60 protein-coding genes (2 of these 60 only partly in view) are annotated in these 57671 nt (G+C 49.0%); 42 read left to right on the top strand and 18 right to left on the bottom strand.

Annotated elements, in window-relative coordinates:
- On the bottom strand, nt 1-502 hold the beginning of the coding sequence (locus tag ACFSB2_RS25135; protein WP_377945890.1) for an ABC-F family ATP-binding cassette domain-containing protein. 1052 nt of this gene lie to the left of the window's left edge; only the first 502 of its 1554 coding nucleotides appear in the window; it begins with the start codon at nt 500-502; its stop codon lies off the left edge, out of view.
- A gap of 415 nt (nt 503-917) precedes the next feature.
- Nucleotides 918-1667 (bottom strand): hypothetical protein, encoded by a 750-nt coding sequence (locus tag ACFSB2_RS25140; RefSeq protein ID WP_377945891.1) that lies wholly within the window; start codon nt 1665-1667, stop codon nt 918-920.
- A gap of 399 nt (nt 1668-2066) precedes the next feature.
- On the opposite strand from ACFSB2_RS25140, the gene ACFSB2_RS25145 reads away from it, so the two are divergent.
- The 9 genes from ACFSB2_RS25145 to ACFSB2_RS25185 all read left to right on the top strand — a co-directional run bounded on the left by ACFSB2_RS25145 (nt 2067) and on the right by ACFSB2_RS25185 (nt 11183).
- Nucleotides 2067-2789, top strand: coding sequence for a helix-turn-helix domain-containing protein (locus ACFSB2_RS25145; RefSeq protein WP_377945893.1), 723 nt, complete (start codon nt 2067-2069; stop codon nt 2787-2789).
- Nucleotides 2790-2940: 151 nt separating this feature from the next.
- Complete coding sequence (locus ACFSB2_RS25150; RefSeq protein ID WP_377945894.1) at nt 2941-4539, top strand: FAD-dependent oxidoreductase; 1599 nt, start codon at nt 2941-2943, stop codon at nt 4537-4539.
- A 47-nt stretch (nt 4540-4586) separates the two neighbouring features.
- The gene (locus ACFSB2_RS25155) at nt 4587-4889 is read left to right on the top strand and encodes a hypothetical protein (RefSeq protein WP_377945896.1); all 303 of its coding nucleotides are present in this window, start codon (nt 4587-4589) and stop codon (nt 4887-4889) included.
- A gap of 343 nt (nt 4890-5232) precedes the next feature.
- Nucleotides 5233-5904 carry a class I SAM-dependent methyltransferase gene (locus tag ACFSB2_RS25160; protein ID WP_377945897.1) on the top strand — a complete coding sequence of 224 codons (672 nt, stop codon included), beginning with the start codon at nt 5233-5235 and terminating at the stop codon, nt 5902-5904.
- A gap of 62 nt (nt 5905-5966) precedes the next feature.
- The gene (locus ACFSB2_RS25165; protein WP_377945898.1) at nt 5967-7517 is read left to right on the top strand and encodes an ABC transporter substrate-binding protein; all 1551 of its coding nucleotides are present in this window, start codon (nt 5967-5969) and stop codon (nt 7515-7517) included.
- Between the two features lies 1 nt (nt 7518).
- Nucleotides 7519-8460: an ABC transporter permease gene (locus ACFSB2_RS25170; protein ID WP_377945899.1), complete on the top strand. Its 942-nt coding sequence runs from the start codon at nt 7519-7521 to the stop codon at nt 8458-8460.
- Nucleotides 8457-9332 (top strand): ABC transporter permease, encoded by an 876-nt coding sequence (locus tag ACFSB2_RS25175; protein WP_377945900.1) that lies wholly within the window; start codon nt 8457-8459, stop codon nt 9330-9332. Before ACFSB2_RS25170 ends, ACFSB2_RS25175 begins: the two co-directional genes overlap by 4 nt.
- The gene (locus ACFSB2_RS25180) at nt 9307-10134 is read left to right on the top strand and encodes an ABC transporter ATP-binding protein (RefSeq protein WP_377945901.1); all 828 of its coding nucleotides are present in this window, start codon (nt 9307-9309) and stop codon (nt 10132-10134) included. Before ACFSB2_RS25175 ends, ACFSB2_RS25180 begins: the two co-directional genes overlap by 26 nt.
- 92 nt (nt 10135-10226) lie before the next feature.
- Nucleotides 10227-11183, top strand: coding sequence for an oligopeptide/dipeptide ABC transporter ATP-binding protein (locus tag ACFSB2_RS25185; RefSeq protein ID WP_377945903.1), 957 nt, complete (start codon nt 10227-10229; stop codon nt 11181-11183).
- Nucleotides 11184-11334: 151 nt separating this feature from the next.
- Here the strand turns inward: ACFSB2_RS25185 and ACFSB2_RS25190 are convergent, their stop codons facing one another.
- Entirely contained in the window at nt 11335-11775 is a 441-nt protein-coding gene (locus ACFSB2_RS25190; protein ID WP_377945904.1) for a cupin domain-containing protein, read from the bottom strand.
- Nucleotides 11776-11798: 23 nt separating this feature from the next.
- Nucleotides 11799-12554 (bottom strand): cysteine hydrolase family protein, encoded by a 756-nt coding sequence (locus tag ACFSB2_RS25195; RefSeq protein WP_377945906.1) that lies wholly within the window; start codon nt 12552-12554, stop codon nt 11799-11801.
- Nucleotides 12555-12803: 249 nt separating this feature from the next.
- Between ACFSB2_RS25195 and ACFSB2_RS25200 the strand changes: the two genes are divergently transcribed.
- From ACFSB2_RS25200 to ACFSB2_RS25230, 7 genes are all read left to right on the top strand, one after another.
- Nucleotides 12804-13649: a creatininase family protein gene (locus ACFSB2_RS25200; RefSeq protein WP_377945907.1), complete on the top strand. Its 846-nt coding sequence runs from the start codon at nt 12804-12806 to the stop codon at nt 13647-13649.
- Nucleotides 13627-14970 carry an FAD-binding oxidoreductase gene (locus ACFSB2_RS25205; protein WP_377945908.1) on the top strand — a complete coding sequence of 448 codons (1344 nt, stop codon included), beginning with the start codon at nt 13627-13629 and terminating at the stop codon, nt 14968-14970. The genes ACFSB2_RS25200 and ACFSB2_RS25205 overlap by 23 nt, the downstream gene beginning before the upstream one ends.
- A gap of 130 nt (nt 14971-15100) precedes the next feature.
- Complete coding sequence (locus tag ACFSB2_RS25210) at nt 15101-15895, top strand: ABC transporter ATP-binding protein (RefSeq protein ID WP_377945909.1); 795 nt, start codon at nt 15101-15103, stop codon at nt 15893-15895.
- Between the two features lie 126 nt (nt 15896-16021).
- Nucleotides 16022-16816, top strand: coding sequence for an ABC transporter permease (locus tag ACFSB2_RS25215; protein WP_377945910.1), 795 nt, complete (start codon nt 16022-16024; stop codon nt 16814-16816).
- Between the two features lie 20 nt (nt 16817-16836).
- Entirely contained in the window at nt 16837-17880 is a 1044-nt protein-coding gene (locus ACFSB2_RS25220; protein WP_377945911.1) for an ABC transporter substrate-binding protein, read from the top strand.
- 69 nt (nt 17881-17949) lie between these two features.
- Nucleotides 17950-19626, top strand: coding sequence for a CocE/NonD family hydrolase (locus ACFSB2_RS25225; protein ID WP_377945912.1), 1677 nt, complete (start codon nt 17950-17952; stop codon nt 19624-19626).
- Complete coding sequence (locus tag ACFSB2_RS25230; protein ID WP_377945914.1) at nt 19623-20963, top strand: amidohydrolase family protein; 1341 nt, start codon at nt 19623-19625, stop codon at nt 20961-20963. Before ACFSB2_RS25225 ends, ACFSB2_RS25230 begins: the two co-directional genes overlap by 4 nt.
- 128 nt (nt 20964-21091) lie before the next feature.
- Here the strand turns inward: ACFSB2_RS25230 and ACFSB2_RS25235 are convergent, their stop codons facing one another.
- On the bottom strand, nt 21092-21880 hold the full coding sequence (locus tag ACFSB2_RS25235; RefSeq protein ID WP_377946019.1) for an ABC transporter permease: 789 nt from the start codon (nt 21878-21880) through the stop codon (nt 21092-21094).
- A complete protein-coding gene (locus ACFSB2_RS25240) occupies nt 21880-22767 on the bottom strand; it encodes an ATP-binding cassette domain-containing protein (protein ID WP_377945915.1) in 888 nt (295 codons plus the stop codon). The genes ACFSB2_RS25235 and ACFSB2_RS25240 overlap by 1 nt, the downstream gene beginning before the upstream one ends.
- A 139-nt stretch (nt 22768-22906) precedes the next feature.
- Here ACFSB2_RS25240 and ACFSB2_RS25245 point away from each other — a divergent pair, with 139 nt between their 5' ends.
- A complete protein-coding gene (locus tag ACFSB2_RS25245; protein ID WP_377945917.1) occupies nt 22907-23686 on the top strand; it encodes a TetR/AcrR family transcriptional regulator in 780 nt (259 codons plus the stop codon).
- 39 nt (nt 23687-23725) lie between these two features.
- On the opposite strand, the gene ACFSB2_RS25250 is transcribed toward ACFSB2_RS25245, so the two are convergent.
- Together ACFSB2_RS25250 and ACFSB2_RS25255 are read right to left on the bottom strand one after the other, a co-directional pair.
- The gene (locus tag ACFSB2_RS25250) at nt 23726-24928 is read right to left on the bottom strand and encodes an MFS transporter (RefSeq protein WP_377945918.1); all 1203 of its coding nucleotides are present in this window, start codon (nt 24926-24928) and stop codon (nt 23726-23728) included.
- A 223-nt stretch (nt 24929-25151) separates the two neighbouring features.
- Nucleotides 25152-25568, bottom strand: a complete 417-nt coding sequence (locus tag ACFSB2_RS25255; RefSeq protein WP_377945919.1) for an RrF2 family transcriptional regulator — start codon at nt 25566-25568, stop codon at nt 25152-25154.
- Nucleotides 25569-25715: 147 nt separating this feature from the next.
- Here ACFSB2_RS25255 and uxaC point away from each other — a divergent pair, with 147 nt between their 5' ends.
- Together uxaC and ACFSB2_RS25265 are read left to right on the top strand one after the other, a co-directional pair.
- Nucleotides 25716-27119 carry a glucuronate isomerase gene (uxaC, locus tag ACFSB2_RS25260; protein ID WP_377945920.1) on the top strand — a complete coding sequence of 468 codons (1404 nt, stop codon included), beginning with the start codon at nt 25716-25718 and terminating at the stop codon, nt 27117-27119.
- A 217-nt stretch (nt 27120-27336) separates the two neighbouring features.
- The gene (locus ACFSB2_RS25265) at nt 27337-28056 is read left to right on the top strand and encodes a demethylmenaquinone methyltransferase (protein ID WP_377945921.1); all 720 of its coding nucleotides are present in this window, start codon (nt 27337-27339) and stop codon (nt 28054-28056) included.
- A gap of 155 nt (nt 28057-28211) precedes the next feature.
- Here the strand turns inward: ACFSB2_RS25265 and ACFSB2_RS25270 are convergent, their stop codons facing one another.
- The 3 genes from ACFSB2_RS25270 to ACFSB2_RS25280 form a co-directional block, all read right to left on the bottom strand.
- Entirely contained in the window at nt 28212-28865 is a 654-nt protein-coding gene (locus ACFSB2_RS25270; protein WP_377945922.1) for a cation diffusion facilitator family transporter, read from the bottom strand.
- 60 nt (nt 28866-28925) lie between these two features.
- The gene (locus tag ACFSB2_RS25275) at nt 28926-29333 is read right to left on the bottom strand and encodes an ArsR/SmtB family transcription factor (RefSeq protein ID WP_377945923.1); all 408 of its coding nucleotides are present in this window, start codon (nt 29331-29333) and stop codon (nt 28926-28928) included.
- Between the two features lie 128 nt (nt 29334-29461).
- Nucleotides 29462-30562, bottom strand: coding sequence for an MEDS domain-containing protein (locus ACFSB2_RS25280; RefSeq protein ID WP_377945925.1), 1101 nt, complete (start codon nt 30560-30562; stop codon nt 29462-29464).
- Nucleotides 30563-30953: 391 nt separating this feature from the next.
- On the opposite strand from ACFSB2_RS25280, the gene ACFSB2_RS25285 reads away from it, so the two are divergent.
- Nucleotides 30954-33425: an EAL domain-containing protein gene (locus ACFSB2_RS25285; RefSeq protein WP_377945926.1), complete on the top strand. Its 2472-nt coding sequence runs from the start codon at nt 30954-30956 to the stop codon at nt 33423-33425.
- 79 nt (nt 33426-33504) lie between these two features.
- A complete protein-coding gene (locus ACFSB2_RS25290) occupies nt 33505-33873 on the top strand; it encodes a hypothetical protein (protein WP_377945927.1) in 369 nt (122 codons plus the stop codon).
- Nucleotides 33874-33982: 109 nt separating this feature from the next.
- On the opposite strand, the gene ACFSB2_RS25295 is transcribed toward ACFSB2_RS25290, so the two are convergent.
- Nucleotides 33983-34798 (bottom strand): ABC transporter permease, encoded by an 816-nt coding sequence (locus ACFSB2_RS25295; protein WP_377945928.1) that lies wholly within the window; start codon nt 34796-34798, stop codon nt 33983-33985.
- The gene (locus tag ACFSB2_RS25300; RefSeq protein ID WP_377945930.1) at nt 34795-35817 is read right to left on the bottom strand and encodes an ATP-binding cassette domain-containing protein; all 1023 of its coding nucleotides are present in this window, start codon (nt 35815-35817) and stop codon (nt 34795-34797) included. Before ACFSB2_RS25300 ends, ACFSB2_RS25295 begins: the two co-directional genes overlap by 4 nt.
- 189 nt (nt 35818-36006) lie before the next feature.
- Here ACFSB2_RS25300 and ACFSB2_RS25305 point away from each other — a divergent pair, with 189 nt between their 5' ends.
- From ACFSB2_RS25305 to ACFSB2_RS25320, 4 genes are all read left to right on the top strand, one after another.
- On the top strand, nt 36007-36576 hold the full coding sequence (locus tag ACFSB2_RS25305; RefSeq protein WP_377945931.1) for a cysteine hydrolase family protein: 570 nt from the start codon (nt 36007-36009) through the stop codon (nt 36574-36576).
- 116 nt (nt 36577-36692) lie between these two features.
- Nucleotides 36693-37607 carry an ABC transporter ATP-binding protein gene (locus ACFSB2_RS25310; RefSeq protein ID WP_377945933.1) on the top strand — a complete coding sequence of 305 codons (915 nt, stop codon included), beginning with the start codon at nt 36693-36695 and terminating at the stop codon, nt 37605-37607.
- Entirely contained in the window at nt 37607-38368 is a 762-nt protein-coding gene (locus ACFSB2_RS25315) for an ABC transporter permease (protein WP_377946020.1), read from the top strand. The genes ACFSB2_RS25310 and ACFSB2_RS25315 overlap by 1 nt, the downstream gene beginning before the upstream one ends.
- A gap of 4 nt (nt 38369-38372) precedes the next feature.
- Nucleotides 38373-39110, top strand: coding sequence for an ABC transporter permease (locus ACFSB2_RS25320; RefSeq protein ID WP_377945934.1), 738 nt, complete (start codon nt 38373-38375; stop codon nt 39108-39110).
- An 11-nt stretch (nt 39111-39121) separates the two neighbouring features.
- Here the strand turns inward: ACFSB2_RS25320 and ACFSB2_RS25325 are convergent, their stop codons facing one another.
- On the bottom strand, nt 39122-39610 hold the full coding sequence (locus ACFSB2_RS25325) for a MarR family transcriptional regulator (RefSeq protein ID WP_377945935.1): 489 nt from the start codon (nt 39608-39610) through the stop codon (nt 39122-39124).
- 120 nt (nt 39611-39730) lie between these two features.
- Here ACFSB2_RS25325 and ACFSB2_RS25330 point away from each other — a divergent pair, with 120 nt between their 5' ends.
- The 9 genes from ACFSB2_RS25330 (at nt 39731) to ACFSB2_RS25370 (ending at nt 48379) form a co-directional block, all read left to right on the top strand.
- Entirely contained in the window at nt 39731-40471 is a 741-nt protein-coding gene (locus tag ACFSB2_RS25330) for a nitroreductase family protein (RefSeq protein ID WP_377945936.1), read from the top strand.
- A 302-nt stretch (nt 40472-40773) separates the two neighbouring features.
- Complete coding sequence (locus tag ACFSB2_RS25335; protein ID WP_377945937.1) at nt 40774-41472, top strand: DedA family protein; 699 nt, start codon at nt 40774-40776, stop codon at nt 41470-41472.
- Nucleotides 41435-42166: a response regulator transcription factor gene (locus tag ACFSB2_RS25340; protein ID WP_377945938.1), complete on the top strand. Its 732-nt coding sequence runs from the start codon at nt 41435-41437 to the stop codon at nt 42164-42166. The genes ACFSB2_RS25335 and ACFSB2_RS25340 overlap by 38 nt, the downstream gene beginning before the upstream one ends.
- Entirely contained in the window at nt 42163-43617 is a 1455-nt protein-coding gene (locus ACFSB2_RS25345) for a sensor histidine kinase (RefSeq protein WP_377945940.1), read from the top strand. The genes ACFSB2_RS25340 and ACFSB2_RS25345 overlap by 4 nt, the downstream gene beginning before the upstream one ends.
- A gap of 268 nt (nt 43618-43885) precedes the next feature.
- Nucleotides 43886-44608 (top strand): transglycosylase domain-containing protein, encoded by a 723-nt coding sequence (locus ACFSB2_RS25350; protein ID WP_377945942.1) that lies wholly within the window; start codon nt 43886-43888, stop codon nt 44606-44608.
- Nucleotides 44609-44641: 33 nt separating this feature from the next.
- On the top strand, nt 44642-45664 hold the full coding sequence (mreB, locus tag ACFSB2_RS25355; protein ID WP_377945943.1) for a rod shape-determining protein: 1023 nt from the start codon (nt 44642-44644) through the stop codon (nt 45662-45664).
- Nucleotides 45665-45705: 41 nt separating this feature from the next.
- Nucleotides 45706-46347 (top strand): undecaprenyl-diphosphatase, encoded by a 642-nt coding sequence (locus ACFSB2_RS25360; RefSeq protein ID WP_377945944.1) that lies wholly within the window; start codon nt 45706-45708, stop codon nt 46345-46347.
- 249 nt (nt 46348-46596) lie between these two features.
- Nucleotides 46597-47394, top strand: a complete 798-nt coding sequence (locus tag ACFSB2_RS25365) for a COG4705 family protein (RefSeq protein ID WP_377945946.1) — start codon at nt 46597-46599, stop codon at nt 47392-47394.
- An 85-nt stretch (nt 47395-47479) separates the two neighbouring features.
- Nucleotides 47480-48379, top strand: coding sequence for a sulfotransferase family protein (locus ACFSB2_RS25370; RefSeq protein WP_377945947.1), 900 nt, complete (start codon nt 47480-47482; stop codon nt 48377-48379).
- A gap of 291 nt (nt 48380-48670) precedes the next feature.
- Here the strand turns inward: ACFSB2_RS25370 and ACFSB2_RS25375 are convergent, their stop codons facing one another.
- From ACFSB2_RS25375 to ACFSB2_RS25385, 3 genes are all read right to left on the bottom strand, one after another.
- On the bottom strand, nt 48671-50134 hold the full coding sequence (locus ACFSB2_RS25375) for an ATP-binding protein (RefSeq protein WP_377945948.1): 1464 nt from the start codon (nt 50132-50134) through the stop codon (nt 48671-48673).
- A gap of 3 nt (nt 50135-50137) precedes the next feature.
- Nucleotides 50138-50851 (bottom strand): response regulator transcription factor, encoded by a 714-nt coding sequence (locus ACFSB2_RS25380; protein ID WP_377945949.1) that lies wholly within the window; start codon nt 50849-50851, stop codon nt 50138-50140.
- Between the two features lie 85 nt (nt 50852-50936).
- Nucleotides 50937-51530, bottom strand: coding sequence for a TetR/AcrR family transcriptional regulator (locus ACFSB2_RS25385; RefSeq protein WP_377945950.1), 594 nt, complete (start codon nt 51528-51530; stop codon nt 50937-50939).
- Nucleotides 51531-51688: 158 nt separating this feature from the next.
- Between ACFSB2_RS25385 and ACFSB2_RS25390 the strand changes: the two genes are divergently transcribed.
- Nucleotides 51689-52375 (top strand): DUF1295 domain-containing protein, encoded by a 687-nt coding sequence (locus ACFSB2_RS25390; RefSeq protein WP_377945951.1) that lies wholly within the window; start codon nt 51689-51691, stop codon nt 52373-52375.
- 44 nt (nt 52376-52419) lie between these two features.
- On the opposite strand, the gene ACFSB2_RS25395 is transcribed toward ACFSB2_RS25390, so the two are convergent.
- On the bottom strand, nt 52420-52530 hold the full coding sequence (locus ACFSB2_RS25395; RefSeq protein ID WP_377946021.1) for a DUF6157 family protein: 111 nt from the start codon (nt 52528-52530) through the stop codon (nt 52420-52422).
- A gap of 260 nt (nt 52531-52790) precedes the next feature.
- Here ACFSB2_RS25395 and ACFSB2_RS25400 point away from each other — a divergent pair, with 260 nt between their 5' ends.
- The 7 genes from ACFSB2_RS25400 to ACFSB2_RS25430 form a co-directional block, all read left to right on the top strand.
- The gene (locus ACFSB2_RS25400; protein WP_377945952.1) at nt 52791-53756 is read left to right on the top strand and encodes an ABC transporter substrate-binding protein; all 966 of its coding nucleotides are present in this window, start codon (nt 52791-52793) and stop codon (nt 53754-53756) included.
- 47 nt (nt 53757-53803) lie between these two features.
- Nucleotides 53804-54592: an IucA/IucC family C-terminal-domain containing protein gene (locus ACFSB2_RS25405; RefSeq protein WP_377945953.1), complete on the top strand. Its 789-nt coding sequence runs from the start codon at nt 53804-53806 to the stop codon at nt 54590-54592.
- Between the two features lie 485 nt (nt 54593-55077).
- Nucleotides 55078-55248, top strand: coding sequence for a response regulator (locus ACFSB2_RS25410; protein WP_377945954.1), 171 nt, complete (start codon nt 55078-55080; stop codon nt 55246-55248).
- On the top strand, nt 55229-55522 hold the full coding sequence (locus ACFSB2_RS25415) for a hypothetical protein (protein ID WP_377945955.1): 294 nt from the start codon (nt 55229-55231) through the stop codon (nt 55520-55522). Before ACFSB2_RS25410 ends, ACFSB2_RS25415 begins: the two co-directional genes overlap by 20 nt.
- 261 nt (nt 55523-55783) lie before the next feature.
- Complete coding sequence (locus ACFSB2_RS25420; RefSeq protein ID WP_377945956.1) at nt 55784-56539, top strand: class I SAM-dependent methyltransferase; 756 nt, start codon at nt 55784-55786, stop codon at nt 56537-56539.
- A gap of 128 nt (nt 56540-56667) precedes the next feature.
- Nucleotides 56668-57249: a TetR/AcrR family transcriptional regulator gene (locus ACFSB2_RS25425; protein ID WP_377945957.1), complete on the top strand. Its 582-nt coding sequence runs from the start codon at nt 56668-56670 to the stop codon at nt 57247-57249.
- Between the two features lie 94 nt (nt 57250-57343).
- On the top strand, nt 57344-57671 hold the 5' end (the start) of the coding sequence (locus tag ACFSB2_RS25430) for an NADH:flavin oxidoreductase (protein ID WP_377945958.1). Its footprint extends 710 nt past the window's final position; 328 of the gene's 1038 nt are visible here — the first part of the coding sequence; it begins with the start codon at nt 57344-57346; its stop codon lies off the right edge, out of view.

The following is a 57671-nucleotide window of genomic DNA, read 5'->3' on the forward strand; positions in this document are numbered from 1 at the left end:
GCTGCCCGCCGCTCAAGGCGTCGACAGGTGTGTCAAGCCCCAGTTCCGTCAGGCCAAGCCCTGCCGCAATGCGCTCAATTTTTACGTCAAGCTCATAAAAGTTTTCGATCATCAACTGTTCTTGCAGTTCCGCGAATCGGCGCAGCTGTTTTTCCAAATTTGTCGATCCGCCAGAACTCATTGCATCTGCCAACGCCAGCATTTCTGTTTCAAGTTCGTACAGATGGGCGAAAGCGCGCCGCAGTTGGTCAAAGAGGGAGCGTCCGGGTTCAAGGTCTACATGTTGCTGCAGGTGGCCGATTTGTGTGCGCGGCAGCCATGCGATGCGCCCGGCATCGGGAAGGAGCTCACCGCTCAAGATTTGGATCATCGTCGATTTCCCGGCGCCATTTGCGCCGACGAGCGCGACATGCTCTCCAAGTGACAACTGAAATGCGACAGACTGCAAAATGCGTTTGTCCCCAAAGGTATGGGTCAGATTTTCGACAGTAAGTAAACTCATGATAGATTGTCTCCTCGCTCAAGGATTCGATGTCGAGCCGAGGAGGGGGAAAACCCTTCAGAGGAAACAAAAAAGCAGGGCGCGAAACGCACCCTGCTCATCCATCAATGTCAACGAATGAACGCCATCAGTGAGATATACGTTCACTCAGAGAACAGTTCCGCATGGGGTGGTTTTCCGGCTTCCACTCGGCTCGATACAGGTGAAAATGGACATACGAGTCCCGTCATCACGCGAGTACGAGCATACGAGCAGCGGAAAAACCCATTAATATCCTCCCACACTTTCCTAGTTCATCATGGTTTTCAAATTCCACATATAGTTTAGACAATTTTGCGATGTTGCGCAAGTATCTTCAAGGTGGAGGCGGTAAAGTTGCATCGGGGAAACCAGCTTCCCCCGATGCCGTACCATTTCATGCAAGCCGATACAGGATGGGCATTGCGCCGACATGATTGGCCTCCAAATTGGCGAGCATATAGTTGCGGAAGCTTTTCTTGGACATTTGCTTCGCCAAAAAGCCAGGTAAACCCCCGTCCCACCGCGCGTGATTGATGGCCACATAATCAGATGCCGTTTGCTCGGCGGGAACCAGCAGCACGGAGTTGTCCATGCCCATTTCCGCCCGATACCAATCTGCAAGGTAATCCCAGAGATTGATCATCACATCTGCATCATCGGCCACAAAGTAATTGAATAGGAACAAACCGTCCTTTGTGTGATCCACATCGTTTACTCGTTTTCGGTTCTCTGCGGACATCACATGCGTCGATTTTGCATGGTCATCTAGATAGGCCATCAGCGCTTGATACACGGGGGTTGCCTGCACTTGTTCAATGGCTTCTGGCAGTTTCGTCTCCACAAGCACGACGACATCGAAGCGGGCAAGATGGATTGAATCCACGTGTTCCCTGACATAAGGCAGACGTTCTACGGGCGGCAAACCCACCGCTTTGAATACAGTGACTGTTTCAATCGCGTCGAGTTGTTCCAGGTGGTGTGCCAGTTCCTTCAGTTCGTTTAAGAGTTCTGGTGCAGTGTTTGTTCTAAACGGGAAGGTGGGTTCGCTTGTCTGGGCAGCAATGTGAATGTAGCCAAGTGTTGCAGGTGCAATTTGTTGAATTTGACCGTATTTCGGATTGACGTTGACAATCTGTAGTCCCATGTGCTTCTCCTCCAATTTGATAAACGTAGACCGCCATCCGTGATGCATCCCACACCAGCAAAACCATGAAAATGGCAGTTAATCAAAGCATCACGGACGGCGCGGCACCAGGGTGCCAATTTCATTTACAGGATGGTCAGTCATCTAAATGAGCATCTCTAGAATAGTCGCTGGTTGTCTCAAACCAAATGCGCAAAAGGTCACGAAACCGTCAACGCGTCGTCACATTTTGAGCACGACGAAGGAGGCAGCGGTCGGAGATTTTGTAGTGATCGAAACTTGCATTGCTCAAGCTGGTTTTACTGATTTAGTGCGCATCAGGCTGTGTTGACTACACTGCTTTTTTTATTTCTTTACTACAGGATATTCTTATAGTATGATGTTCTGGGAGGTGAGGATGTGGCAGGACATTACTTACGTGTGCAAGAGGCGGCTTCACTGCTTGGCGTCGCGCCCACGACCATTCGGTGGTACTGTGCGCAAGGATGGCTGCCCACCTACTGGGTTGGCCGCGGTCAGGTTGGCCACCGCCGATTTTTGTATGCGGATGTGGAGGAACTAGGCAATCGTCTGGGTCGCGTGATTCCGCCGGAAAAAGACTGGAGCGCCATTGCAGAATGGGATGTGTCTCTGTTGGCGCAGTACTTGGGATTGTCCACTAAGTTTCTGTCTGGTACGGGTGTGACGCAAACCGGCGACCACTTGAACTGGGAGAAGGTGCAGGCTGTGGAACAGGCCATATACGGAGCGGAAAACCAAGGACAAAAAGAAACGGAGGATGAGGATATGAGCATGGAAGAGCGCAAAAAGGATAAAGGATTTCAATTTGACAATCAGGCAAAATGGCAGCAGCACGGCGTGAAACACGGACCGGGTTTCAATGGGGGTCCCCACCAATTTCCTCATGGGTTCCGTTCAGCGTTCGGTGGCGCTGGTCGGCGTGCGATGGAAGCGTGGGGGAATGGTTCGGATTGGTTTGACTTAGAGCATATCGATCCGACGAATTTATTGGCGCTGCGCAGAGCATTGCGTCATTTGGAGACGCGCAAGCTCGATTTGGAGGACCAGATTGCGGAACTGAAGAAGAAAATTCAGACGCATCCAGATTACGAAGAGGACTGAAGCGCGCGGGGCAACCGGAATGCGGGTTGTGTGTATGCCACAGCGGTTGCTCTATTTTTGTGAGAGTTCATATTCAATTCATAAACTCGCCGTATGTTACCGATACAGACTTATCATTGCGCCAAACGCGCTTGAAGAAGGAGGCAATTCAATGACAAGCAAACATGTGCCCATCTTGATTGTCGGCGGAGGTCTCGTCGGTCTCTCTGCGGCGTTGTTTCTCTCTGAACACCAGATTCCCTATCAATTGATTGAACGACATGCGGGAACGTCTATTCATCCACGCGCTCGTGGTGTCAACCACCGTACGATGGAATTGTTCCGAACACTGGGCTTTGATGATCGCATTCGCGATGCGGAGTTTTTGAAGAAAGGCGGCATTTTCACGGCTGAGACACTGAAAAGCGTGGATTTTACACAACGGCCGTCGGCTGCTTTTCAAGCGCTGCGCCAAGAAATGGAGGCTTTGAAACGAAAGAGTCCCGCTATGCGCTCTTGGATCACGCAAGACGTGCTAGAACCCATTTTGCTTTCAGAAGCCGAAAAACGCGGCGGCGGCCATTTCTGTTTCAGTACAGAACTCGTCTCTTTGGCGCAGGATGACGCAGGGGTTACGGTCACCGTGCGGGATCGAACGGATGCATCCGAGCAGACCATTCGCGCAGATTATGTGATTGCCTGCGATGGGGCGAAAAGTCCCATCCGCCTTCAACTGGGCATTGACATGACTGGACGAAAGTCACTCGGGCACGTCATCAATGTGTATTTTCGATCCGCCTTGACATCGCTTTTAGACGGACATGAGTTCAGCATCTGCAACATCACGCATCCAGACGCGCCGGGCTCGCTTCTGTCCATCAATGCGACGGATCGTTGGACATTTCATACACCGTACAATCCAGGGGCAGGCGAAACGCCTGCGCAATTTACGCCGGAAAGGTGTGCTGAAATGATCCGCACCGCGGTTGGATCGAGCGATATAGACATTGAGATTTTGAGTATCTTGCCGTGGGAACCTGCGATGGGGGTGACAGATCAGTTTCAAGTCGGGCGCATCTTCTTGGCTGGGGATGCAGCGCATGTGATGCCGCCGACCGGAGGTTACGGTGGGAACACGGGCATCCAGGATGTACATAACCTGGCCTGGAAGCTCGCTCTGGTTTACCGGGGCGAAGCTGCGCCGTCGATACTGGCGACATATGAAACAGAGCGTTGGCCACTGGCCCGTTTGACCGTCGAGCAAGCTGGCCATATCGCCAATAGCGGGGTTTTCTCCGTCGTCCAAGGAAAGGGTCCGATTGTCAAGCAGACGGATATCGTTTTGGGCTTTCGTTATCATTCATCTGCCATCGTTCATCGAGCTGATGTGGCGCAGGACGACGCTGACTTGAATGGACAGCCGGGCACACGTGCGCCACATGTGTGGTTGACGCAACAGGGCAAGCAGATTTCGACGCTGGATTTGTTCAACCGCCATTTTGTGCTGTTGGCGAGTGAAGAAGATGCCCACTGGCGTGAAGCTGCGGCAGTCGTTTCCGATCGTTTGGGCGTTTCCATCATCGCGTATACCATTGGTCAAGCGAAAGGCGACTTAATCGACGTGGATGATCATTGGCGCGAGACCTATGGCATTCAGTTGACGGAAGCGGTGTTGGTGCGCCCGGACGGGGTTGTCGCCTGGCGAGCAAAGGAAACGACGCGGGCCGAACAAGCGTTGGCGAATACAATGATGAAAATACTCGGACGCTGATTGATTTGTACTTGCTGCATCAAAGGATCAAATTTTGGACCATCTTCATGCCCATTTTGGGCAAACTGGCTGATTTGTACGGACGTAAACGGATGTATTTAAGTTGTATGGCGCTGTTTATCCTGCTCTTTCGAATTGAGGCGAAAGCCAAGGAAGTGATCATTCCATTGCATCTATTCAAAAATCGCAATGTGGTGGTACTGTCCGCCTTGGTCTTTACGTTGATGCTCGGCATGAGCGTATTTGGCAGCCTGCTGTCACAGCAAATTAAAAACGGCGTAGCCGGTGTCAGTCGGCAACTTCCCCCGGGCAGAAGTTGCAGATGCATGATTCACCAAAACGGCAAGTGAACATGAGCGTAAGTATTGGGGTTTTATCATATTGAAGCCGATAGAAGAAAGAAGGCAGTCATTTAATGAAATGGCTGTCTTTTTTTGATCAATTATATAAAGTAGCAAAAGCAATCTGCGCTGGTAATCCATCTTCTGTTGGTTTTTGTGATCGTTAAAGTCCGTTGATTTTCGACAAGCCAGTCAATTCTGGTAATCGAAAATCAGTGTTGATAAATCACCAAATTCATTTTGTTAGACAATAATAATTATTGACATTAGTATATACTAATTATAATATCAAAGGTGTGAAAGATGACTTATTTAGTCAACTTTAATGATTGAAAGAGAAAGGATGTTGGAGATGGACAACCTCTCAAATCAAGAGGTAAAACGCCTTGTGCAGCAACATTGGGATGGCCGTGCCATCGCGTTTGATGACAAGGCGCATCACGGTTTACATAGTGAAGATCAGCATCGCGCATGGCTTGTGGTGTTAAACGATTTGGCGGGGGAAGGTAAGCGGCGAGTGCTTGATGTCGGTTGTGGCACAGGTTTTCTGGCGCTGATGTTCGCTGAACTCGGACACGATGTGACGGGTGTGGACATGTCCACACAAATGCTTCAACAGGCGAAGCAAAAAGCGCAGCAAAGAGATCTACTCGTGGAATTTCGCCTTGGTGACGCCGAGATGCTTGCGGGGGAGGACAATCTCTACGACTTGATCATCGAACGCCATTTGATATGGACATTGCCCAGTCCGTCCAAGGCAGTGAGCGCGTGGATGCGCGCGTTAAAGACAGGGGGGCGTTTGGCGTTGATCGAGGGCGAATGGGGTAAAAACAAGAACGGAGCATATCAGGAGATTCACACGCATTTGCCGTTTTTTGGAGGGAAATCCAGTGAAACACTGGAGGCGTTTCTTTTGGAGAAGGGGCTTACCGATGTTTGTGTGCAGTCATTGATGGAACCTGTGCTCTGGGGAGAAGTGCCACAACATCCGCGTTATATGATTGTTGGTCGACGTGAGGCATAGAAAAAAAGCTGCTGTGCATGGACGAGCCGTCTCTATGATGTGAATACTAGGGGGATTTTCAGATGTATCCTTTGTCAAAGCGCGCGCTGGCAGGTGTACTGGCGCTTAGTCTCTTGACACTTACTGCTTGCGGCAATCAAACTTCAGCGCAAACTGGACAGCATCAAACCAAGTCCACGTCCCAGGGCGGACAACAAACGCTTGTCATCGATGATCTCAGTGAGACTCGGGATCTGACGACCATTGATCCCTTGAACAAAGATATCACATTGCCGAGAAGCATGGTCTACGATTCACTGTTCGTCAAGGACAAAGACGGGAAACTTGAACCATCTTTGGTCCAGTCGTATCAGACAAAGGGAAACACATTGGAGATCAAGCTGAAACACGGCATCAAATTTCAAAATGGTGATCCATTGAACGCCCAATCCGTGAAGGCGACCATCGAGAAAATTTTGCATCCGGATCCGAATGAAGAAAGCGCCTTTACGTCTTTGCTCGCGAACATCAAGCAGATCAATGTCGTCAACCAATGGACGGTAGACATTGTGACGGCGCATGCAGACTATATCCTACCTCAATATTTGACCAATATATCGATTGTGGACGCCAAGCAATTGGCGAAGGGGAATCAATATCAAACGGACCTGAACGGAACAGGGCCCTATATGTTGGCGGATTGGAAACGGGGGCAAGAGGTCGTTCTCAAGGCCAATCCGCATTATTGGGGAAAGAAACCGCAATTTAAAAAGGTTGTCATCAAATATGTCCCCGATGAATCCACGCGGATTGCAGATTTGTTGAGCGGACATGCCAGTATTGCAGCTGATCTGACGCCGGAATCGATAGATCGAATCACGAGCAACGCCAACAGTCATGTGGTCACCAGCCCAGGGGATCGCGTTACATACATGAGTTACAACTTTAATGGACCGTTGGCCAACGAGAAAGTCCGGCAGGCCATCTACTACGCGCTGGATCGAAAGACGATGACGGCCGATGTCTATGGCAAGTATGCAACTCCGGCCACCGCGCCAGTGGCCAAAGGAGCTTCAGGTTACGTCGACGCCTTTCCATTGTCTGATTACAATGTCGCAAAGGCGAAGAAATTGTTGGCTGAAGCTGGCGTCAAGGCGCCATTGAGCATCAGCTTGCACGTCGGCCAAACAGATCTTGATGTTGCCGAGGTCATTCAATCGCAATTAAAGCAAGTCGGCATTCAAGTGCATATCGACGTTTTGGCCCAAGGTGAATTATTAGACCCGAAACAGTTGAATAAACCGGAACCCATCATGTTTATCTTCACGGGTTTGGATAATCCCGAAGAGGACGCTTATCGCATCTATGCGCCGACGTTTTCCAGCGAATCGTTTATTAAGCCGTTTGGCTACAAGCCTTCTGCGCAAGTGGCGCAATTGATTCAGCAGTATTTGGCGGCGCCGAATCTGACGGAGCGGACGCAGGTTTCCAAGCAAATATTAGACATCACAAAACAGCAAGCTGCAGTCGTGTGGTTGTTGCAACCTGCCAATATATATGGCGTTTCAAATGATATCGAATGGCATGTGGATGGCGCTACACAGATTCACATTCAACAGATTCAGGAGAAATAAGATGACGCAGGGAATCATTCAAGCTGTTCAACGGCTGTTCGGCGGTTTGATGATGCTCCTCATGGTTTCTATGCTGCTTTTTTTTGCGAGCAGGGCGATGGGGGATCCGACCTATTCGATTTTGGCTGTGGATGCCACACAGGCGCAGAAAGCGGCGTTTCGCTCGGAGATTGGCTGGAATGAGCCGGTCTGGTTGCAACTACTCGTCTATATGGAGCACACTATCACCGGCCGCTTTGGCGTCTCCTATGAACTGCAGCAGCCTGTCCGTCAAATCATACCTCCATATTTGTGGGGAACCATCAAATTGGTTGGGCTTGCGTTGCCGCTTGGCATCCTCGGAGGGATTGTGCTTGGCTTTCTCAGTTTGGGCGCTTCAAAAAAAATAGAGCGCATATTTCAGGGTGTATTGCTCTGCCTCTATTCACTGCCAGGTTTTGTGCCCATTATTCTGGCGATTGAGATTTTTGGCGTCAAATTGAAGTGGCTGCCTCCTTCCGGCAGTCAGGGTGTCCAATCGCTCATCATGCCAGTTTTGTTGCTCGCAGGCGCAGAAGCCATCAAAAGTGGGATTTTGCTGCGCACGAAATTGCAGGAAGTGTTGGGCGAGAAATTCATTGTCACGGCACGGGCCAAAGGCGTATCTCCCCTGCGCTTGCAAGTTCAATACCTGCTGCGGCCCACCTTGTCACTCGTCGTCTCTTTTCTTTCGCTTCAGGTTGGTCAACTGCTAGGCAGCACCGTCATCGTCGAAAACATTTTTGCATATCAGGGTGTGGGCAGCCTTGCTGTCCACACCCTGTCGACGCGAGATTTGCCATTGCTGCAGGGATGTATTTTCGTCCCAGCGCTCATCTTTCTATGTTTTCGCTTTCTGACGGATCTCGTGCAGCCGTGGCTCGACCCGCGGCTCAGGCAAGATGGGCAGCGGGTGATGGCATGAACAAAAATGTATGGCGATCTCGACCGTTCATCATTTGCTGTTTCGTTTTGCTGGCGTTGATCATCAGTGGAATGTTTGCTGTCAAAGCGGGGAAATTCTACAATCCGACCACGCCGTTTGTCGGCGGAAAACTGCAGCCGCCCTCTGCTTCATTTTGGCTGGGAACAGACGAGTTGGGGCGGGATGTGTTCAGCCGTCTGCTCGATGCGACGGGCGTTACGCTGGGACTGGCTTTGATTTCTGTCGTGTTGGCCATGGTCACTGGCACCTTGTTGGGCATGGTGGCGGGGTATGATGTGTTGCCGATTGCAACCCCTGTCATTTTGTTTATCGGCCAAATATCGGTGATTTTTCCCGTCCGTTGGTTGCCGTTAATCATTGTGCTCCTGTTCGGGGAGCATGCGTTCGGCATGATGATGTCGATGTTTTTCTCTCTGTGGGGACAGTTTCTTTGGTTGATATACGATGAAGCCAGGGCACTCAAGGGTAGAGCGTTTATTCAGGCGGCGTATATGTCTGGTGGCACCCGATGGGGCATCTTGAAGTTCCATGTGCTCCCGTACATGGTGCCTACTGTGTTGGTGTTAGCGACATTGTCATTCCGTACAGCGATTGGCGTGATTTCGACGCTCAGCTTTTTAGGGATTGGTCTGCAACCGCCGACACCGACTTGGGGCTCGATGATCTCTGAAGCGCAACCTTACTTTTTTCAGGCATGGTGGCTCGTGCTGTTTCCGCTGCTGGCATTGGTGGTCTCTGTGCTCGCAATCAACTGGATTGGCCATTTGCTGGGTAGGAAATGGTCGGTGTCTGGGAGAGCTAAGCTGCAAAAGCGAGGGGATAGTCGTGCAAAGTCATCCATATTTACTTGATATTCGAGGATTGACGACGTCATTTGCTGTAGCGGATCGAACCATTTCAGCTGTGAACGGTGTCACTTTGCGGATGCACAGTGGAGAAACCCTTGCGGTGGTGGGGGAAAGTGGTTCGGGGAAGAGCACGCTGGCGCTGTCTGTGCTCAAATTGGTGCAAAAACCGGGCACGATTCAAGCCGAGTGTATCCGCTGTCATGGCAAGGATTTGCTGAACATGTCCGAGCGGGCGATGCGCAGTGTGCGGGGCAAAGATATCGCCATGGTTTTTCAGGATCCGGCGACGGCTTTTCACCCCATGATGCCGCTTGGCAAACAGCTCATGGAGACGGTGCGAACGGGCACCCGCAAAGAGAAAAAGCAACGTGTGCTAGAAATGTTAATGCGTGTTGGATTGCCGGATCCAGAGCGGCAACTACGGAGTTACGCCCATACTTTGAGCGGCGGCATGCTTCAAAGGGTGATGATTGCCATGGCACTGCTGAACCGTCCGCAACTGTTGATTGCCGATGAACCGACGACCGCGCTTGATGTGACGGTGCAGGCGAACATCATTGGCTTATTGCGCGATTTGAAACGACAATTTCACATGGGCATTTTGTTTATTTCGCACGATTTGGGTGTCGTTGCGCAGTTCGCGGATCAGGTTGCGGTCATGAGGCGGGGAAACATTGTGGAGTATGGATCGACAGAAAAGATATTTTATCATCCGGAACATCCCTATACCCGGCATTTGTTGCAGATGGCGCCTCGACTTGGCAGCGAGTTGCCTTCTCCAGTCGAGATAGACCGCCACGCGTGATGTTGTCCAGTCGGAAGGAAGATGTCGGCCATAGCGGGGGACCCAAAGGGACGTTTTATGCGCAACAGGACAATCGCAAAGGGGACCAAAGCATGCTGGAAAGCAAACACCTGCAAAAGACGTATACATGGAAACCCGTGTTTCGGCCCGGCGTCTCCGTCTTGGCCGTCCGCGATGTCTCGTTGCAAATCCGGGCTGGAGAGACGGTCGGTTTAGTCGGAGAAAGCGGCTGTGGAAAGAGCACATTGGCGCGTTGTTTAGCGGGGCTGGAACAACCGAGCGATGGAGGTGTGTTCTATCATGGCGAAGAGATTTCCCGCCTATCTCTGCGAGAAGCCAGAGTTCTGCGCAAACGGATTCAATATATATTCCAAAATCCGGTTAATGCGCTCAATCCATATCGGACTGTCGCGCAATTGATTGCGGAACCATTGCAGCATTTTCGTGTCGGGAATCAGAAAACGAGGATGGCGGCAGTGCAGCGGTTGTTGGACATGGTGGAATTGCCGATAGATGATATGGATAAGTACCCTGCGGAACTGAGCAGAGGGGAGTGCCAACGGGTAAATATTGCACGGGCGTTGATTCTCGAACCGGAAATCATCATCTGCGATGAAGTGATTTCAGCGTTGGATGTCTCAATAGGAGTGCAAATCCTGCATCTACTGAAGACGTTGCAACGAAAACAAGGATATGGGTTTCTGTTTATCTCTCACGATATATCGCGTGTCATTCAAATCAGCGATTGGATTGCAGTGATGTATATGGGGTTGCTGATGGAATGGGCGCCGGCTGCCGGGTTTCATGCGGAAGCGCTGCATCCGTATTCGCAAGTGTTGCTCCAGGCGGTGCCCAGTTTGATACCCGGAGAATTTGTCGATCATCCATCAACCGCAGTGGAGATCCCTGATCCGGTCTTTCCACAACATGGTTGTCCCTTTCATACGCGTTGTCCCTACGCAACAGATGTATGCCGTAGAGAAGTGCCAGCATTTCGAAGCGTGGGACAGCACACGGTCAGGTGTCATCATGCAGAAGCTGTTCGCTGAGATAAAGATGGATGTGAATATCAAAGTCCGCCCACTGAATGGGACGGACTTTTTGCTAAATCACCTGAGTTGATGTTGGCAGTCTCATCACCGATTGGCGCAAAGTTGAAGAAAGGTGCTTGGGGCCAGCCCACCTTCCACTGCGCATGGCTCATTTTAGCAAGTGACGCAGGATCTCTTTGTCTTCTTCATCCAAAACGTCAGGTATTCCACGCAGAATCAGATTTGAAAAATCCTCGTCAGGAATCATGGTGGTCAGCACGTAGAGCCTGGTGGAACCCGTATTTTGCACGACATGCGCGGTTTGTGGAGGCACGAGCACGTGCGCTCCAGGCGCTAAATCAATGTCGGTGTCTCCAATTCGGGCCTTGCCTTTCCCGAATAAAACGTAAAAGTGTTCGATCGCCTGCTGATGTTCGTTGACGGGTGTAGCGCCGTCTACATCAAAAATTTCGATACACATCATGAACGGGAGCGGCGCTTGCGTAGAATCACAGATGAGCGCAAATTTATTGCTGTCCTTCTCCGATATTTTATAGACAGGATAGTCTTCTAATCCTCCGAATATTGGCTTGTCGATGGTCTGTGTCATAGAACTTCTCTCCTTACGAGCAATTATCGTCTTTTCCCATTCACAAATGCTTCGGATGTCGTTACGAATCCATAGCATTGTTTCACATTGTAGATGGTCGCGTCCCGGCAATAGGCAGGGGAAGTTGTGGCAGAGCAGTCCGTCAGCAGAATGCAGTCATAGCCTAAGAAATTGGCGTCCTGCAAAGTGGCCATCACACATTGATCCATATTCACGCCAGCAAAAAGCAAGCTGGTGATGCCCAAGTTGCGCAGGATGCTGTCCAACGGTGTATCCCAAAATCCACTCATCCTAAACTTGTCAACGAAGATATCGCGGTTGTCCACCGATAAACCGTCGACAATCGCGGCGCCCCACCCGCCCTTTTCCAGTACTGGCGATCCGTTTGCAGGCAGAGGGTCTCCGAGGCCGATGGACTTTCCATCTGGATTGTATACGTGGAGTGTCGATGGGCTTACATTCAATTTGTCCACTCGATTTCCCCAATTGACCCAGATGACGGGTATCTCGCGATTGCGCGCGAAGGTCAATAACGGATTCAACGGCCCGATGGGCTCCCTTGCAGCGTCGATAGGGACGCCTATCGTGTCCAACCACCCTCCTTTGGCGCAAAAATCATTTTGCATATCGATGATGACAACAGCGCTCGTGCGTAGATTCATTGTCAAGTCTTGTGGATGCGCGGCAAACGCCCATGCTTCACGTGGTATATCACGGCATAAGTTCACCTCGTTCCGCGAAACCCGCCACGAATTGTTCGGTTGACCTAATTGGATCAAATAACCACATCCATGTTAGTTTTATTTACGTTAAAGTGATTTTGAAAGTGTAATTTGATTCTATTTCATCAGATCTCACTTCGTCAATGTGATTAAATATCACTTATTTTGATTTTTTTCAGCGTTTTTCATGCTGGATCGGAATTTTGTGTTATTGATATTGACATGAATTTTGCGCATATGCATAATGAGACTGTGCTTAAGATTCAGACGCTTGAAAAAATGAACGAGGTGTTTAGGGGGATCCCAATGACAGCAGCAAAATATTGGTGGGGATGTATGCCAGAACGAGTGTCGGAACGATTTCTGGGGAGGTATTCGACGACAGAGATCACGCAGATGGCGGATGACGGAGGCGTGGTGCTGATTCCGCTAGGCGCAACCGAACAACATGGCCCTCACTTGCCACTTTTTACAGACACTTTGATTGTACAAAGCCTTGTTGCAGGTGTTCTGGCAGATCTACCTGAAAATCACCCTTTCTATTTTATCTATCCGCTTGCTTACAGTTACAGTATGGAACACATCGATTTTCCTGGAACGATATCACTCAGTGCAGAAACGACAATGAAACTTTTAATGGACGTCGCTGACGCTCTGGCCAAAAGTGGATTTCGCAAAATCGTGTTTTTGAATGGTCATGGTGGCAACGTTGGTTTGTTGCATGTGGTCGCCAGAGAGATTCGCATTAAAACGGGCATATCTCCATTTGTCATCAGTGGTGGTTCTCTGATGGAGAAGGGAATGTTTGACGAGGTAGAGTCGCGACACGGGATTCATGCTGGGGCGTACGAAACGGCGTTGCTACAGTCTTTGATTCCGAATTGGGTCGACACTGCATTGTCGGAAGCTGAATATCCGGCATTCGTCAAACGGGAAGGGCAATTATCCATTGAAGGTTCTTTTGCAGTCGCTTGGAAGACAAAAGATTTAAGTGCTTCCGGCGTCATAGGCGATCCAAATCAAGCGACACCAGAGATGGGTGGTCACCTGTTTTCGGCCATGGTGGCGAAATTGGCGGACGTGCTGATGGAAATTGCTCAATTTGATGCGGTTGAAGAGGGGGAAGTCCATGAATTGCGAGTGGAAGGATAAACTGTTGTCTGCTTTGCCGAGTCAATCGGTTTTTATCGATGAGCGTTCACTCGAAAAATATTCAAAGGATTACTACTATTTCTCCCCGGTTCTGTTGCGGGAATTGGAAGCCTGCTTGGCAGAATGTATTGTTCGCCCGCAGACAGAGGCGGAGTTAGACACAGTGTTGTCCATCTGTGCAGCGTATGCTGTCCCCATTACCGTACGTGGCAGCGGGACAGGGAACTACGGCCAAGCAATTCCTTTATCCGGCGGCGTCGTGCTCGATATGTCGGCGATGAATCAGGTGTTGCGCCTAGAAGGGGATTTGATCACGGTTCAATCTGGGATTCGCATGGGTAAAATGGAGCAGTTTTCCCGGCAGCACGGTTTTGAACTGCGCGTATATCCCAGCACGTTTCAAAAGGCGACGATTGGTGGATTTATCAGTGGAGGTTCAGGCGGCATTGGTTCCATCACCTGGGGAACGATTTGGGATGGATTGGTGCACAGCATCAAAGTGAAGACTGTGGAGAAAGTGCCGCGGACATTGACCATTCAGGGCGAAGCGTTGCTTCCCTATATCCACAACTATGGTACAGCGGGCATCATCACGGAATTGTCTATCTTTCTTAGTCCAAAAAATGAGTGGGAACAATGGGCCATCACATTTGACGAGTTTTCCAAGGCGCTGTGTTTTGGCATGACTTTGGCGGAAATTCCGGCCATCACCAAGCGGTTGTTGTCCATTCACGAATGGCCGCTGCCAGCATCCTTCACGCCGCTGCACTTGCCAAAGGATAAAGCGGTCTGCCTATTGGAGATTGCGTCCAGCGATTCAGCGCTGATTTACGAATTGGCCGAACAATGGGGCGGCGAGATCGCGCTGCAAACGCCTGCTGAACAGTATCACCGTGGTGTTGGGGTCTCGGATTTTACATGGAACCACACGACGTTGTGGGCGATGAAAGAAAATCCAGCAGTCACCTATTTGCAAACGCGATTTTCCACAGATGATTGTCTGACGCAAATCGAAAAATTGCAGGCAGATTTTCCGGAACTGACGATGCATATTGAGTTGATGCGCAATCATGGCCAACTGACGGTGAGTGGACTTCCGGTTTTTGTGTTTTCCACCGATGAACATCTGCGGCGCTTGATAGAAGCGTGTGAAGCCATTGGGGTCTCGGTTGCCAGCCCGCATACTTGGCGGTTGGAATTTGGCGGAAGGTCGCCTGAACTGCGCAAGTTAATCAAGCTCAAGCAGGAGAATGATCCACAAGGGCTTTTGAATCCACACAAGCTGGTATACGAGACAAGAGACGCAGAGCGCGTCGTGTAGTATGCGCGATGCGACTGCAAAACCGAATCGGGAAAATGAGCGTCAATCGGCGGATCGCGGACAGTACGCGTACTGATGCTCAATTAAATGGTCAAGTATAGAGGCGCAATTCTACGGGGAGGTGCAGTGCGTGGCTATCAACGTTTCAGAGGTCAGTTCAATGATCGGTCAAAGAGTAGCTGTTTCCTTGCGCGATGTGAGCAAGCAGTACACCGGGGGAACTTGGGCTTTACAGGGTGTGAACATGACAGTGCGGGAAGGGGAGTTTATTTCATTGCTCGGTCCTTCTGGCTGCGGCAAGTCTACGGTATTGCGCACTGTGGCTGGTTTGCAAACAGCAACTGCTGGCAGTGTTGAGATTCTCGGCTCCAGCGTGAACGCCATCAAGGAGCGACCTGGAGAGATCGCTTTTGTGTTTCAAGAACCGACGCTGATGCCGTGGCGTTCGGTGTTGGCCAATGTCGGCCTGCCGCTGGAACTGATGGGTGTGCCGCGAGTCGAACGACGGGAACGTTCCTTGCAAATGTTGGAGATGGTCGGTTTGCAATCAGTTGCCAACAAGTTGCCGCGCCAATTGTCAGGCGGCATGAAAATGCGCGTTTCCATCGCGCGTGCGCTGGTGTCCAAACCAAAACTACTCATGCTTGACGAGCCTTTTGCCGCTTTGGACGAAATCACCCGTCAAAGATTGCACGAAGAGCTGTTGAAATTATGGGAACGTTTCGGTATGACGGTATTGTTCGTCACACATAACGTATTTGAGGCAGTTTACCTGTCTTCGCGTGTCATCGTCATGCAATCCAATCCTGGTCGGATCCGTACGGAGTTAAAAGTTTCCGCTGCGTATCCCAGAAAACGCGACATGCTCAGTGACTCGGAATTTTCGTCCACCATTGCCCAAGCGATAAAACTGCTTGAGGAATAGGCTGCGATCACGATGCGCCCACACACCGACAGAACCACGAGTTTCCTAGGTGCTAGAGCGCATCGCGGCTGGAGCGGCATCAAGGTAACATGTTGATTTTCAGCGCAGAAATGGAGGCGAGTCGCCATGCGATTATCAGTACAAGCCCGATTGGGGCGGATGTCCCCCCCTTTGCTGGTGTTCATCATCTTTGTGATATTGTGGCAGTTGGTTTGCCAGCTTTGTAAGATTCCCTCCTATTTGGTGCCCACGCCGATTGAAGTGGTGCAAGCAGGTGTGCAAAATGCGCGTGATTTGTGGAATGCCATTTGGATCACCTTCGAAAGCGCCTTTCTTGGGTTTGCCCTGAGCATTGCCGTCGGCGTGATTTCCGCATTCATCATGTCACAGGCCAAGTGGATTGAGCGAAGCCTTTATCCATACGCCATATTGCTGCAAACCATCCCAATTGTCGCTGTGGCGCCGCTTATCATCATTTGGGTGGGATCTGGGATGACGGCAATTGTAGTCATTTCTTTTCTGGTGGCTGTCTTCCCAATCATCTCAAATACAAACTTTGGTTTTTTGTCTACTGATTCCAATTTGGTCAGCCTGGTCAAGATGTACAACAACTCAAGATGGACGATGACGAGAAAAGTGCGTTTTCCCAGTGCGCTGCCGCAAATGTTTGCCGGATTAAAAATATCAGCGGGCCTGTCTGTTATTGGGGCCATTGTCGGCCAGTTCATCGCTGGCGTCGGTGGCGGAAGCGGCGGGATTGGCTATCTCATTACCGAGACTGCTGCAAACCTACAGATGGCCTACCTGTTTGCGGCAGCCATCGCCAGTTCGCTTCTTGGGATATTCAATTTTGGACTCGTCAATGCCGTAACAACGATTTTCATTGGGAAATGGCACGAATCAGCCATTGCAACAGAATAAAGGCTCGGGGGGGCATTGAATTGAAAAAACGAACATCTGTCTTTGGTTGCTTTGTGTCGGCGACGTTGCTGCTGGCTGTAGCAGGGTGTGGAACAAACAGCGGTGGCAGTCAGTCTCAAAGTCAAGGCAATACAACATCGCAGAGCAGTGGCACGAAAGCCATCTCCAGCAAAACGACACAGTCGGTTTCCCAGGTGATGAACTGGTATGCGCAGCCAGAGCAAGGGGGGCAGTGGGATGCCCAGCAAGAAAATCTGTACCAAAAGGCAGGCTTACAGATGACCACAAAGCAAGGTGGTCCGCAAGTCTCAACCATACCTTTGGTCGCCGCAGGCAAGTACACATTTGGCATGGCGAGCGCGGACTCCATTTTGCTGGCTAGAGCGCAGGGCATCCCCATTGTCGCTATCTTTGCGCCGCTGCAAGAGGATCCACAGGTGCTGATTTGGCATAGCTCCGCAGCCATCAAAAGCTTTGCCGACATGAATGGACATCCCGTTTATGTATCCGCGGCCAGTCCGTATTGGGCGTATATCAAGAGCAAATACAAGTTGAACGATGCAAAACAGATGACGTACACAGGTTCGCTGGTCAATTTCGTCCATTCAAACGATGCGGTGATTCAAGGGTATGTGACGCAGGAACCCTATGTGTTGAAACAGGAGCACGTACCTGTCAAGTATGAATTGGTGGCGGATTCTGGGTTCAATCCCTATCAAAATGTGATGTTCACGACAGAACAGGAGATCAAAGCACATCCTGATGTGGTGAAAGCATTTGTCAAAGCGTCGCAGGAGGGCTGGCAGGACTTTTTGCAGTCGCCGTCAGCGACCGACAATGAGATTCACAAACTGAACTCGGATTTGTCAATCAATGAGATGGACTATTCGGTGAAGACGGAAAAACCGCTTGTGACTGGCGGGGATGCCAAACAGCATGGGATTGGCTATATGTCGGAAGCGAACTGGACGAAGTTAGAGAAGCAGATGAAGCAAACGGGATTGCTCAAATCGGATGTGAATGTCAATAGCGCCTTTACAGATCAATTCTTGCCTCAACAGTAACAGTTCAGATGACCGCCGCGATGCAGTTCGCACTGGTTAGGTGGATATAAGCAAAAGGAGAGGGAGAGCATGGCCCGGTTTGCAGAGGTGGAGTTCCAAGAACATGTGCCTTGCGCAATGCGCGATGGCATCATTTTGCAGGCAGATATTTATCGTCCGCAGACGGATGTGACCTTGCCAGTGCTGCTCATGCGTCAACCCTATGGCAAGTCGATTGCCTCGACGGTGACCTATGCGCACCCCAGTTGGTATGCCAGGCAAGGCTTCATCGTGGTGATACAGGATGTGCGCGGCCGCGGCGGATCCGAAGGTATTTTCGATCCGTTTGTGCAAGAGTTGACCGATGGCTATGACGCGGTTGAATGGGCTGCAAAGTTGCCTGGCAGCAATGGCCGTGTAGGGATGTACGGTTTTTCCTATCAGGGGTACACCCAATGGGCCGCGGCTGCGGCGCGGCCGCCGCACTTGACGGCCATCGCGCCGGCGATGAGCGCCGCAGATCTGTATCGCGGTTGGTTTTATCCTACGGGGCGTTTCTCGCTTGGCGGCACGTTGCCTTGGGCCGCGCAACTGGCAAGAGACGAAGCGCGCCGCAAAGACTTGCCTGCTGTAGAAGCGCAGATGTCCGCCATCATGAAGAACCCGCGCGCATTTATCGATCACCTGCCGCAGAATGACATCTCTGTGCTCAAGACACTCGCGCCTTATTATCAGGAGTGGGTGGAGCACTGTGAAGATGACGACTACTGGGCCAAGCGAAATTTGTTGCCGATATTGCTTGAACAATGTGTGCCTACCTATCATATCGCTGGCTGGTTTGATCCCTATTTGCAGGGCACGTTACAGACATACGCGCGGCTCGAAGAACAGGCTGCCGCACATCGCCACCGATTGTTGGTTGGCCCTTGGGGACATATCCCATGGGGAAGATATGTGGCTGAACAAGATTACGGCGTGGCGGCGGCTGGGCGTGTGGACACTGAGATGGTGAAATGGTTCAATCATTGGCTGCGTGACGCTGATGAGCTTGAAGCGGCTTCACCAGTCCGTTACTTCGTGCTTGGCCGAAATCAGTGGGCAGAAGCTGATACTTGGTCAACAGCTGTGCACCAAGGTGTGTCAACTTGGTACTTGCAGTCGCATGCGGCGCCCGCCAACGGCGCGCTCGGCGGCGGGCGCTTGTGCCTTGAGCCAGTTGAGACAGAAGATGTGGCCACAGATGTGTTCGTGTATGACGCTCGGCTGCCGATGGAATGTGATTCTTTTCTGCCTGTGAGCCGACAGCGATTGCAGGATCGGTATGAAATCTTGGTCTATACCAGCGAAAAATGCCAGGATATTCTTTACATCGCCGGGGCACCGAGTTTGTCTGCCTGGGTGGACGCTGTGAACGCGCCGACGGATTTGGTCGCCATTCTTTCCGTAGTTGGCCGCGATGGCCGCGCGACGTTTTTATCGATTGGGCGTTGTCAGATCGACGCGAAGCAGGACGAAACCACATGGAGGGAGGTTTTGATTGAGATGCGACCGGTTTGCATCGAGATCGCCAAAGGAGAATCCATTCGGCTCGAACTGACCGGAAGCGCGTATCCGCTCATGTCTCGCCATCCCAATGGCATGGATGAAACGGGCATTCCGTTTGTGGGGGCGGAAAAACTGAACATCGCAACGGTTGCGGTGGCATGTGGCGCAAAGTGTCCTTCAAAATTGGTTTTACCTTTGGGACGATGGGGGGCGTCTGTATGAAGTCAGATCTGGATGAAGGAACGATTTTCTCGCTTTCCACTGTATTTGTCCTGCAGCGCGCAAGACTGCTCGGCTTGTCTGGTCTTTATGATGTACACGTCGCCGACAGCACAATTGTTTCGATCCGCCCGACCTTATCTTTGGAAGAGCCTGTTGCTACAACGCCACTTTTGCAAATCGGATTATCGGAAGCGGGCCGACGGTCTGTATCGTCCGCTGATTTGCAAGGTCGTTTGCTGATACCTAGTTTTGTCGACATACATACACACCTCGACAAGGCTTTGACATTGTCTTATACGGAGAATCCATCTGGAACGCTTGCGGGCGCAATTGAAGCGTTCGCAGCGCATGAAGATGGAATCACCGAAGAGGATATATACGAGCGAACAATTCAGACGGCTTTGATGGCTGTACAGCACGGCACGACGTTGCTCCGCACACACTTAAATTACGGGCGCAATGGCGGGATGTTTGCCAAAAGCGTCAGTGGTATCACAGCGGCCAAGCGCGTTTTGCGAGATGTCATTGACATCCAGTTGGTGTTGATGTGCCCGTTAGAAGCGCAGGCAAGTGTGGAAAGCATTTTGGCTGAAAAAGCTCGTTTTTTGACAGCGCTTGGCGGCGCATCCCATCTGTCCGCCCATCCGAGGGAGAATTTGCAGTGGATTGTCGGGCTTGCGCGCAAGATGGATCTATCGATTGACATGCATGTGGATGAAACGTTAAACCCGGCGATGCGTAATATTTTGGATTTGGTAGAATTGGCGCCGACAGATGACTTCGCCCTTCCGACCATCGCAGGGCACTGTGTTTCACTTGGCGCGATACCACACGCAGAGGTGGAAGAGGTTTGCAAACGGGTGGCTGAGCGCAAGATTGGGGTGGTCACTTTACCCGGTTCAAATCTCTTTTTGCAGGCGAGGCAGGATACACAAGATGTGCGCCGCGGCGTGACGAGTATTCAGGCGCTTGTCAGATGCGGGGCGCAAGTCGCTGCTGCATCAGATAACATTCAGGACGTCTTTCATCCATTTGGTCGGGGTGATCTACTAGACGCTGCGCAATTGTCCGCATATTTGGCACACTTTCAGCCCGCGGAGGCAGAACAGGCGCTGCGTATGGTCAGTAGTGTGCCAGGATACTTGGCAACAGGGCGCGAGCATGAAATCGAGGTGGGGAATATCGCAGACATGGTCGTTTTGGATTGTCCGAGTGCGTTGTCCGCACTCCAAACACTCTCTCCGGGCAGATGGACATTTAAGCGAGGTAGACTTGTCTCCATTTTGCAACAGACAAAGCAGTTTCAGATAGAAAATGGCATCAAATTAGGGGTGTAATTCAAAACACAAGAAAGGAATTCGCATGTCCTTTTGATGGAAGACGCTTGTGAGGTAGACGCCATCCACTGAAGGGCATTGTGAATTCCTTTTATCTGTGATTGTTCATCAATATCAGTAAGCCATCTCTAGCGTTGCCCAGCCTTGCTGCGAAAGACCAATGTCCCCCAGATGAGCGCGCCTAGTATGATGAGTAAACACCATCCCATCGCCCACCATACGTGATTGTGCATGGGGGTGTCGGTCAACAGAGCGCGGATGGTCTCAATGACGGGCGTGATGGGCTGGTTGTTGGCCACTCCGCGCAACCAGACGGGCATGGTGTTCGTCGGCACGAAGGCGCTGGAGAGGTAGGGCAAGAACAACAAGGCAAACCCGTAGCCGCTGGCGGCGGACGGACTCCCCGCAACTAAGCCGATGGCTGCATAGAGCCAGGTGAACGCTAGAATGAACAGGATGATGACGCCGAAGGCGCCAAGCCACTCAACAAATCCGGCATGTGGCCGGAATCCCACCAGCAGCGCCACGCCAATGACAACGCCTGTGGCCACTAGGTTGCGGGCCAAACTTGCGACGACATGCCCCGTGATGACATTCATGCTGCGAATGGGCATGGTGCGAAAGCGGTCAATGATGCCGTTGGTCATATCATCCGCGACGTCCACTGCTGTGCTCGACGCCCCGTATCCAGCACACAACAGTATGATGCCCGGAACTACATAGTTCACATAGTCACCGTTTGGATCAAGTGCGCCGCCAAACACATAGGTGAATAACAGCATCAGCATCACCGGGAGCATGATGGCCATCGTCAGTGCTTCCGTATTGCGCAAGCTGTGACGGATGCTGCGGCCAATGAAGACGCTGCTGGTTACAGAGAATGATGTCGTTTTAGTTGGTGCAGTCGGTGTCATCATCATGATGAGGATACCTCCATTTTTGTCGTGGTCAACGCAAGGAACACATCATCCAGGCTCGGCCTGCGAATGTTCACTTTCGTTCCTGCTGGAGCCGTTTTGGCCAAGTTTTCTAGTGCCTTTCTTATCCCATGGATACTGCCGTCGGTCGGGATTTCTCGGACGATCTCGTCTTTTTCATTGCGAAGCTCAACCACCTCATTGCCGACGCGCGATTTGAGTTCTTCTGCCGTTCCCTGTGCCGCGATACGACCGTTGGTGATGACGGCGATGGTGTCGGCCAGTTGATCCGCCTCTTCTAAATATTGAGTGGTCAGAAAAATCGTCACCCCTTGCGCGGCCAGTTGGAGGATGTTGCTCCATAGCGCTCGCCTGCTGTGTGTGTCCAAACCCGTCGTCGGCTCGTCGAGAAACAGGACGGGGCGGTAGACCACCATGCTGATGGCGAGATCCAGTCGTCGACGCATGCCTCCTGAATATGTCTTTACCCGCTTGTGGGCTGCTGTGACGAGATCGAAATACTGAAGGAGCTCGTTCGCCCTTTCCCGAGCTGCCTTCCCGGACAGGCCTTGGAGCCTGCCCATCATGCGCAGGTTTTCCTCGGCGGTCAATGTCTCGTCGACGGCTGCAAATTGACCTGTCAGACTGATGGAACGCCGCACGCCGTCCTTTTCAGCGACGACATCGTATCCCGCAACTCGCACCGACCCTGTGTCAGGCGCTACGAGTGTGGAAAGGATGTGGATGAGTGTGGTCTTGCCAGCGCCGTTTGGGCCCAACAAGGCAAAAACGGATCCGGTTGGCACGGACAAGTTGATGCCATCGAGTACCACTTGTTTGCCAAAGCGCTTTTGTAGACCGGAAATTTCAATGGCTGGTGTGGTCATGGAGAACGCTCCTTTTTGTGTATGATATAAACAGTGTGTTGCGTACACAGTATATTGCGTATACAGTTTAAATGCAACACTAAAATGAGAGAGTATATTTACAGCGACACCACGAGCCAAACAGGAGGGCCTTTATTTCATGGATGAAGAAATTGGAGCGGCGCTGCCAAGCGGTGTAGCCATCAGTTGGGGATTGGTCAAACCATCGCAGCGTGGCCCGAAGCGTGAATTGAGCATTCAACAAATCGTTCAAGCTGCCATCGCCATCGCGGACAAGGAAGGGATTTCTGCCGTCTCCATGGGCAGGGTTGCAGCATCGCTCGGTTTTACCACCATGTCGCTTTATCGCTATATACCAAGCAAAGATGACTTGTTGTTGCTCATGCAGGATGCAGTGTGCGATGTCCCGATTCCAGTGGAGGAGGCAGGGGCAGATTGGCGTGAAAGCATGCGTGAATACGTTCAGGTCACGATTCAGCTTTTGCGTGCCCACGCTTGGTTTGGCGATATTCCCGTTTCAGGCGTCCCCATGACGCCAAACCATTTACGCTTTGTGGATTGGGCGCTTCGAACGACGCGTGTGCTCCCCCTGAATGACTACGAGAAGATGTCTGTCGTCTTACTGTTGAGCAGTTACGCGCGTTCGTGCGGTATTCTCATGCGGGATATGGACCGAGCCATACAGGCGGGATCGACTCCTGGGGCATTTAGTGGTCTCGATTATAGTGCGGCTTTGAAACAATTGGTTTCGCCGGAACAGTTCCCTAATTTGTATCCAGTGATTATGTCAGGCGTTTACACAGAAGAAAACGCGGAACAGAGTCCGGTTGGGAACGACTTCGACTTCGGACTAGAACGAATTCTCGACGGCATTGAGCGCTACGTCGCTTCGAAGAAGAAGGCGGACAATGGCGAGTGAAGACCACGGCTTTTCTACATTGCGCATCTAGGGGCGCTGTTACGCCCCTTCGCCAACTTCCTCTGTCGAGTTGTCTGCCGGGCGAAAATGAAACAGGACCATCCCGGCCAAAAGCAACATAGCGGCGGCGATGACACTGGCAAATATCAAAATGCCATGGTATAAGCCGATCCATTCGGCGACGAACCCAAGGCCGAGCACTGGCAGACAGATGCCGAGATAGCCGATGGCATAGTAACTGGACACCACATCTGCGCGGCTTTGCGGCGGCGCAAGTTCACTGGCCATCGCCAAGGTGGCTGCAGCGACTGGGCCATGTCCCACGCCTGCCAGCATGGTGCTGATGAGTAAAAGCCATAGTTGCTGTCCAGAGATGGAGATGATGACGCCGAGAATGCCGAGCATCAACAGCGTGAAACCAATGATGATGGACGTTCTCGCTGTCAATCGTTTCAGTGTGATTTGTGCCAAGGTTGAGCAACAGAACATGAGACTCACAATGGCTCCGGAGATAGCCAAGTTGTGAATGCCGACCAGTGTTGTCACGTACGAAGGCGCGATCACCATAAAGAACCCAGCAACAGCCCATGCCACTACGCCGCCAAAACAGGTGATAAGAAATGAGCGTCGGATGGACTTTGGCACGTTGGGCAGATGTAACCGACGTGATTTTGTCACTTGACGCACAGTCTCCGGCATCATCGCCACACCTACCAGTGCGGGGATGAGCAACATCAGGTGGATGGCGTACGGCAGGCGGATCGGCCATGGTGCGTATTGGGCGAGCAGACCAGCGTATAGCGGGCCTGTTGCGATGCCGACGGCGATGGAGATGGAAGCGACCAAAGTCGCGATTTTGCGATGCGCCGGGCGAAGTTCAGCCATTGTCGCGATGGCGGGGCCGTTCCAAATGCCGACGCAAAGCCCTTGCACAGCGCGCGAGACGAGCAACGTGCCTGTGTGATGAGCGGAGATAAACGATACAGAGCCAATGGCAGAGACGAGAATGCCGAGCAATAACAGCTTCTTGCGTCCCAGGCTATCTGACAATTGGCCGAAGACCAAGCTAGACGGAACGAGCACAATGGCGTACATTGCGAACAGCAAGGTGGTCATACCAGAGGAGAAGTTCCACATTTCTCCGTAAAGCCCGTACAGTGGAGAGGGAATATTGGTTCCCATCATAATAACCACCATCGTATAGGAAATGATCCAAAATGGCGCAGCTGCTTGTATCTTCATTGCGCACCTCCAAATTATTTGTAATAAAATAAATTACAGTTATGCGGATAAAATGAAACAAACCGACATGCGTGGGGCCATCTACATGAAGAACTGTGAAATGCCACCAATCGGGATATCGCATGCACCAAAGCGCCAACTTTATTTTGCGGGAAGGTGTCAACTCTTTCTGTCTTAATATAAATGTAATAAAATACATTACATTTATGAGCTGAAAAGACTGCTAAAGCGACTCATTGTGTACACGTTGGAGCACATCGGCAATCGTATAATGCTGGAAGTGTGCTTCAAGTTGTTTCTCCCCAGTTGCGAAAATGTCATCCATGGCCCGCTCGATGTGGGCGCCGATGGGGCAACTTGGGTTTGCATCTGGCCATTTTGGCTTCAATGTTCCCTCTGAAGTCAAGGTGTACAGTTCAGCGAGCGTAATTGACGCGGGGTCACGCGTTAAATAAAATCCCCCTTTTGCCCCCTCCTTAGATTGAATGTAACCACCTTTGCGCAAAGTGGATAATACTTTTCGGATGCGAACAGGATGAATAGAGACGCTGTTGGCGATGTTGTCACTCGTGCGCAGCCGCTCGGGCGTATAGGCAAGTAACACCAAGCTGTGTACAGCCACGACAAAATCACTGTTCATCTCAAATCACCTCCGCTAAATGAAATATTACAAATTACAGTTTGTTTGTCAACTGATTTGGAAGAGCTAAACGAGAATCAAGTATACTAAATACAGCGGCGATGCCGGAGACACAAGCGGATTACATGTAGAGAGAGGAGAAAGACCATGACGGACTATTTAAATTCCACTTTCTTGTTACGCAACCAAACCGCTGTTTTCCTATACGAGAATTTTGCCAAGGACATGCCTATCATTGATTATCACTGCCATTTAAGCCCAAAACAAATCTACGAAAACCATCACTTTCAGAACATCACGGAGATATGGTTGGGTGGGGATCACTACAAATGGCGCGTCATGCGGGCAAATGGCGTCGATGAGTCATACATCACAGGTGATGCCAGCGATTATGACAAGTTTGTGGCTTGGGCAAAGACAGTGCCCATGACACTGGGCAATCCGCTGTATCAGTGGTCGCACCTTGAATTACAGCGGTTCTTTGACATCAAGACTTTGCTGAATGAAAACACCGCACACGAAATCTGGGAAAAGACGAATCAACTGTTGAATGGGGAAGGATTCGGAGCGCGAGATCTGATCACAAAATCGAATGTCCAAGTCATTTGCACGACGGATGACCCTGCGGATTCGCTGGAATATCACATGAAATTGCAGGCGGACAAAGACTTCGGCGTCAAAGTGGTTCCTGCGTTCCGTCCAGATAAAGCGCTTGAAATTCGGCGCGATACGTTCGGCCCATGGTTAAAGCAACTGGAACAAGCGGTGGGCAAGGAGATTTCCAGCTACAGCGATTTGTTGCAAGCGCTTCAATCCAGAGCGGAGTTCTTCCATCAAATCGGTTGTCGCGTGTCCGATCACGCCTTGGACATCGTTCCCTTCGAAGAGGCTACGTTCGATGAAGTATCCGATATTTTTGCCAAGGCATTGCGCGGCGAGGTGTTGACGACACTCGAAGAACACAAGCACAAAACATGCACGATGCTCTTTTTGGGGAAACTGTACGCCCGTCTTGGCTGGGTGATGCAACTGCACATGCATGCTGCGCGAAACAACAATACCCGCATGTTTCGTCGTTTAGGGCCGGATACAGGCTTCGATTCGATGAACGACGGCCAACTCGCAGAGGCGCTTTGCGCGTTGCTGAACACGTTGGATGAGGAGAATTTGTTGCCCAAAACCATCTTGTACTCACTCAATCCAAAAGATTATCCGGTGATGGCGGCGTTGATGGGAAGCTTCCAAGGAGATGGCGTACCAGGAAAACTTCAACTCGGTGCTGCATGGTGGTACAACGATACGCTGGACGGCATGCTAGAACAAATGAAGACGTTGGCCAATATCGGCCTCTTAAGCCGTTTCGTCGGCATGCTGACCGACTCGAGAAGTTTCTTGTCTTATACCCGGCATGAGTATTTCCGCCGCCTATTATGCAACTTGTTGGGCGAGTGGGTCGAAAACGGTGAGGCGCCGGACGATAAGGAACTGCTTGGAAAAATTGTTCGCGGGATTTGTTATGAAAACGCGCAGGCATACTTTTCATTCGGTTGAATTTGGTTGAGTAGAAATCAAAGGTCTACGGCGGAGCCATACGCATGCGAGAAGTTCGCGTATGGCTCTTTTTGCGTCCCTTCCTCAGCGCCTTGCCCCATCCAACTGGATGTGTGCTGGAGAATTGGTGTATCATGAACATGTCTTGTGAATGAAAGCTGATATTCGCCAAGCGTATACAATAAATCGGATGGTTGATCACAGGGGTTTTGACTGAATGGCTTTGCCTTCAAAGGAAGAAAAAGAACGATATGTCCGTGAGATGTTTAATGGAATTGCGCACAAGTACGATTTCATGAACACGCTCATGAGTTTTGGCATGCATCAATCGTGGCGACGGTATGCCATCAAACGTGCACGAATTGCACCGGGCATGCACGCCCTGGATGCTTGTTGTGGAACGGCTGATTTTACCTTGGAAATTGCCAGGACCGTTGGCCCGTCGGGGCGGGTGACCGGCTTGGACTTTTCTGAAGAGATGTTAGCTGTCGGACAGAATAAGGTCCGCAATTCCGATGTGCGCATGCAGATTACCTTAATGCAGGGAAATGTACTCCAACTGCCGTTTGAAGACAATCGCTTTGATGCGGTCACGGTCGGGTGGGGGTTGCGGAACGTGCCGGATATCGACGTGGCCCTGCAAGAACTGTATCGGGTTGTGAAACCGGGTGGATGGGTCGTCTCTCTCGACATGGGGAAACCTTCAGCGCCCATCTTCAAACAGGGTTACTGGTTGTATTTCAATTGGCTTGTCCCGATGCTCGGCAAGATCACAGCAGGGCGTAAACGGGCATACCAATATTTGCACGATTCGTCTCGCGCGTTTGATTCTCAGCGGCAGTTGGTACAGCGCTTTGCGCGGCTTGGCTTTAAAAATGCAACCTATCACAACCTCATGGGTGGGGTTGTCGCTGTCGTTGAAGGACAAAAACCGTAAACCTGTGCAGGAGAGATGGTCCAAGGGGTGTCTCAACAACAACCCTACGGAAGTTTGTGACACCCCTTGCTTTCAAATATAGGAGAGTTACGCTAAAAATGAGCTTGCCGCCCTTTTGTCATGCCAATGCCGTGTTTTTTCTTGAGAACATTCTATCAATCGTCGTGACACCCACAACCACAGGCGTCTTCCACACCTCTGGCTTCCTGGATGGTTTCTAAGCCCTCCTTGACCACAAAGTACACGAGCGCCAATGCCGCCAATGAATCAATCCACCACCAACCAAGGAGGGCGGTGAGCACGACACCACCAAGCACAGTCCAGGCCATATAGGCGCATACAATGCTGCAGGCTCCATCTGCACGTAAGGCCTTGCTGCCAATCTCTGAACCGATTCGTTTTTTCGCCCTTGACAAGTAGGGCATGATGAGACCTGCAGCGATGGATAGCCCGATGCCGGTAAAACTGGTTTCTGCGCCTTGATGAGTCACTAACTTATAGATTGAAGCGATCACGATGTAGACAGCCAACAACAATAGTGCAATCCCGACGACCCAGGAGGATGCTTTTTCCGCTCGTCTGACACGTTCTAGGTCAGTGCTTCTCATTTCAACAGACAATCGCCAGAGCAAGACAAACCCAGCAATCAGTTCGATGATGCTATCTGCGCCAAACGCGACGAGGGACAAGGCGTGGGCAATCACGCCGGAGCCGATGGCGACGCCAGCCTCAATGACCATCCATACAATTGATATCGTTTCTATGCCGATCCCTTTTTTGACCGAGGCCATATGTGTACTTGCAGCCATTTGCCCAATCCTCTCATTGTTTATCCAATTTGATATACATGCACACGGCACATCATCCAGTCATGGGGATGTGTGACCATCCGTACGCGCCTTATCAGAAGCCGCAGGCGCGTTGATGTGTGTTGTGTGATCAATCGCCATTTGTAACAATCCCATGACATGGTCGTGGTCGTGGCGGTAATAGATGGTATTGCCTTCTCTGCGATTCTTGACCAATCGCAAATTGCGCAAATAGCGCAGTTGGTGTGATACGGCTGACTGCGTCATGCCAAGCATAGCGGCCAAGTCACAGACACAGAGTTCGCGTTTGGACAGGTGATGCAGCATGCGAATTCTTGTTGGATCCGCCAGTGCTTTGAATGTTTCGGACAAATGTTCGACAATGGTGCTTTCCAATGGTTCGTCACGTTCGCTTAACGCGTCAATATGGACTACGTTGCAGCATGCATCATGTTCGTCTTGCGCCATATTGTCACCACCTATATGAGTAATTGTTCATATGCTCATGATTTCATTATACTCAAGCTTTGGTGAGATGCCACTATGATTTTTGTGGTTCGTGACTGACTTAAGGTGCGGCAAGATAACTGGTGAATTTATTTTGTATATAGCGGGGAATAGACCAACTCTGTGTCCGTCATTAGATATTCGTGACACCGCAACAGATTTGTTTGGAAAACAGCGGGAATGCGATTGGCGTCATAAGCGCACACCAAAGTTAACCCCAGCTCTAGGATTGCAGCATCAGCCATGGCTTCTAAATGAATCAAATTTTGCAACATGCCATCCTGTTCTTTCCACGTGACATGATTCCATATACGAATCGGTCCCCATTTGAGCACAGACCGCATAATACACTTTAGAAATTTATTCGCGATATGTTGTGTGTCGAAGTGGTCTGCTCCGTAGGCGAGCTGGTTATCAAGAAAATGGGCGTATTCGTATTTTTCGGTCGAGAGTAACGTTTTAAGTTTCTCTTTGACGATTGAGATTAAACTTGCATTCTCCACAATCCATAGTTGGTAGCCGCATTCAACGCCATCTGTGATAAATCTCACCAGATTTTCAGTGTATAGATTCACGTTGTCATAGAAGTACAACGCATGTCCTTGGAATAAACCGCGCGGTTCTGATCTCTGGGCATGTTGTTGATACGGAAATGACAAAAGGGCAGGCATGTAAGTGAGTGCCGTATGGACGCCGATCAACCGATTGTCATTATCCCACAAGGGTTCACCGCGCACCAAATACGGACGCAAACTGCCGTCACGAGGAAACACAATGATCTTTTCCAGAGGTACACCTTGCAATAAAACCTGTTTCTTTAGAAAAATCAAATCCGCAACCCCAGTGTTAGTTGCCAACTCGTCATCTCGGTGGCCAAGTATATCTTGGACATCACAATACGGATGGAAAACCCAGGTGTATTTCAAATCGAGATCACATTGAGCATATATTGTATGGGATTCATGATGAAGCGGTTCCATATGAGATGCTTGAAAGTGATCAACAAAAAAAATCTGTGGATGTATCCCCAGTGTGTGGGCAATATTCTCTGCGACATTCATGCTGGGATCACGCGTTCCATTTTCGATCTGAGCATAGAATCCCCTGTCGATAAAAGAGTGGATTGCCACCGTTTCTTGCGTGAGCCCTCTAGAAATACGTAATTGTTTTAACCATTCTCTCTTCTTCAATATTTTCACTCCCAAATATATGAGTGTAGCAGGAAAAATAAGAGGCATAGTGGCAAATTGACGCATAAAAATACTTGATTTTTCGGTTGTTTTAATTTTGAATCCGGTTTCAAATCTAACCAGGGATAAACGTAATGATGGATAACGTGATATGTAAAGTTCCGATATTCGGAGTGTATTTAAAGTGAAATTTGTCTCTTGTGAGCTGTCATTTTTGCTTTATGCAGAGAGAAGATGAAGAGATGGAGATTTACAATGTGGCAAAATGACACTTTATATGTCAGATAACCTTATTTTATTATAATTTTAGTTCGACAAGGCTTTTGCGGATGTTTAGGTGAATTCTTTTAAGGTAAATACAGTATGAACCTTGGACATGGGGGCAACTGTCATGAAGTCACATAAACGGATCAAACAAGTGAAAGTAGCCCACCAATCCAGGGTGGATTCATTCTATATGGAGAAATGGACGATTGACTTAGTCCGAGGTGAGTTACACTGTTCAGCAGGAATATATCAGCTGTTCGATACATATCGAAGCGAATCTCGAGAAGTGCCTGGGTTACTTGTGGAATGGGTGCATCCTGAAGATAAAAGTCTCGTTGAAATGCTCTGGAACCAAATCCTGCATGGAAATCGAGTGGTCAAGTGCTTTACTTGCCGAATTTTACAGGGACATCAATTGAAATTTTTCCAATATCACATGCGATATCAGTATGACGAGCATGGAGTGGTAGTGGGCATTGAGGGAACTGTTCGCGATGTGACAGATGTGATGACGCGAGATAATCGCTTCAAACTGTTGAAATCAAACCAGTTCGTGGATTGGAACACTGAAGCGATTGTCATTGTCGACAGGGATCACAATGTGACTCGATGCAGTTCGAAGGCGGAGCGATTGTTTGGCTGGACAAAACGAGAATTGTTGATTCATCAGGCGCCTTTTCTTCAAGGAAAAGATTTTATCATCGAGATGAGTAAGACGTTGCTGCAAAGTGGCGGAGTCATCTGTCTCGATGCCAGTCATTTGCGCAAAAATGGGACGACCATTGACGTAAATATATGTATGTCCGTGTTGCGAGATGCAAACCACGAAATCATCGGCGTTGTTTACCTGTACAAAGAGAATAAAGCGCCAACTGCAATTTCAGATTGGGTATTGGCCAACGATGGAGGATTTAGTGAGTTCGTTCTGAATTCTTCAGACGTATTTGTCTTTTTATCGCATGATTGCAGCATCCAATATATTAGTCCTGCAGTGCAAAACGTGCTCGGATATCAAAAAAACGCACTGCTGAACACCGATTTCTTAGATCTGATTCATCCAAAGGATAAAAAGACGTTTCAGTTGTGCATTGAACGTGTTGGAGAGGGCATCGAAAAGGTGACCAAAGAAATGAAGATCCAACACCATGACCATCATTGGAGAATCTGTCAAACAAAATTTAAATTTCCACAAGCGGGATCAGGACTTGATGGAATCGTGATCAATTTCCATGATGCAACAGAGAAAAAAGAGGCTGAAGAACTCGTTCATTATGTTACCCGGCATGATCACCTCACACACTTGCCCAACCAAAAGACGTTTAAAAACCGACTTGCACAACAAATTGCCGAAATGCCACGAAATTCTGTATTGGCCGTAATGACACTCTGTCTGCGTCAATTCAAGGATATACACCACACGTTTGGGGCTTCCATTAGCGAAGAATTGCTTTTTACAGTGGCGAATCATATTCGTGGTCATATCCCTTCAGAATATCTTGTCGCACGTGCGAGTGACGATGAATTTTCGATTATGATCCGCCCATTTGCGGGTAAAGACAATGTTTTTGCGTTAGCGGGAGAAATTGTCCAATCTTTTGAACCGTCATTTTCCATAAATCAATACCATCTCTTTGTGCCAATTAACATTGGCATCAGCTTTTATCCAGACGACGGAGTAAATGCCGAAACGCTGATACGAAATGCCGATCTTGCGTTGCACAGAGCGAAGCAACGCGGGTACAACACGTTGCAAGCCTATACGTCTAGACTGGATATGGGCACATGCAGAAATTTTGCACTGGCAAATGGCATGGGGCGAGCATTAAAAAATAGCGAATTTGCTCTCCATTATCAACCGCGCGTAGATACCATTACGGGGAAAATGATCGCTGCGGAAGCGCTCATTCGCTGGGCGCACCCGCAGTGGGGGTTCGTTTCTCCGGCTGAGTTTATTCCGATTGCGGAAAGCAGTGGTCTGATTGTGCCGATTGGGGAATGGGTGTTGCGTGAAGCCTGTAGTCAATTGCGTAAGTGGAGGGAAGCTGGACTTCCTGAGATAAAAGTTTCTGTGAATATCTCTGTGAAACAGTTTTTGACCCATGATTTTGTAGACACAGTGCAATATATTTTGAGGCAGTTTCAAATTGATCCGCTGTTCATCGAATTCGAAATCACGGAAACAGCTATTCTTCCGGATGATCCGGCGATTGCCGAAGCCATTAAGCAATTCAGAGACATGGGCATCTCCATATATTTTGATGATTTTGGAACAGGGTATTCTTCGTTAAGTTGGCTGCAGAGACTCGATTTGGATGGTATCAAGTTAGATAAATCTTTTGTGGATCACATTCCACATAACTGGGCGCCCACACAAATTGTTGCATCCGTGATTCAACTCGCCCATCGCTTGAATATCACGGTCGTAGCCGAAGGCGTGGAAACGGAACAGCAACTGGCTTATTTAAAAGAAAATGAGTGTGACGAATTTCAAGGTTATTTATACAGTAGGGCTTTACCTGCCTCTGCGTTTGAGGAATTGCTTTGGATGGAGGGGCGCGGGCAAGCGACAAAAATCAATCTCGACGGTTGGCGCTAGCAAGTCGGGCGTCGCACGAGTTAAAAATGCTGGAAAACTGTTTTCAAACGGCGGTTTTTTCCTGAAAAAGGTAAAAGACGTGGAACTAAAGAACTTGCAAAAGCAGCTTGATGCGCACATTCAGGATTACAATATCAAAGTGCAGTGGGCAAAACAGGGCTCATCTAGTGAGAAATTAAACGTTTCAGCAGTTCCGTCGAAGACGGCGGTCACGCCGAACCCAAGCGAAATGGCGCTTGATGATAGGGGCATTGCAACCGCCATGCTTTTGAGATTGCAGGTTGGCTGCGAAAAAATGGGTACTATCCTGAGGAAGAAGCGACCAGCACCTATCTGCAGGCTCTTGCTCAGACGTATGACGCCGTTCCCGTTCCGGCTGGTGTGCATTAACCAGCAGAACCACGAAATTTGTCAGTCAATCAAGGTATTGTGGCTGGCATTGTCCTAAGGTATCGCATGATTCTTAGGATAGCTCAAAGCGATACAGGAAGGTGTAAGAGTCACCCTCCTGTATCGCTTTCTTGTAAGTAGCTATCTGAGCATGTTCTTTCCACTTATTATGTCCGACGCATGTAAGCACGGACCGTGAGCGGTGCAAAAATGACCACGATGACCGCCGCGCCAATCAGGGAAATCACGAGATCACTGCCAACTGTGCCATTGTTGACAAGATCGCGGACCGCCGTGACAAGATGTGAAAGGGGATTGACTTTCACGAACCATTGCAGCCAATGCGGCATGGTGTTGACCGGTACGAATGCATTTGAGAGAAAGGTCAGCGGGAACAAGATGATCATCGAAATGCCTTGTACACTCGACGCCGTGCGTGCGATCACGCCAAAGAAAGCGAAGATCCAACTCATCGCCCAGGAGCAGACAATCACGAGCACAGCGGCGATGGCTACGTGACCAATGCCGCCGTTGGGCCGATAGCCAATGATGTACCCCATCACAAAAGTGAGCACCGTCGCGATGGTATAACGAACGGTATCGGCGAGCAGCGCGCCAGCCAACGGAGAAATGCGCGCGATGGGCAGCGACTTGAACCGATCAAACACACCTTTGTCCATGTCTTCTCTCAATTGAACGCCGGTGACGACAGATGTTGTGATGACGGTTTGCACAAGGATACCAGGAATGATAACAGGGAGATAACTCTGTACGTTTCCAGAGATGGCTCCGCCAAAGATGTAAGTAAACATCAGTGTAAAAATGATTGGCTGAAGCGTCACGTCGAACAATTGCTCTGGGGTCCGCCGAATCTTCAGCAGACCGCGGTAGGCCATTGTGAACGAGTTGCGTATTGAATGACCTAAGCTCGCATGATTTTTCAGTTCGCGCTTGGCTGCAGGGGTGATGGGCAGATTGTTCATGCTCGAGTGACCTCCGTTTCTTTCGCGTCATCAGCTTCGCCTTCTGTCACACCGTGCCCTGTGATGGTCAGAAAGACTTCGTCGAGGCTCGGTTTTTGCACACTGATCTCCGCTAATTCGATTCCTTTGTCGCGCAAGGTGACGAGTAAATCGGTGACCCGATTGGGATTCGCCATTGGCGCCGTGATCTTTCCGACAGTCGGTGACACAACTGGCTGGACGGCAAGAACTTGTGCAACCACATGCTTGGCGCGTTCAATGTCTGGCGGATGCTGAACCTGCAATTGCAGCGAAGAGGTGCCAATGGACGCTTTCAATTCATCGACCGTACCTTCTGCAATGACCCGTCCGCGGTCGATGACTGCGATGCGGTCGGCCAGTTGATCTGCCTCATCGAGGTACTGCGTCGTCAACAGCACGGTTGATCCGGTTTGCACCAACCGACGAATGGTGTCCCACATTTGCGCACGCGTTCTCGGATCCAATCCGGTCGTCGGTTCGTCCAAGAAGATGAGTGGCGGCTGTGCAATGAGGCTGGCTGCCAAATCCAGTCGTCGGCGCATGCCGCCGGAAAACTTTTTCAGCGGGCGTTTTGCGGCCTCTGTCAAACTGAATTCCTCCAATAATTCCGCGGCTTTGCGACGGGCTTCTGCACGTCCCATGCCGAGCAGACGGGAAAAGATAATGAGGTTCTCAGTGGCGCTGAGTGTCTCGTCGACGGAAGCATATTGACCGGTCACGCCAATCAATTGCCGCACAATTTGCGGTTCTTTCATCACGTCGTGTCCGAAGATCCGAGCTGAACCTGCGTCAGGCCGCAGTAGGGTGGCCAGCATGCGGATGGTGGTGGTCTTGCCTGCCCCATTGGGGCCAAGCACGCCGTAGATGGTCCCTGCTTGCACCTTCAGGTCTACACCATCAACAGCCCGGTTGTCGCCAAATACTTTGACGAGCCCGTGCGCTTCGACGGCCCAATCTCCATTGTCCAGCAGCGGTTTATTACCGTTTGTTCGATTCATGGTGATGCCTCCTCACAGAGTTGAACATAGTGGAATAATAAAGCAAGTTTATGAACTGAATATGAACGACGCGTCGGGCGGGATCGAAAGGTTGTAAACGGTTGTTGACAAACGGAGAATACTCCACTTAGTATAAAGGGGAGAATTCTCCGTTTAATAACGACATGAATGAATAGGAGTGTACAACGCATGCAGAATTCGCATGGAAAAACCGCGCTGTTGGTCATGGATGTGCAAAACGGTATTGTATCGCGCTTTGCAGAAAATCAGGAAGTGTTGCATCCGTTCGAAAAAGCCGTGGCAGCCGCTCGCCAGCACGGAATGTCCGTCATTTTTGTACGGGTCGGATTTAGTGAAGGGTACCCGGAAGTCAGTCCGCGAAACAAAGGATTTTCAGCCATTGCTGGACGTGGGGGGATGACGGTCCATGACTCGTCAACACAAATTCACGAGTCTATGCAACCTCAACCAAACGAGCCAATTGTCACGAAGTATCGCGTGAGCGCGTTTGCTGGCAGCACCCTAGAAGTCATTCTCAGATCCCGCCAGATCGACACACTCGTTCTCAGCGGCATTGCCACGAGCGGTGTCGTGCTGTCGACTTTACGGGAGGCTGCGGATAAGGATTTTGCCATTACGGTCCTTTCGGATGCTTGTCTCGATGCGGATGCGGAGGTTCATCGCGTGCTCACCGAGAAGGTGTTCCCGCGTCAGGCAGATGTGCTGACTGTCGACGCTTGGATAGATACATTGAATTGAGCGAAGTCTCGTATTTGGCTGTGGCCGAACTATCATTGCAGAGTTCAGCTTCTGTTCAGCTTCCGTTTCAAGTCCTGTAAGCTTGGTCCGATAAAGTAGGGACCGAGGTGAGGACAGTGAGTGAAATGGTGATTGAAACATCAAATCTTACACGGCGATACGGCAAGAAAATATCCGTCAACAATTTGAACCTGCACGTGCCAAAAGGCAGTATCTTTGGTTTTTTGGGTCCGAATGGCGCAGGAAAGACGACGACCATTCGGATGCTGCTCGGACTCATTCGGCCGACGTCAGGTCAAATCCGCATCTTCAATCAGACGCTTCCTAAACATCGCATGCAGATTTTGCGGCGGACCGGGTCACTGGTTGAAAGCCCTTCTTATTATGGCCATCTCTCTGGCTACGAAAATTTGGACGTGATTGCCCGGTTGCTGAAGGTTCCTTCGAAGCGCATTGACGAGGTGCTGGGGATTGTCCGTTTGACATCTGCAGCCAAACAATCGGTCAAGGGATATTCGCTGGGGATGAAGCAGCGCTTGGGCATCGCCGCGGCGCTGCTGGGCAATCCGGATTTGCTGATTCTCGACGAACCGACCAACGGGCTCGATCCCGCTGGCATCCACGAAATTCGGGCGCTCATCAAAGAGTTGCCGGCGCAGTACGGCATCACTGTCGTCGTTTCGAGTCATTTGCTCGGCGAGATCGACCAAATGGCGACACACGTCGGCATCATTGAGCGCGGCCACCTCTTGTTTCAGGATGCCATCGAAAAGTTGCGTGAACAAAATTCCCCCAAATTATTGTTGCAAGTCGATAAACCGCTTGAGGCAAAGCGCCTTTTACAGCGTGCTGGATTGCAAGTTTCCATGGATGGCGACATCTTGCAGATGCCGAACCAGGGTTTGGCAGCGACAGAAGACGTCAATCGCCGTCTGATTCAGGCTGGCATTTCGGTGTATCGCATTACGGAACAAAGTCGCTCCTTAGAGGACATCTTCCTTGATTTTGTGGACAAGGAGGGGAGTCTGTGATGAACGAAGCACTGATGTCCGATTGGATAAAAATGCGCAAGACGTGGATCAGATTCCTTGTCATCCTTGGTCCACTTGGAGTGATCGCCCTAAATGCCGCGCGTTACGCCGCGAGCTATCAGAGTATAGTCACACCAGGAGCCGATGCGCAAAACTGGGCGTTGCTCATCCAAAACGTCGATCATTTGTTGTTGCCAAGTCTGATGCTGGGTATCACGCTGTTGACGTCTTTGCTGTCGGGGTTGGAACACCGGGGGCATGCTTGGAAGCAGTTGCTTGCCTTGCCTGTGTCGCGGTCTCGAATTTATATGAGCAAGTTTATTTTGATTGCGGGACTGTTGGCTGTTTCGAGTACACTGTGCGCCATTGGCACACTGTGTCTGGGCTTTGCTTTTGGTTTTACAACACATGTTCCTTGGCTGCATGTTCTGGGGGAATGCTACTATCCATATCTCGCATCTTACGGTGTGCTTGCCATTCAACTGTTGCTTTCCATGCTGATGGCAAATCAGTCGTTTGCAATTACTTTGGGCGTTTTAGGGATGATTATCAGTGGATTGAGCGACGCGTTGACGCATGACTCGCTGACACATGCGTGGCATTGGGCACGTTTTGTGCCTTGGGTGTATCCGTCCTTGTCGGCCGCCACGCACGCGACGATACAGTACCTCGACATTAAATATGTGATATGTGGGCTTATCGCAAGCGCCGTATGGTTGCTTTTGGGAAGCTGGGGATTCACTCACAAGGAGGTGAAGTAGGACGTTGATTTTTCGAATGCTATTGTGTGAGTGGACAAAGTTGCGCAAGTCGAGTATCTGGGTACCTGTTTTCATCGCGCCGCTGTTGACTGTGCTCGTTGGTATGGCGATGTCACGAATGGATTTGGTCACGAATGGAAACCACATAGCTTGGCTTGTCATATACCAAGCGACCATCCAGGTGTACGGACTGTTGTTCTTGCCGATGCTGGCGGGCATTCTCGCCTCCTTATGCTGTCGAAGTGAACATCTAGCAGGCGGCTGGAAACAACTGCTTGCCTTGCCGGTCAGGCGGACGACAGTTTATGCCGCAAAGTTTTTTTACGTCCTGTTCTTTTTGGCGTTGGCGCAGGTGCTGGTTTTGTTTGCGTTGCTTGTGGTGGGTTTGATACTGCATGTCCATGCGCCAATTCCCTGGTCCATGTTGAGCAAAGGGATTATCGGTGGTTGGCTTGCTACCATACCACTCTCCGCATTGCAACTGTGGGTGTCCACGTGGTGGAAAAGCTTTGGCGCGCCCTTTGCCCTGAATATCATTCTCACGATCCCGGCCATGTCCATCGCCAGTTCGAGCATCTATGCGCCGCTATATCCTTGGGCGCAACCGGTGTTGGCGATGCTGCCTAGACAGCAGGGGATGTTGAATGTGACGCCGGAAACGATGTTGACTATGACGATTGCGGGAGTCATTTTCATCCTTGGTGGCTGGCTGCACTTCACAAGGCGGGATATCCAAGCGTAGTTGCGACAGGGTCAGTGTAATCGAGAAAGGTTTTCTAAAAAATCGGCAACCAGCTCAAGCGATGCCAAGTCGTAGCGCTTCAATAATTCAAGACTTTTTTTATCGAATTCCATATGCAACTGCTCATGCAAATTCGCGAGCTCAGTGCCAAGGGGCGTGACGGAAAAATAAATTTCTTTAAGGTTGGTCGGACGTTGTGATTTTTTGATGAGCCCATGATTCAATAGCCTGCGCGTGACCTTGGATATTGCACCCTTTGTGACATTTAAATTGTGAGCGATATCTATGCCTTTTATGCACTCATGTTGGCTGATGATTTCTAATGTATGGAGGCATAAAACGGATAATTGAGGGATCAGTTTCTTTAGCTGCTGATTGGCTGTGCGTCCTATTAACCAGGTTTTTTCGGAATCGTCATTTGATTCAGCGGTGAAAATATGAAACAGAGATTTTTTGATTCTGTCTTGGATCCCTTTTAAATCTTGATGGAGATCATTCATGAAGATATCTTCCTTTCTTTAGCAGTCATTATATCACAGTTTCTTTGGAAACCATTTGACGAAAGAGACCTTGTCTGTTATTTTAGTTTCTTCGGAAACTAAATAGGTGGAGGTATCTTTATGAATGACATAATCAAGGCAATCAATCAGCATCGTTCGATTCGCAAGTTTAAAAATGTCCCCTTAACTGCCGCGCAGATCGAAACCATTGTTCATGCTGCTCAAATGGCGCCGACGTCTGGTCATTTGCAGTCATTCACCATCATCGGAATGACAGATCCCCAGCTTAAAAAGGAGTTATCCATCCGTGCAGAAAGCTCGGCGATTGACGAATGCGCATATCTATTTGTCTTTTGTGTTGACTTTTACCGCATGATGGTCACCGCCACGGATGTTGAACAACGAAAAATGAAAAGTAATTTGGGCTTTGCTTACTTTTTCCAAACCGGGGTTACGAGTGCGGCCATTGCTTTACAAAATGCAAATTTAGCGGCGAAGTCGATTGGACTAGGAACTGTCATCTTAGGCGGAGTTGGCGCTGTCACAGAATTGGATGAGTGGCTTGACTTGCCAAATCACGTGATTCCATTGGTGGGATTAGCCGTTGGTGTGCCAGATGAAATGCCGGAACAAAAACCGCGACTGCCTAAAGCGGCCGTATTTTTTGAGGATAGGTATCAGCATGAATTAAAAGACCTCGTTGAGGCCTATGACAAAGAGATGGAATACTACTATGCACATCGAACGAGCAATCGACAGAAAGCAGATTGGTCACATACAAATATCAACATGCTGGCACAAGATATCCCGTTTGAGTTTTACACCGATTACATCAAGCGTAAAGGATTTGTTCTGAAATAGGCACACGCATGATGCCCTTGAACTCATGAGCCATGAAAGAACTACCCGATCTCCACTCACCATATCACGATGTTTCGTACCATTCGCCCTGATTGAAGCAGACTGTGTGAAAATTAAGCGCTTGTTAAGCTCGCGTTTTTCTTCCAGAAAGATTGGTCGCATATGATGAGCTAGAATGTTGGTATCAGGTATATGTCCGTGCATTCTACCTCGATGCTGTGGTATTTTTCATAGTACCGTTGGTGTTTGGAAGCATCGCGGATGGCGGTCGAATGGATGAGACGAGCGTAGGAGTGAAATCAGTGGACATTCACCATATCGTGATGACATATGGATATATCGGGTTTTTTCTTCTGCTCGCGCTTGAGTATCTAATTTTAGTTGTGCCAGGTGAGACACTTTTGACCACGTTGGGCGTGTTGTTGCATACCCAAGGTGTGCATTTCAACCTAGTACTGTTAATCGTCGCAACGAGTTTGGGGACTTTTACAGGGTCCATGCTCACCTACTGGATTGGCCGCTTATTAGGGAGACCCATGATTATCCGCTACGGAAAATACGTATTCTTAACCGAAAAACGTTTGAATCAAGCGGAACAGATATTTGAACAGAGAGCGCTATTGTCCATCCTGGTTGCCAAATACATCGCAGTGATTCGGGATATCATCCCATATGTGGCTGGCATCAACCAAGTGCGGCTCCGACTTTACATTCCTGCGCAGTTGGTCGCATCATTTATGTGGACGACTACTTTCCTTTTAGCAGGCAGTCTTATCGAGCGGTGTGGGATTTCAATATACCATCATTGGCGTACTGAACTGTTACCGGGTATATTCTTATTGTTCCTTTTGATCATTGGGTACAGAATGATACACAAGAGAATACATCGTGTGTTTGCGCCGAAGAATGAGCATTTTGGTGTGTTGGATCCAGGTGAACATTTTGGAGAGGATGGAGGTCAGCATGAACCGGAGCGAATCTCCAAAAATTCTGGTTGTTGATGACGAACAGTCGATATTGGATATGTTGGTTTTAGTTTTGCAAAAAGAAGGATATCAAAGCGTTGAGACAGCGCAATCCGGACATGAGGCTGTGGAGCGATGTATGTATGGCGTTCCCGAGCTTGTCGTGCTTGATGTGATGCTGCCTGACATGGATGGGTACGAAGTATGCAGGCGAATTCGTCAAACTTCTGACGTTCCGATTTTGTTTTTGACCGCGAAGTCGTCCGATCTCGATAAATTGATGGGATTTGGTGTGGGGGCAGATGATTACATCTCGAAACCATTCAACCCCCTGGAGGTCGTCGCTAGAATCAAGGCCATCTTGCGTCGGCGCCAGATTAGGCCAGAGGCGGTTTCTCATGATGCGGGTATTTTTGATTTTGGTCATTTTAAGTTAGATGAACATTCAGCCACGCTCGAAGTGGCTGGCGAGTATATCGCATGTCCTGCACGTGAATTCCAATTACTTCTCTTTATGTGCAAAAACCCCAATCGTTTATTTAGTCGAGAGCAGCTCTATGAGCAGGTCTGGGGAGAGAGCGGTGTCGGGATAGATAATACGGTGATGGTCCACATGCGAAGGCTGCGCGAGAAAATCGAGATCGACCCAAGCAACCCGCGTTTTTTGGCGACTGTTCGCGGGCTCGGCTACAAGCTGATAACCGATACACGTGGAGAGGAACCACGATGAACTTAAAAACACGCCTGACTGTGAATTTTATGTCGCAAGTATTTCTGTTATTTGGTATTGTCTGTGCGCTCGGTATCGTTTTTGTCGTTTATGTGACAGAGGTCGGTGTAGGGGGCGGCGCAGGGACGAATCCAATTTTAATCACAAAAAGTATGCCTTCTGAAACCACAATCACAAATGGCCAAGTTGCTGTATCGCCATTATTGCGCGCCAATGTAAAGGAACTAGGCGGTTGGATGCAAGTTTTGAACGGACAAGGAAATGAAGTCTACGAATATCAACGACCGAGCCGCATTCCAACCAAGTACCCACCGGGCCTTTTGCTTGAGTATCACGCGTATCCAGAGAGATATGGATACATGGTGTACTCCTGGTATGACAAGGTAGATGGGCAGAATCTCACCTGGTTGCTAGGTGTGCCATACACAGATGCATCATCATTGATTCAATTTGAGCCCTACGTGTTGATGGTGGTTGTTTTTATCGCGAGTGTCTTTGCTGCAGTTGTAATTTCCTTACTATTTGGTCGCCGCATGGGTGCACCGCTGCTCCACATGATGAATTGGCTCCAACGTCTTGCAAACGGTCAATATGAGGAGCCGATGGATGCCAAAGGCATCCGAAGAAGTCACTTGGCCAATGGGCACTTGCGCAGGACGTTCCGCTTATACCGAGAGGTGATAGATGGACTGGAGCAGTTATCCGATGCGCTTCAATCCGCGTCTAAAGAACGCAAACGACTGGAATTCGCTCGTGAGGAGTGGATCACTGGCGTTTCGCACGACATCAAAACGCCATTGTCCTCTGTGCGTGGATATGGGGATTTACTTGCAACTTCGCAGTATCATTGGAGTAGCGAGGAAGTGCGCAATTTCGGGAAAATCATTGTGGAGAAGTCCGTCCACATGGAAGGGCTCATTGAAGATTTGGGTCTCGCCTTTCGCCTGAAGAACGAAGGAATTCCACTTGTGTGTGTGCCGATGAACGTTGTGGAAGTTGTTCGTCGTGTCGTGATCGACGTTGTAAATCGGCCAGACATGGAGGAGCGCGATGTCTCGTTTCAAACGAAGACAGCCCATGTGGTGTACCCTCTGGATGAGAAGTGGTTTGCGCGAGCGCTCGATAATCTGTTGTGGAACGCGGTGGTGCACAATCCGTCCGATACAAAGATTTGCGTGGAATTGGATGTGGACATGCCACCTGAAGGGAAGTCATATCCGGGTCTTTGCATTCAGGTGCGAGATGACGGCATTGGCATGGACGAACAAACCATCCAGCATCTGTTCGACAGATACTATCGAGGGACAAATACCAGTGAAAAGCATTCCAAAGGAAGTGGGTTAGGATGCGCCATTGCAAAACAACTGATTGAGGCGCATGGCGGAACTGTCCATGTAGAAAGCGAACTTGGACAGGGTACCGTGTTTATCATCAAATTTCCGTCTGTATAACCACGTTTACCCTACACTAAAATTACGCGGTACCTTGGTGCTGCGCCATTTGTAATGCCCCGATGAACTCACATTTTCATGTTTGTGGTGGTGCGTCATGCATCACCTTGCAGATCCTCTGCTGTCATAAAAGTACATGCAGCCCTCTACGAATATCAAAATTAAGTTCCTGTTAAGCTGACGTTTTTTTTCCTGAAAGCTTCGTGGCGTAGTATGAGTGCGTGGTGATTTCAGGTGGCTGAATGTACGCGATGCCGGAGGTGGGCACATGCTTCCGCTGATGTGGAGGGTTGGTAAAAATTTTATAATATGCTCACTTCTGCTTGCTGTTGGCTTGTGGTACGGCGCTAGATGGTATTTCACGCACGTATATCCCATTCAGCTCCACGTCCAACAACAAGTGATTGCCCAGATGAACGCGCAACACAGCTCGCCGCTGTCATATAGCGAAATTCCAGCGATGTATCGAAAGGCGGTCATTGCCACGGAGGATCGCACATTTGAAACGAACATCGGCATCAGTTTCCGCGGGATTGGTCGTGCGCTCTGGGTCGATATACGCGGTGGCCAAGCGCTGCAAGGCGGTTCCACCATCACACAACAATTGGTGCATAACACAGTGCTAAGACAGATTCCCAAGTCAATTGGGTGGAAGTTTATCGAGATGTTCGATTCCGTAGGGCTATACGACACCATGAGTAAAGCGGATGTCTTTATGCTTTACGCAAACGACATTTACTTTGGCCAGCAGGCATACGGCCTGTATGCTGCATCGGAAGCGTACTTTGGTCTGCCGCCTAGTCAATTAAACGCTGGTGAGTTGACGATGCTTGCTGGACTGCCAAATGCGCCAAGCGACTACGATCCTTTCGTCAATATGAAACTTGCTCGTATGCGTCAGAAGTTCGTCGTCTCTCGAATGGTGCTGGACGGCCAGGTGACAAAGACACAGGCGAACGCCATTTTAAATGACCCGATTCAGTTGCAATAAGTCACGATGCGGCAATTCAAAGAGGTGGTAAAGATGAAGGTAAAGCGGAGTATCGGAATCGATTTAGGCACAGCGAATACCGTGTTTTTCTTGAAAGGAAAAGGGATTGTGCTGCGAGAAAAGTCGGTGGCGGCCACGGAACTTGGGCGAGGAAAGGACAAAAGGTGGAATGCGTTTGGCGTGGAAGCCCAAAGAATGATTGGCCGGACACCAGTTGGCATACGGGCGGTCCGTCCGTTAGAAAAGGGTGTTATCGCCGATTTTGCTACAACTGTCATGATGTTACATCACTTCATTGGCCAGATGAGAAAATCCCGTGCTCGGTTTGAAATCAAACCGCATGTTGCGATAGCAGTGCCTTCCGTAGCAACCGCCGTCGAGCGGCGCGCCGTGGAGGATGTGATCATCGAAGCAGGCGCCAAGTCTGCTGTGACAGTGGAAACGATTCTGGCGGCTGCCATCGGTGCAGGGCTCGATGTCGCAGAGGCCAGAGGGAGCTTGGTCGTGAACATTGGCGCTGGCACAACGGAAGTTGGGCTGATTTGCCTTGGCGGCATTGTTACCCATCGCGCTATCAGAGTAGGTGGGGATGACATGGATGAACTGATTGCGAGGTTTATCAAAAAGGAACACAACATGAAGATTGGTGAGGCGACGGCAGAAAAGACGAAGTTAGAGGTGGGACGAGCGTTGCCATCAACGACGCTGGAGACGATAGCCATTCGCGGACGAGATCTGAAAACCGGGTTACCGAAATCAGTAGAAGTCACTTCCAACGACATCAGCCAAGCAATTACACCTGTCATTCAGCAGATCATTTCGGTTATCAAAAGCGTATTGGAACAGGCGCCGGCTGAGTTGGTTGGCGATGTCATGGACAGCGGCATCTTGTTGACAGGTGGGGTAGCGCCGCTTCCTGACCTGGATACAGTGATTGCGCAAGAGACTGGTTTGCCAGTCACTGTTGCGGAAAATCCAATGGATTGTGTGGCAATGGGCGTCGGCCAGGTGTTGGACAGTAGCAGTGCGTCATTCGTTTCTATTTCATACAGTTGATGAAGTTTGCTTGCAAAATTTAGGTTGGAAGGAGATTTTCTGTGATTCACAATGCGTTTTTAAACCCTTTCGATACAACCATCTATCATTTGATCAACGGCTTAGCAGGACGGAACGCACTGCTTGATGCGGTGATGATCTTTTTCGCCAAAGATGCGCTCGAGATCTATGCCGTTTTGTTCATCATCTCGTGGTTCATCCTACCGAAGCGCGATATACACAATCGCCATGCGCTGGTCATGGCGGGCCTTTCAGGCATAGTGGCGCTGCTTATCAATGTCGTCATCTCACATATTTGGTTTAGACCACGTCCGTTCACTGTTTTTCAAAAAGGAACATATACAGCGCTTGTTTCGCACAGTGCGGATGCCTCCTTTCCAAGTGATCATACATCTGGAAGTTTTGGCTTTGCAGCAGCATCATGGGGCAAACAACAGAAGTGGATCAGTTACACCTTTACGATTTTGGCCGTCATCGTGATGTTTGCGCGCGTGTTTGTTGGTGTTCATTACCCGACAGACGTGATAGGCGGTTGTATCGTGGGTATCATCGCGAGCAAAATCGTTTGGCGTTTCTCTCGATACGTTTTTCCCGTTACGTCCATGATTGCTAAAATGTTTCGCTTTGGCTCCGAAGGCCATCTTATAAACAACGATTCGACCACAGATAGACATACGCTTTGATCGCGTTGAAAGTTGAAGGGCGGCAAGGGGTGTAGGGATTGGCACATTTGATCACGACGTTTATTCACGCATTTGGTTACACGGGGATATCTTGGGTAAACGTTGGACAAAAGTCGGCAAGTATGCCCATTCGCTCATTTACATCGTCATCATTGCTGTGCTTTGCAAAGCCATATATTTAGTGAAACGCTTCAGAAAAAGTCGTAGCGAGCTTAGATGAAAGCGTGAAGAAGGAGACGTAATGAACGTATGCACAAGCCTATACCTGGTTCGGTATATCAGACATCAGATTTTCAAACTAAGGTGCCTGAAATCACAATCTACTTCTGGATTGTCAAGTTGCTTACGACCGCGATGGGGGAAGCCACTTCTGATTTTCTCGTCTACCATATGAATCCCTTCATCGCTATTGCCTTAGGTGGAATTGCACTGGTGATTTCACTAATTTTGCAATTCTCGGTGCGGCGGTATGTGACGTGGATCTACTGGTTGGTTGTTGTCATGGTCAGCATATTTGGCACAATGGCTGCCGATGCTGCACATGTTGGATTGGGCGTCCCTTATTTCGCATCAACTACGTTTTTCGCGCTCGTCCTGATACTCGTCTTCATCATTTGGCACAGGAGTGAGAAGACATTGTCCATTCACAGCATTTACACCAAACGCAGAGAGGCTTTTTACTGGTGCGCCGTTTTGGCGACGTTCGCGCTTGGCACCGCCGCTGGCGACATGACTGCGACGACGATTCACCTCGGTTATTTCACCTCCGGCGTCTTGTTTGCCGTCCTGTTTGCCATTCCAGGTCTCTGCTACTGGCTGTTTGGTCTCAATGAGATATTTGCCTTTTGGTTCGCTTATATCTTGACACGCCCGGTTGGCGCTTCGTTTGCAGATTGGGTCTCGGTATCTCACCAGAGCGGTGGCCTCGGATTGGGCAAAGGTGTGGTCAGTCTTGGCTTGACCATCGCGATTGTAATCGTTGTTGGCTATATGGCGATGACACGCAAGGGCGTTCAGGATGTTTCGGTTGCATCAAAGGCACGATAGTGTTAGGTGATTGTGTTTCAGATATCGATTGTTGCGTGTTTAGATGAGCACTTTGTCTACGCATATTGAAAGGTGGATCAAGTTAATGGAGCGAAAACCCAACTTCTTTATCATCGGTGCTGCTAAGTCTGGGACAACCTCGCTTTTCCATTATATTCAACAACACCCTGATGTGTTTATGAGCGATGTAAAAGAGCCGCATTATTTTTGTAGTCCAGATTTTCCGGAACGTTTTCAAGGGGTGGGCGATGAGGGATTTAGTGATCAAACCATCCGAACGCGCCAGCGTTATCTCAACCTATTTCGTGGTGTAAAAAACGAACGAGTGATTGGCGAAGCTTCAGTGTACTATCTTGTTTATCCCAATGTGGCCCAACGGATTAAGGATTTTAATCCGAATGCGAAAATGATCGTGATTTTACGTAACCCCGTAGAACGCGCGTTTTCTGCGTATATGCACACGATTCGCGACAACCGCGAGTCTCTGTCTTTTGAAAAAGCACTACAGATGGAAGCGCAGCGTAAAGAACAAGGCTATCAACCGCTGTGGTGGTACACCGAGGTTGGGTATTATGCACAGCAGTTGGCAATTTATATGTCCACATTTGCACCAGAGCAATTGAAAGTATTTCTTTACGAGGATTTGCGCAGATCTGACATGTTGCTGGCGGAACTCCTCCAGTTTCTCGAGTTGCGGGATGATGTCGTCATCGATACAACGATTCGTCACAACGTGTCTGGTGCGCCTAAAGCACGTGCGCTTTATGATTTTCTTGCCAAGCCAAATATCGTGAAAGAGGCTGTAAAACCGTTCTTGCCACCACAGTTTCGCCAGAAAATAGGACATCAAATGAAAAATTTGATCTTGAGCCAGATTAGACCCGCACCTGCCATAGTGGATTTCTTAAAATCCGAATTCCGAGAAGATATCTTAAATTTACAGGATTTGATTCATCGAGATTTGAGCGCTTGGCTCGAAAAGTGAGCGCTTAATCTCTATTATGTGTTATTCGGAGATGACAATCACATGAATCAAGAAGATGCTTTAGCGCTATTTTGGGCGAAAAAATTAGCCATCCAGGTGATGCTTGACGAACAGAAAACAGAGGACACATTCACATGTCCGCTTTGTGGTGGCAGGGCCCACGTTCATTTAGATGAGTCCGGATATACTTCATATTGTGAAAGTGGTTGTTTTACATCCGTAAAATAGACTACGTCGTGGGCATATTTTTGCTGGACCAAGGCCATCCAGGAATGTAAGCATACGTGACGATTAATTCCTTGGGGGCAATTGAATCGTAATGGATGTTCCTTGGTCCTTCACGCTTTCAACCGTGATGTGTCCGCCATGTGCTTCTATCAGTTGCTTCGCGATGGCTGTGCCCAATCCCGTTCCTTTTGCATGGATTTCACTCGTATTCGTTCCACGGTAGTATCTGTCAAACAAATGTGCCACCGTGTCTTCATCCATGCCTACGCCATCATCCTTGACTTGAATGCGCACACCGGGATAACGGCATCCAACTTCTGGTTCGGATTGAACCTCAACGGAAATGGTGACGCCGACAGGATTGTGCAGGACTGCGTTCGCCAACAGATTGTCCAGCGCGCGTGTAAACCATCTGGCATCTATCGGGTAGATCAGTTCATCTTCTACACTTTCAAACAACACTGTTTGTGCTTTCGACTGCTCATCATTCACCAAAGTGATGACAGATCTGCGTGTGAGTTCAATGATGTCCTCTGGTTTCGACTGCAAGGATAAGGATTCATTCTTCAAGCGGAAAGTGAGTCCAAGCTCTTCAATCAACCCGCTCATGTATGTGGCTTTGTCAGAAATATATTCGCCAAACTCGTGAACTTCATTCGCCGTTAACACATAGTCTGGAGCCGCCAATAAATTTGCATAGCCTTGAATAGAGGACAAAGGGGTGTGAAGATCGTGAGAGATGCCTGCGATCCACTCGTCTCGCGTTTGGTCGAGTCGCTTGCGTTGCTCCTCGCTTTGTTGCAGTGCAACAGCCAAGTGCTCAAGGGTTGCAAGAACCTCCCGATACATTCTGTAAGGCCTGCGCAATGGTCCATTTACGTCTTTTTTACTCTTCGGCAGTCCTTGCGCACCAGTTGGTTCCAGGTAGGATTGATTTGCCAAGTTCTGCAGCCAGTTCATCATGTGCAATATTGGCGCGCCAATTCGGCGGCCAAAGAGAATTGCTGCTCCAATGGTGGTCAACAAACTTCCCATAAAAAGCAAAAGGAAATAGACATATGGACTGAAAGGCTGACGCTGCACCGATGCCTCAGGCGGCAATCCATAAAGCCAGGTGAGCGATTGTTTGTCTACGGTGCCGTACCAAACAGAGAGCTGGTAGCCAAACTGCGCAGGGTATAATCTGTCATATACCAACAATCCCGGCGCATATTTCGTAGGAACCTTCTTTGGGCGATCAAAGCTGTAGATTTCCCGTCCATTGTTATCAAGGATCTGCAGCCATCCGCCACTCTGCTTGATCTCAGATAACACAGGTTGATCGACATGAACGCTGTTGCCATGCACACTTGTCGCTACAGGCATTTTCTCCAAGATTGTCACAGGGGTCATGCTCGCCTTCTGCTCTGAATTTCGCTTGCTGGCGAGATAAAAGCCAAAAGCAACGCCAATGATACACCACACGACGAGAAAGAGGGCGCCAATTTGAAGGAGAAATTTAACGGTAATCCGTGCGTTTAGTTTCATATATCAGTTCTCCGTCTGTTGACTCACCAGTTTGTAGCCCAATCCACGAACGGTTACAAGATATTTGGGCTCTGCTGGGTCGATCTCGATTTTTTCGCGCAATCGCCGCACATGAACCATCACGGTGTTGTCGTCACCAAGGCTGGTCTCTCCCCATACTTGCTCGTACAATTGCTTCCGACTAAAGACGCGATTTGGGTTTTTACAGAAAAAAGCAAGCAGTTGGAATTCCCGCGCAGGGCAAACCATTGTCGTTCCATTGACGATAAGTTCAGCGGATCGTTCATCGACTTGGAAGCGATGGAAATCGTAAACATGGCCCTCTGTCGTCACCGGGTTTGTGGTTAACGCAGCACGTCGTAAATGCGCCTTGATTCGCGCCGCGACCTCCAATGGATTAAACGGCTTTAGTATGTAATCGTCACCGCCAATTTCGAACCCGATCAGTTTGTCCAAATCAGATCTTCTCGCGGTCAGAAAAAGAATGGGGGCCTGTGATATCTCACGGCATTGACGACACACTTCAAAGCCTTCCATGTCGGGGAGCATGATGTCTAAAACCATGATATTTGGATTGAATGACTGGCATTTTGCGATGGCTTCCATACCAGAGGATGCCGTTTGGATATGTTCAAACCCTTCACTGCGCAAAACATGGGTGATTAGATTGCAAATGAGTGGTTCGTCATCAATGATGAGTACCTTTGATGGGTTCATTTGTCTCATTTCCCTCGCTTTTCACCTTTTCGACATCATATCACGTGAATAGTACGCCTCATCATTTTATGGAAGCGACTTTCTGTTACGATTCCTGTTTTGGGACACCGATGAGACCGTAAAAGAAAAAATGGATGAGCTTCTCTTCAGAAATCTCCGGTTCAGCCGCGCGGTCTTGATTGGATAAGCGGAGCATTTCGCGTTGGTACATCGAAATATAAAAGAGTAAATCCGCAATGGCCAAATCTTCATTGATGACCCCCTGTGATTTCGCCATTTCCATGAGCGCGATGAGAATGGGGACGAGTTGCGCTTCTTGCAATTTCTTCAGAAGATTCATCAATTCTTGAGGTTGTGCCACATGTGCCAAGACGGAGTGGGTTAAACTGAGAATCTTTTTTTCTTCCATCATGATAACCTGAATGGTCTCCTCAAAAGACAGATCATCTTCCAAATATTTACTGTACATGGATGTCTTATCCTTAATGTAGGTTTTTAAGACGTCCATCAACAAACCATCTTTACTGCCAAAGAAATTGTAAATGCTCACTTGTGACACGCCTGCTTGAAGCGCGACTTTCCTAATGGTGAAATCTTCTGACTGCGTGGTTAATAGCAGTAAAACTGCATGACGTATTTGAGCTTTTTTCGTCTCTCTCCTTTTTTCAAATCCGTCCAATCTGCTTCACCTCATTATGGCCACCTGAGTGTAGATATGAAATAATAATGGTTTTTTGTTTCATATATCGTTGACTTTATTGCCATGTAGAATATAGAGTATACATGAAACAGCACTCAATAAAAATTTCATATCTGCTATAGACGAGGTGATCTTTCATGGACTTGTATCAAACGACGGGCCGTTCTATTCCGCAACGCATCACGCTGCTCTTCTTGCAAACACTCATACTGGTGATAACCGGATGGCTGCTGCTCGGCGGAGACAAAACATTGAATACGTGGTTTGGTTGGCGGCTCGGTCAAGAAGATGGTCACCGTCAACTGGTCTTGTTTATCCTCTTTTTAGTCGTGTACGCTCGGATTACATTCATGGTGTGTTATTTGGTGAAACGTTCGATTTCATGGAGTGAGACGGTTGCAATTCCAAGCGCGTTTGCCTTGTACTACATCGGTTTTCCATTATTCAGTCTGACATCGCCAACATCCATCACGAACTGGGACTACGTTTACATCGTATTATTTTTGTTGGGTTCTTGGGTGAGCACGTGCTCGGAGTGGTTGAGGAACGAGTGGAAAAAAGAACCACAGAATAAAGGGAGGTTGTACACGAAGGGATTGTTTCGATTTTCGATGCACATCAACTACTTTGGCGAGGTGCTCTGGGTAATGGCCTTAGCGCTATTCACCAATCAGCCATGGGCCTTGCTGGTGCCGTTATTCTTGTTTTGCATGTTTGTGTTTTACAATATTCCCATGCTCGATAGGCATCTAGCAGAAAAATACGGGGAGGAATTTATCGCATATCAAAAGTCGACCAAGAAATTCATCCCGTTTATTTACTGATGGCACGCGCTAGGCGCGCTTGGAACGCATCTCCTTGATGTGTTTCACATCTTTGCGAGAACGAGCTGTTTGTATTCATCTGACTCCACAGGATAAATCGCAACTTTGCCTTCGTTGTTGCTGCGGATCCCCCAACCATACTTTATTTTCCTAATGCACTCCTACTGCTGTCTGCATTTTGATTAGCTCATTTTAGTTAGTTCGTTTAAACTATTGAAATTAGCATAAGCAAACAATATAATGATACAGGATAGTTGACTGATTTACTCAACTTTATGTCAGACTACAGTCTACAGTTGGAGCAGGCTATCTAAATCCAGATGGAAATCTGTCAAAACGGTCAAGGTGTTGGCTGTTTTGAGTGGAAAATACTTGTTTGCAGATTTTGCATACATACCAGATAAGGGGGATCTTTGTGGCAAAGGCATTTCAATCATGGATGGTAGCGGGGGCATGCTTGCTGGCTTTGGCTGGCGTGGCCGGTTGCGGTACAAGCTCATCAAACAACAATACATCAATATCGTCGGCGAGCGGGACGAAAGCGACCGCACATGTGATGAAAGACGGTGTAGGGCACCAAGTCAAGATACCAGCGGCTCCATTGCGAATTTGGGCGCCTGGGTTGGAAGATCCAATTGTCGCGCTTGGTGATAGTAAAGATTTGGTGGGACAGTATTCGAGCGGAAACGTGGTTGATGATTATCTACAGAAATGGCTGAAGGGTAAGCCTCATATTGATTTTTCTGGCAATGGGCTAGATCCAGAATCCATATTGAAATTGAATCCAAACCTGATCATTCTGTATTCCACGTATTTCACGCAAAATGGGAAGTATCAACAATACTCTAAAATTGCGCCAACGTATGTGTTTAATCAGAATAGCGGGGCACAAGGCACTTGGCGCAATACGTTGCTGACGCTTGGCAAGATGCTTGGCAAAAGCGATAAAGCCAAACAGTTGCTCAAAGGCTACGACCAAAAAGTGAGCGCTGCGAAGGCAAAGTTGCAAAAAGCGATAGGCAATAAGACGGTGGCCATTATTGAGCCGTCAGGCAAACAGGTTTTTTTGATTGGCAAAGGAAACTTCGCGGGCCAAGAGGTTTATGGTGATTTGGGACTCACGCCGCCAAAAATCGCGACAGGTTGGGCGTCCATCTCGTTGGAGGACTTGCCGAAACTGGGTGCAGACTACATTTTCATGGTCACAGGCAACGACAGTACGGCAGAAGAGAAAGTCTTGACAAATAACCCGGTTTGGAAAGACCTACCTGCCGTTAAGGAAGGGCATGTATACAACGTAAGTTACGGTCATTGGATCAATCTCGGCGTCATCGCCAATGAAGATGTCATCAATGACGTGGTGAATGATTTGACGAAGTAGACTGCCGTACTTGTCGGCCAATCTGGTTTGGAAAGGTGTGATCAAACATGTCGAATGTGGATTTTCATCAACTTGGAGCGAATTTCAAAATCAGTTTGTCAGAGGTAGAGCACCCGCTATTGTCGATGCCGCTCAAACAATTGCTTGAGGAAGCTCATTCGGCTTGTTTGATAAGCACCTATGGCTCGATGATCAAAACGTCCAATTCGGCTGCCAGCGCGGTTGCTTTTTGCAACTGGTTTGCGTTTGTGCCTGCTGGTGTGCAGTACTTGTTGTCGGTGTACGATACAGCAATTGATCTCTCACCAGACAACTTGACGGTCGAGTTGTACCAGGGAGCTCGTTTTTATGCCTTTTCTTTTAAATTAAGTCAGTGGTCAGCGCAGACTGCGCCGACGGAGGCAAAGCAGAGAGCGACTTGGCGCAATCAGGTGATGGTCGATTTCTACCAAAATACGGTGAGACCCTTGTTTGAAAGACTTGCCGAAACGTCCGGTTATAACGTGGGGCAATTGTGGGGACAAATTCCCCCGAAGTTGTATTGGTTGATGAATATGTTTCCACTTGAATGTGATGAGACGGCAAAATCACGGTTGGCGGATGACTATCGGGCTTTGAAAGAGGAGTTGGCACCTGAAGTGTTTGGGTGTAAACGAAATCCGCTGAATGTTCGGGAGCGGATGATTGAGAGTTTGCAAGACGCCAATCGGCAAGTGCCGATGAGACCGGCATGTTGTCTCAATTATTGCAAGGCGGATGGTGGCTATTGTTATGCTTGTCCACGCGTGAAAGAAGCGGATCGAGCAGAACAGCGGGCCCAATTCCGAGCGAGGTAGCTTGCGCAGATGAAATTAAGAGGTTGGTCCCTTCATCTCGAGTGATTCGCCAGTGACAAAAGAGGATAGATTAGCCACCAAAAACAACACGCAGTTTGCCATGTCTTCCGGTATCCCTTCGCGCCGTTACGGCGTGTTTACCACGATAAATTTCCGAACTTCATCAAGTTTGAAACGATCATTGGACGTATGTGCAATGGTATTGCCTATTTCACTTTCTTTAGATTTCTTTAGATTTTTTTTCGGAAATCTTAAATTATCCAGCCTAGTGTAAGTGCAGATTGACGTTCCACCTGTATATGTCAATGAGGAACCAAGAGCAGGGCGGTTAGCCGCCAGAGCACCTTTTTGACATGGGCCAAGGGGTCAATATGTAGAAGTCAGGTAGTGATCTTTTCAGTACACAAATTTTTGAAGGATAATGAGTTTACGGTATGTCAAGATACGACAAAGGCTTTAAGGAGCAGGGCGCAGGAGGAATAAAATTGAGAAACATTCTTGTGGTGGATGACGATAAGGAAATCACTTATCTGACATCCACCTATCTTCAAGCGGAGGGATTCAAAATCTCCTGCTGGAATCAGTCAGCAAACAGAGAGTACGGCCGTGGATCGACTGAAAGTGGCGTCAACGGCCATGTCGTATCCAGTATTTAAGGAAATCGTTGGCCAGAAAAATGCGACATTCCCCGAAGTGGGGACGATTCAGAACACCAATCTTGATTTGGGCGAGGATGGTGTTGTGGGGCTCAAAACTGGAAACCTAGCGCATATCGGCAACATGGCCATTGCCGCTTATCGAAACGTCGACCATAAACGTGTGCTGGTGATAGGTATGGTGCTTGGCCAGTATGGTCAAAACGATGGCGCTTCCTTACATGCTGCGTTAGAAGCGGGTAAAAGTTTGATCACGAGTGCCGGAGGGGAATGACGTATGTCGTGAGCGGTGTGACCATGTTGTGGCACCCGAATTTCCGTTAAGAGAGAACTTGTTGCAAGTCACCAATTTCCATTCAAAAGTTTTTGGTCGTATAAATAGGTTGTGTGGCATCATAGGATGATGAACTGAAAGCTGCAATCATCGTCAGGCCGACAGGATACTTTTCTATAACGGGTTTAATTCATTTACAATGGACGATGGCTGAATCATTATTTTGTTGGAGCAGCTTTATCGATTGGAAGGATGATTGATGTGAAAAATACGGAGAGATTCTCCGGCAGAGTAGATCATTATGTCAAACATCGTCCCGGCTATCCAAAAGAGCTTATGGATTTCATCTATGAAGAAGTCGGCCTCTCAGCAAACGCTTTCGTTGCTGATATAGGTGCAGGTACCGGTATATTCACGAAGCTTCTTCTTGAACAGGGCAGCAGGGTTTACGCTGTTGAACCCAATCAAGAAATGGCAGATGCCGCATATACAGCGCTGAATCAATATGAAACGTATTATCCCGTATATGGTACAGCAGAAGATACAACATTAAGTGATGCATCTATGGATTATGTCACATGTGCTCAATCTTTCCACTGGTTCGACCGGGGTGCCTGTAAAAAGGAATTTCACAGGATATTAAGGCCAGGGGGAAAAGCGTTATTAGTGTGGTATAAAATGTTTTCCGAGGGAAGTGATTTCACGAAGGCGTATGAAAAACTTCACTACGATTTCTCGAGTAGTCGCAGAACTGTGGATTTAAGAAATATAGGTGATAAGGAATTAATAGCTTTTTTTAAGGATGGAAACTTTGGGAGAAAATATTGTAATTACACGCACAAGTTAGATTTTGAGGGGTTAAAGGGCAGGGAATTTTCATCTTCCCATGCGCCACTTCCGAATGATGAAAACTATACAAAGATGTTGAAAGAGCTTGAGAAACTGTTTATAACATTTGAAAGTGATGGAGAAGTGGAGTTTCTTTACAGGGCGGAATTATACTACGGAGCAGTATGATGCATTGGCCGCCAATGGCCGATGGGACCGTAGGGCATTTTCTTGCTCAGCAGGAACAGTACCCAACTTGCGGTGTGATCCAATACTGGTTTTTTGACTGTGCGGTCAATAACTGATATGATGCGCCCATGAGTAGACCAAGAGAATTTGATGTGGAGCGCGCACTGTACCAGTGTATGGAAGTGTTCTGGACAAAAGGCTATCAGTCCACGTCGTTTGAGGATTTGACTTCGGCGACAGGTGTCAAGAAACAAAGCTTATATTGCGTTTGCGACGGAAAGCGAGACTTGTTTTTAAAGGCGCTAAGGTTGTACAAACAGCGAAATATCAATATGCTGACGGAAATCGTCTCGCAACATGAGTCTCCTTTGGAGAAATTGGAAAGAATTTTGGAAACAATACTCAATCAATGTGATGAGCCAATTCGCAAAGGCTGTCTCATGGTCAATGCTGCGTTAGAATTTGGTACTGGCGATGAAGATGTAACCCATGAAGTGAAGCGCATGATTATCGAGATGGAAAGAATCCTTGAAGAGGTCATCCGTGATGGCCAGGAACAGTCACTGATTACGATCCGTCAGACGAGTCAAGCGCTCGCGGCATATCTGAACAACGTACTTATCGGTGCAAAAATGATGGAGAGATCAGGCGCATCTCCGCAACAAATCAAGGCACTTTTGCGCACGTCCATTGCCCTGATGTTACCCTGATTTTTTATGACCTCAACTTCGTTAGATGAACGCGCTCAATTCTTGACCATCCCGTCAAAAATTGATGACAAATTGCATAAGGAGCTGTGTATTTGTGAATTCTCATTCTATTACGCCTTTATTTGAGTCTGTAGATTTAGGAAAAATTATTTTGCCGAATCGTATCGTGATGGCGCCGATGACTCGGCAATTCTCTCCAGACGGAGTGCCTGGTGAGGATGTGGCATCATATTATCGACGTCGGGCTGAAAATGGTGTTGGTCTCATCATTACAGAAGGGACGGTCATCAATCACCCTGATTCATCAAGCCAGCCTAATATCCCACACTTTTACGGACAAGCGGCATTGGATGGCTGGAAAAATGTTTTGACTGCGGTACATGGAGCTGGTGGCCACATTTTTCCGCAAATATGGCACATGG

It is taken from the genome of Alicyclobacillus fodiniaquatilis, from assembly GCF_042678105.1.
GTDB classification, from domain to species: Bacteria; Bacillota; Bacilli; order Alicyclobacillales; family Alicyclobacillaceae; genus Alicyclobacillus; species Alicyclobacillus fodiniaquatilis.

What these genes read in the sequence shown, in the direction of transcription:
- ACFSB2_RS25160 (WP_377945897.1), top strand. Translation starts at nt 5,233, where the DNA reads ATGGACAACCTCTCAAATCAAGAGGTAAAACGCCTTGTGCAGCAACAT.
- ACFSB2_RS25165 (WP_377945898.1), top strand. Translation starts at nt 5,967, where the DNA reads ATGTATCCTTTGTCAAAGCGCGCGCTGGCAGGTGTACTGGCGCTTAGT.
- ACFSB2_RS25350 (WP_377945942.1), top strand. Translation starts at nt 43,886, where the DNA reads ATGCTTCCGCTGATGTGGAGGGTTGGTAAAAATTTTATAATATGCTCA.
- ACFSB2_RS25300 (WP_377945930.1), bottom strand. Translation starts at nt 35,817, where the DNA reads ATGAATCGAACAAACGGTAATAAACCGCTGCTGGACAATGGAGATTGG.
- ACFSB2_RS25370 (WP_377945947.1), top strand. Translation starts at nt 47,480, where the DNA reads ATGGAGCGAAAACCCAACTTCTTTATCATCGGTGCTGCTAAGTCTGGG.
- ACFSB2_RS25170 (WP_377945899.1), top strand. Translation starts at nt 7,519, where the DNA reads ATGACGCAGGGAATCATTCAAGCTGTTCAACGGCTGTTCGGCGGTTTG.
- ACFSB2_RS25330 (WP_377945936.1), top strand. Translation starts at nt 39,731, where the DNA reads ATGAATGACATAATCAAGGCAATCAATCAGCATCGTTCGATTCGCAAG.
- uxaC (WP_377945920.1), top strand. Translation starts at nt 25,716, where the DNA reads ATGACGGACTATTTAAATTCCACTTTCTTGTTACGCAACCAAACCGCT.
- ACFSB2_RS25225 (WP_377945912.1), top strand. Translation starts at nt 17,950, where the DNA reads ATGGCCCGGTTTGCAGAGGTGGAGTTCCAAGAACATGTGCCTTGCGCA.
- ACFSB2_RS25215 (WP_377945910.1), top strand. Translation starts at nt 16,022, where the DNA reads ATGCGATTATCAGTACAAGCCCGATTGGGGCGGATGTCCCCCCCTTTG.
- ACFSB2_RS25265 (WP_377945921.1), top strand. Translation starts at nt 27,337, where the DNA reads ATGGCTTTGCCTTCAAAGGAAGAAAAAGAACGATATGTCCGTGAGATG.
- ACFSB2_RS25235 (WP_377946019.1), bottom strand. Translation starts at nt 21,880, where the DNA reads ATGATGACACCGACTGCACCAACTAAAACGACATCATTCTCTGTAACC.
- ACFSB2_RS25405 (WP_377945953.1), top strand. Translation starts at nt 53,804, where the DNA reads ATGTCGAATGTGGATTTTCATCAACTTGGAGCGAATTTCAAAATCAGT.
- ACFSB2_RS25375 (WP_377945948.1), bottom strand. Translation starts at nt 50,134, where the DNA reads ATGAAACTAAACGCACGGATTACCGTTAAATTTCTCCTTCAAATTGGC.
- ACFSB2_RS25270 (WP_377945922.1), bottom strand. Translation starts at nt 28,865, where the DNA reads ATGGCTGCAAGTACACATATGGCCTCGGTCAAAAAAGGGATCGGCATA.
- ACFSB2_RS25345 (WP_377945940.1), top strand. Translation starts at nt 42,163, where the DNA reads ATGAACTTAAAAACACGCCTGACTGTGAATTTTATGTCGCAAGTATTT.
- ACFSB2_RS25380 (WP_377945949.1), bottom strand. Translation starts at nt 50,851, where the DNA reads ATGAACCCATCAAAGGTACTCATCATTGATGACGAACCACTCATTTGC.
- ACFSB2_RS25315 (WP_377946020.1), top strand. Translation starts at nt 37,607, where the DNA reads ATGAACGAAGCACTGATGTCCGATTGGATAAAAATGCGCAAGACGTGG.
- ACFSB2_RS25325 (WP_377945935.1), bottom strand. Translation starts at nt 39,610, where the DNA reads ATGAATGATCTCCATCAAGATTTAAAAGGGATCCAAGACAGAATCAAA.
- ACFSB2_RS25155 (WP_377945896.1), top strand. Translation starts at nt 4,587, where the DNA reads ATGCCCATTTTGGGCAAACTGGCTGATTTGTACGGACGTAAACGGATG.
- ACFSB2_RS25230 (WP_377945914.1), top strand. Translation starts at nt 19,623, where the DNA reads ATGAAGTCAGATCTGGATGAAGGAACGATTTTCTCGCTTTCCACTGTA.
- ACFSB2_RS25185 (WP_377945903.1), top strand. Translation starts at nt 10,227, where the DNA reads ATGCTGGAAAGCAAACACCTGCAAAAGACGTATACATGGAAACCCGTG.
- ACFSB2_RS25140 (WP_377945891.1), bottom strand. Translation starts at nt 1,667, where the DNA reads ATGGGACTACAGATTGTCAACGTCAATCCGAAATACGGTCAAATTCAA.
- ACFSB2_RS25240 (WP_377945915.1), bottom strand. Translation starts at nt 22,767, where the DNA reads ATGACCACACCAGCCATTGAAATTTCCGGTCTACAAAAGCGCTTTGGC.
- mreB (WP_377945943.1), top strand. Translation starts at nt 44,642, where the DNA reads ATGAAGGTAAAGCGGAGTATCGGAATCGATTTAGGCACAGCGAATACC.
- ACFSB2_RS25250 (WP_377945918.1), bottom strand. Translation starts at nt 24,928, where the DNA reads ATGAAGATACAAGCAGCTGCGCCATTTTGGATCATTTCCTATACGATG.
- ACFSB2_RS25390 (WP_377945951.1), top strand. Translation starts at nt 51,689, where the DNA reads ATGGACTTGTATCAAACGACGGGCCGTTCTATTCCGCAACGCATCACG.
- ACFSB2_RS25415 (WP_377945955.1), top strand. Translation starts at nt 55,229, where the DNA reads ATGTCGTATCCAGTATTTAAGGAAATCGTTGGCCAGAAAAATGCGACA.
- ACFSB2_RS25245 (WP_377945917.1), top strand. Translation starts at nt 22,907, where the DNA reads ATGGATGAAGAAATTGGAGCGGCGCTGCCAAGCGGTGTAGCCATCAGT.
- ACFSB2_RS25340 (WP_377945938.1), top strand. Translation starts at nt 41,435, where the DNA reads ATGAACCGGAGCGAATCTCCAAAAATTCTGGTTGTTGATGACGAACAG.
- ACFSB2_RS25200 (WP_377945907.1), top strand. Translation starts at nt 12,804, where the DNA reads ATGACAGCAGCAAAATATTGGTGGGGATGTATGCCAGAACGAGTGTCG.
- ACFSB2_RS25285 (WP_377945926.1), top strand. Translation starts at nt 30,954, where the DNA reads ATGAAGTCACATAAACGGATCAAACAAGTGAAAGTAGCCCACCAATCC.
- ACFSB2_RS25255 (WP_377945919.1), bottom strand. Translation starts at nt 25,568, where the DNA reads ATGAACAGTGATTTTGTCGTGGCTGTACACAGCTTGGTGTTACTTGCC.
- ACFSB2_RS25425 (WP_377945957.1), top strand. Translation starts at nt 56,668, where the DNA reads ATGAGTAGACCAAGAGAATTTGATGTGGAGCGCGCACTGTACCAGTGT.
- ACFSB2_RS25275 (WP_377945923.1), bottom strand. Translation starts at nt 29,333, where the DNA reads ATGGCGCAAGACGAACATGATGCATGCTGCAACGTAGTCCATATTGAC.
- ACFSB2_RS25295 (WP_377945928.1), bottom strand. Translation starts at nt 34,798, where the DNA reads ATGAACAATCTGCCCATCACCCCTGCAGCCAAGCGCGAACTGAAAAAT.
- ACFSB2_RS25175 (WP_377945900.1), top strand. Translation starts at nt 8,457, where the DNA reads ATGAACAAAAATGTATGGCGATCTCGACCGTTCATCATTTGCTGTTTC.
- ACFSB2_RS25205 (WP_377945908.1), top strand. Translation starts at nt 13,627, where the DNA reads ATGAATTGCGAGTGGAAGGATAAACTGTTGTCTGCTTTGCCGAGTCAA.
- ACFSB2_RS25305 (WP_377945931.1), top strand. Translation starts at nt 36,007, where the DNA reads ATGCAGAATTCGCATGGAAAAACCGCGCTGTTGGTCATGGATGTGCAA.
- ACFSB2_RS25190 (WP_377945904.1), bottom strand. Translation starts at nt 11,775, where the DNA reads ATGACACAGACCATCGACAAGCCAATATTCGGAGGATTAGAAGACTAT.
- ACFSB2_RS25365 (WP_377945946.1), top strand. Translation starts at nt 46,597, where the DNA reads ATGCACAAGCCTATACCTGGTTCGGTATATCAGACATCAGATTTTCAA.
- ACFSB2_RS25150 (WP_377945894.1), top strand. Translation starts at nt 2,941, where the DNA reads ATGACAAGCAAACATGTGCCCATCTTGATTGTCGGCGGAGGTCTCGTC.